Annotated in this window: 56 protein-coding genes (1 of these 56 running past the window's edge); 26 read left to right on the top strand and 30 right to left on the bottom strand. The window is 64.1% G+C overall.

The annotated features are described in order from the left end of the window. Positions 1 to 18 precede the first annotated feature (18 nt). From EN874_RS02435 to EN874_RS02425, 3 genes are read right to left on the bottom strand one after another with little or no spacing between them, the layout of a single operon-like run. Positions 19 to 1,392 carry an MlaD family protein gene (locus tag EN874_RS02435; RefSeq protein ID WP_126089058.1) on the bottom strand — a complete coding sequence of 458 codons (1,374 nt, stop codon included), beginning with the start codon at positions 1,390 to 1,392 and terminating at the stop codon, positions 19 to 21. Positions 1,393 to 1,406: 14 nt separating this feature from the next. Next, complete coding sequence (locus EN874_RS02430) at positions 1,407 to 2,225, bottom strand: ABC transporter ATP-binding protein (RefSeq protein ID WP_127423913.1); 819 nt, start codon at positions 2,223 to 2,225, stop codon at positions 1,407 to 1,409. Position 2,226: 1 nt separating this feature from the next. Beyond that, positions 2,227 to 3,414 (bottom strand): ABC transporter permease, encoded by a 1,188-nt coding sequence (locus EN874_RS02425; protein WP_127423912.1) that lies wholly within the window; start codon positions 3,412 to 3,414, stop codon positions 2,227 to 2,229. Positions 3,415 to 3,491: 77 nt separating this feature from the next. Between EN874_RS02425 and dgcA the strand changes: the two genes are divergently transcribed. Beyond that, positions 3,492 to 4,475 (top strand): N-acetyl-D-Glu racemase DgcA, encoded by a 984-nt coding sequence (gene dgcA / locus EN874_RS02420; RefSeq protein WP_127423911.1) that lies wholly within the window; start codon positions 3,492 to 3,494, stop codon positions 4,473 to 4,475. On the opposite strand, the gene EN874_RS02415 is transcribed toward dgcA, so the two are convergent. Beyond that, positions 4,446 to 5,660, bottom strand: coding sequence for an MFS transporter (locus tag EN874_RS02415; protein WP_127423910.1), 1,215 nt, complete (start codon positions 5,658 to 5,660; stop codon positions 4,446 to 4,448). The genes dgcA and EN874_RS02415 overlap by 30 nt on opposite strands. A 148-nt stretch (positions 5,661 to 5,808) precedes the next feature. After that, positions 5,809 to 6,642 carry a UDP-2,3-diacylglucosamine diphosphatase gene (locus EN874_RS02410; protein ID WP_127423909.1) on the bottom strand — a complete coding sequence of 278 codons (834 nt, stop codon included), beginning with the start codon at positions 6,640 to 6,642 and terminating at the stop codon, positions 5,809 to 5,811. Between the two features lie 118 nt (positions 6,643 to 6,760). Between EN874_RS02410 and EN874_RS02405 the strand changes: the two genes are divergently transcribed. The 4 genes from EN874_RS02405 (at position 6,761) to EN874_RS02390 (ending at position 11,810) form a co-directional block, all read left to right on the top strand. Beyond that, positions 6,761 to 7,540, top strand: coding sequence for an SDR family oxidoreductase (locus tag EN874_RS02405; RefSeq protein ID WP_127423908.1), 780 nt, complete (start codon positions 6,761 to 6,763; stop codon positions 7,538 to 7,540). 175 nt (positions 7,541 to 7,715) lie between these two features. After that, entirely contained in the window at positions 7,716 to 10,040 is a 2,325-nt protein-coding gene (locus EN874_RS02400; protein ID WP_127423907.1) for an NADP-dependent malic enzyme, read from the top strand. A gap of 119 nt (positions 10,041 to 10,159) precedes the next feature. Further along, positions 10,160 to 10,570 (top strand): MAPEG family protein, encoded by a 411-nt coding sequence (locus tag EN874_RS02395; protein ID WP_126089050.1) that lies wholly within the window; start codon positions 10,160 to 10,162, stop codon positions 10,568 to 10,570. 49 nt (positions 10,571 to 10,619) lie between these two features. Beyond that, positions 10,620 to 11,810, top strand: coding sequence for a DUF2865 domain-containing protein (locus EN874_RS02390; protein WP_127423906.1), 1,191 nt, complete (start codon positions 10,620 to 10,622; stop codon positions 11,808 to 11,810). On the opposite strand, the gene EN874_RS02385 is transcribed toward EN874_RS02390, so the two are convergent. Next, positions 11,728 to 13,101: a glutamate--tRNA ligase gene (locus EN874_RS02385; protein ID WP_127423905.1), complete on the bottom strand. Its 1,374-nt coding sequence runs from the start codon at positions 13,099 to 13,101 to the stop codon at positions 11,728 to 11,730. The two genes, EN874_RS02390 and EN874_RS02385, sit on opposite strands and share 83 nt — an antisense overlap. A gap of 724 nt (positions 13,102 to 13,825) precedes the next feature. Here EN874_RS02385 and EN874_RS02380 point away from each other — a divergent pair. From EN874_RS02380 to EN874_RS02365, 4 genes are all read left to right on the top strand, one after another. After that, the gene (locus tag EN874_RS02380; protein ID WP_127423904.1) at positions 13,826 to 17,617 is read left to right on the top strand and encodes a vitamin B12-dependent ribonucleotide reductase; all 3,792 of its coding nucleotides are present in this window, start codon (positions 13,826 to 13,828) and stop codon (positions 17,615 to 17,617) included. 82 nt (positions 17,618 to 17,699) lie between these two features. Next, a complete protein-coding gene (locus EN874_RS02375) occupies positions 17,700 to 18,071 on the top strand; it encodes a VOC family protein (RefSeq protein ID WP_127423903.1) in 372 nt (123 codons plus the stop codon). A gap of 153 nt (positions 18,072 to 18,224) precedes the next feature. After that, positions 18,225 to 18,455, top strand: a complete 231-nt coding sequence (locus tag EN874_RS02370) for a hypothetical protein (RefSeq protein ID WP_126089822.1) — start codon at positions 18,225 to 18,227, stop codon at positions 18,453 to 18,455. A 319-nt stretch (positions 18,456 to 18,774) separates the two neighbouring features. Further along, positions 18,775 to 19,677 carry a complex I NDUFA9 subunit family protein gene (locus EN874_RS02365; protein WP_245513414.1) on the top strand — a complete coding sequence of 301 codons (903 nt, stop codon included), beginning with the start codon at positions 18,775 to 18,777 and terminating at the stop codon, positions 19,675 to 19,677. Positions 19,678 to 20,016: 339 nt separating this feature from the next. Here the strand turns inward: EN874_RS02365 and EN874_RS02360 are convergent, their stop codons facing one another. Next, positions 20,017 to 20,487: a YbhB/YbcL family Raf kinase inhibitor-like protein gene (locus tag EN874_RS02360; protein ID WP_127423901.1), complete on the bottom strand. Its 471-nt coding sequence runs from the start codon at positions 20,485 to 20,487 to the stop codon at positions 20,017 to 20,019. Positions 20,488 to 20,831: 344 nt separating this feature from the next. On the opposite strand from EN874_RS02360, the gene EN874_RS02355 reads away from it, so the two are divergent. Further along, positions 20,832 to 21,284 carry a pyridoxamine 5'-phosphate oxidase family protein gene (locus EN874_RS02355; protein ID WP_127423900.1) on the top strand — a complete coding sequence of 151 codons (453 nt, stop codon included), beginning with the start codon at positions 20,832 to 20,834 and terminating at the stop codon, positions 21,282 to 21,284. A 21-nt stretch (positions 21,285 to 21,305) separates the two neighbouring features. On the opposite strand, the gene EN874_RS02350 is transcribed toward EN874_RS02355, so the two are convergent. Continuing rightward, positions 21,306 to 21,848 (bottom strand): DUF2314 domain-containing protein, encoded by a 543-nt coding sequence (locus EN874_RS02350; protein ID WP_127423899.1) that lies wholly within the window; start codon positions 21,846 to 21,848, stop codon positions 21,306 to 21,308. A gap of 333 nt (positions 21,849 to 22,181) precedes the next feature. Next, positions 22,182 to 23,321 (bottom strand): GH25 family lysozyme, encoded by a 1,140-nt coding sequence (locus EN874_RS02345; protein ID WP_127423898.1) that lies wholly within the window; start codon positions 23,319 to 23,321, stop codon positions 22,182 to 22,184. A 290-nt stretch (positions 23,322 to 23,611) separates the two neighbouring features. Here EN874_RS02345 and EN874_RS02340 point away from each other — a divergent pair, with 290 nt between their 5' ends. Continuing rightward, the gene (locus tag EN874_RS02340; protein WP_127423897.1) at positions 23,612 to 24,583 is read left to right on the top strand and encodes a TIM44-like domain-containing protein; all 972 of its coding nucleotides are present in this window, start codon (positions 23,612 to 23,614) and stop codon (positions 24,581 to 24,583) included. Between the two features lie 78 nt (positions 24,584 to 24,661). Here EN874_RS02340 and EN874_RS02335 read toward each other — a convergent pair whose 3' ends face one another. Further along, positions 24,662 to 25,453, bottom strand: coding sequence for a phosphodiester glycosidase family protein (locus EN874_RS02335; protein ID WP_127423896.1), 792 nt, complete (start codon positions 25,451 to 25,453; stop codon positions 24,662 to 24,664). A gap of 102 nt (positions 25,454 to 25,555) precedes the next feature. After that, a complete protein-coding gene (locus tag EN874_RS02330; RefSeq protein ID WP_126089037.1) occupies positions 25,556 to 26,428 on the bottom strand; it encodes an undecaprenyl-diphosphate phosphatase in 873 nt (290 codons plus the stop codon). A gap of 205 nt (positions 26,429 to 26,633) precedes the next feature. Between EN874_RS02330 and EN874_RS02325 the strand changes: the two genes are divergently transcribed. Then, positions 26,634 to 27,545, top strand: coding sequence for a hypothetical protein (locus EN874_RS02325; RefSeq protein ID WP_127423895.1), 912 nt, complete (start codon positions 26,634 to 26,636; stop codon positions 27,543 to 27,545). A gap of 110 nt (positions 27,546 to 27,655) precedes the next feature. Here EN874_RS02325 and EN874_RS02320 read toward each other — a convergent pair whose 3' ends face one another. The 3 genes from EN874_RS02320 to EN874_RS02310 all read right to left on the bottom strand — a co-directional run bounded on the left by EN874_RS02320 (position 27,656) and on the right by EN874_RS02310 (position 28,787). Further along, positions 27,656 to 27,868 (bottom strand): hypothetical protein, encoded by a 213-nt coding sequence (locus tag EN874_RS02320; RefSeq protein ID WP_126089035.1) that lies wholly within the window; start codon positions 27,866 to 27,868, stop codon positions 27,656 to 27,658. A 143-nt stretch (positions 27,869 to 28,011) separates the two neighbouring features. Further along, positions 28,012 to 28,407 (bottom strand): GFA family protein, encoded by a 396-nt coding sequence (locus tag EN874_RS02315; RefSeq protein ID WP_127423894.1) that lies wholly within the window; start codon positions 28,405 to 28,407, stop codon positions 28,012 to 28,014. Positions 28,408 to 28,538: 131 nt separating this feature from the next. Then, the gene (locus EN874_RS02310; RefSeq protein ID WP_059189249.1) at positions 28,539 to 28,787 is read right to left on the bottom strand and encodes a ParB N-terminal domain-containing protein; all 249 of its coding nucleotides are present in this window, start codon (positions 28,785 to 28,787) and stop codon (positions 28,539 to 28,541) included. A 149-nt stretch (positions 28,788 to 28,936) separates the two neighbouring features. On the opposite strand from EN874_RS02310, the gene EN874_RS02305 reads away from it, so the two are divergent. From EN874_RS02305 to EN874_RS02285, 5 genes are read left to right on the top strand one after another with little or no spacing between them, the layout of a single operon-like run. Beyond that, the gene (locus EN874_RS02305) at positions 28,937 to 30,577 is read left to right on the top strand and encodes a N,N-dimethylformamidase beta subunit family domain-containing protein (protein WP_127423893.1); all 1,641 of its coding nucleotides are present in this window, start codon (positions 28,937 to 28,939) and stop codon (positions 30,575 to 30,577) included. Position 30,578: 1 nt separating this feature from the next. After that, a complete protein-coding gene (locus tag EN874_RS02300) occupies positions 30,579 to 31,961 on the top strand; it encodes an aspartate aminotransferase family protein (RefSeq protein ID WP_127423892.1) in 1,383 nt (460 codons plus the stop codon). A gap of 18 nt (positions 31,962 to 31,979) precedes the next feature. Then, a complete protein-coding gene (locus EN874_RS02295) occupies positions 31,980 to 32,525 on the top strand; it encodes a DUF523 domain-containing protein (RefSeq protein ID WP_348631706.1) in 546 nt (181 codons plus the stop codon). A gap of 3 nt (positions 32,526 to 32,528) precedes the next feature. Then, a complete protein-coding gene (locus EN874_RS02290) occupies positions 32,529 to 33,044 on the top strand; it encodes a GNAT family N-acetyltransferase (RefSeq protein WP_127423891.1) in 516 nt (171 codons plus the stop codon). Then, positions 33,041 to 34,069 carry a histone deacetylase family protein gene (locus EN874_RS02285; RefSeq protein ID WP_127423890.1) on the top strand — a complete coding sequence of 343 codons (1,029 nt, stop codon included), beginning with the start codon at positions 33,041 to 33,043 and terminating at the stop codon, positions 34,067 to 34,069. Before EN874_RS02290 ends, EN874_RS02285 begins: the two co-directional genes overlap by 4 nt. A gap of 63 nt (positions 34,070 to 34,132) precedes the next feature. Here EN874_RS02285 and EN874_RS02280 read toward each other — a convergent pair whose 3' ends face one another. The 4 genes from EN874_RS02280 to EN874_RS02265 all read right to left on the bottom strand — a co-directional run bounded on the left by EN874_RS02280 (position 34,133) and on the right by EN874_RS02265 (position 37,734). Beyond that, complete coding sequence (locus EN874_RS02280) at positions 34,133 to 35,401, bottom strand: cysteine desulfurase-like protein (protein WP_127423889.1); 1,269 nt, start codon at positions 35,399 to 35,401, stop codon at positions 34,133 to 34,135. 38 nt (positions 35,402 to 35,439) lie between these two features. Next, positions 35,440 to 36,507 (bottom strand): aldo/keto reductase, encoded by a 1,068-nt coding sequence (locus EN874_RS02275; RefSeq protein ID WP_127423888.1) that lies wholly within the window; start codon positions 36,505 to 36,507, stop codon positions 35,440 to 35,442. A 210-nt stretch (positions 36,508 to 36,717) separates the two neighbouring features. Next, positions 36,718 to 37,158 (bottom strand): SgcJ/EcaC family oxidoreductase, encoded by a 441-nt coding sequence (locus tag EN874_RS02270; protein WP_245513412.1) that lies wholly within the window; start codon positions 37,156 to 37,158, stop codon positions 36,718 to 36,720. A gap of 117 nt (positions 37,159 to 37,275) precedes the next feature. Further along, positions 37,276 to 37,734 (bottom strand): hypothetical protein, encoded by a 459-nt coding sequence (locus EN874_RS02265; protein ID WP_127424500.1) that lies wholly within the window; start codon positions 37,732 to 37,734, stop codon positions 37,276 to 37,278. A 394-nt stretch (positions 37,735 to 38,128) separates the two neighbouring features. On the opposite strand from EN874_RS02265, the gene EN874_RS02260 reads away from it, so the two are divergent. Further along, positions 38,129 to 38,293 carry a DUF1127 domain-containing protein gene (locus EN874_RS02260; RefSeq protein ID WP_082954041.1) on the top strand — a complete coding sequence of 55 codons (165 nt, stop codon included), beginning with the start codon at positions 38,129 to 38,131 and terminating at the stop codon, positions 38,291 to 38,293. 42 nt (positions 38,294 to 38,335) lie between these two features. Here EN874_RS02260 and EN874_RS02255 read toward each other — a convergent pair whose 3' ends face one another. After that, complete coding sequence (locus EN874_RS02255) at positions 38,336 to 38,839, bottom strand: DUF1993 family protein (RefSeq protein ID WP_127423886.1); 504 nt, start codon at positions 38,837 to 38,839, stop codon at positions 38,336 to 38,338. Between the two features lie 145 nt (positions 38,840 to 38,984). On the opposite strand from EN874_RS02255, the gene EN874_RS02250 reads away from it, so the two are divergent. Next, positions 38,985 to 40,034, top strand: a complete 1,050-nt coding sequence (locus EN874_RS02250) for a DUF1176 domain-containing protein (RefSeq protein ID WP_127423885.1) — start codon at positions 38,985 to 38,987, stop codon at positions 40,032 to 40,034. On the opposite strand, the gene EN874_RS02245 is transcribed toward EN874_RS02250, so the two are convergent. The 7 genes from EN874_RS02245 to EN874_RS02215 all read right to left on the bottom strand — a co-directional run bounded on the left by EN874_RS02245 (position 40,035) and on the right by EN874_RS02215 (position 46,412). Then, on the bottom strand, positions 40,035 to 40,925 hold the full coding sequence (locus EN874_RS02245; protein ID WP_245513410.1) for an alpha/beta hydrolase: 891 nt from the start codon (positions 40,923 to 40,925) through the stop codon (positions 40,035 to 40,037). A 32-nt stretch (positions 40,926 to 40,957) separates the two neighbouring features. Beyond that, a complete protein-coding gene (locus EN874_RS02240; RefSeq protein ID WP_127423884.1) occupies positions 40,958 to 42,580 on the bottom strand; it encodes a molybdopterin-binding/glycosyltransferase family 2 protein in 1,623 nt (540 codons plus the stop codon). Next, positions 42,577 to 43,281 carry an XdhC family protein gene (locus EN874_RS02235; RefSeq protein ID WP_127423883.1) on the bottom strand — a complete coding sequence of 235 codons (705 nt, stop codon included), beginning with the start codon at positions 43,279 to 43,281 and terminating at the stop codon, positions 42,577 to 42,579. Before EN874_RS02235 ends, EN874_RS02240 begins: the two co-directional genes overlap by 4 nt. 6 nt (positions 43,282 to 43,287) lie before the next feature. After that, on the bottom strand, positions 43,288 to 43,626 hold the full coding sequence (locus tag EN874_RS02230) for an XdhC family protein (RefSeq protein ID WP_127423882.1): 339 nt from the start codon (positions 43,624 to 43,626) through the stop codon (positions 43,288 to 43,290). Between the two features lie 82 nt (positions 43,627 to 43,708). Further along, complete coding sequence (locus EN874_RS02225; protein WP_127423881.1) at positions 43,709 to 44,959, bottom strand: VWA domain-containing protein; 1,251 nt, start codon at positions 44,957 to 44,959, stop codon at positions 43,709 to 43,711. A gap of 5 nt (positions 44,960 to 44,964) precedes the next feature. Beyond that, a complete protein-coding gene (locus tag EN874_RS02220) occupies positions 44,965 to 45,888 on the bottom strand; it encodes a MoxR family ATPase (protein WP_127423880.1) in 924 nt (307 codons plus the stop codon). 29 nt (positions 45,889 to 45,917) lie between these two features. After that, positions 45,918 to 46,412, bottom strand: coding sequence for a flavin reductase (locus EN874_RS02215; RefSeq protein ID WP_127423879.1), 495 nt, complete (start codon positions 46,410 to 46,412; stop codon positions 45,918 to 45,920). A gap of 193 nt (positions 46,413 to 46,605) precedes the next feature. Here EN874_RS02215 and EN874_RS02210 point away from each other — a divergent pair, with 193 nt between their 5' ends. Continuing rightward, complete coding sequence (locus EN874_RS02210) at positions 46,606 to 47,667, top strand: branched-chain amino acid ABC transporter substrate-binding protein (RefSeq protein ID WP_127423878.1); 1,062 nt, start codon at positions 46,606 to 46,608, stop codon at positions 47,665 to 47,667. 2 nt (positions 47,668 to 47,669) lie between these two features. After that, a complete protein-coding gene (locus EN874_RS02205) occupies positions 47,670 to 48,680 on the top strand; it encodes a P1 family peptidase (RefSeq protein WP_127423877.1) in 1,011 nt (336 codons plus the stop codon). 3 nt (positions 48,681 to 48,683) lie between these two features. Here the strand turns inward: EN874_RS02205 and EN874_RS02200 are convergent, their stop codons facing one another. Then, positions 48,684 to 48,941 carry a DUF2171 domain-containing protein gene (locus EN874_RS02200; protein ID WP_126089013.1) on the bottom strand — a complete coding sequence of 86 codons (258 nt, stop codon included), beginning with the start codon at positions 48,939 to 48,941 and terminating at the stop codon, positions 48,684 to 48,686. A 191-nt stretch (positions 48,942 to 49,132) separates the two neighbouring features. Here EN874_RS02200 and EN874_RS02195 point away from each other — a divergent pair, with 191 nt between their 5' ends. Next, entirely contained in the window at positions 49,133 to 49,642 is a 510-nt protein-coding gene (locus EN874_RS02195; protein WP_168247381.1) for a hypothetical protein, read from the top strand. A 61-nt stretch (positions 49,643 to 49,703) separates the two neighbouring features. After that, positions 49,704 to 51,011, top strand: a complete 1,308-nt coding sequence (gene purB, locus EN874_RS02190; protein WP_127423876.1) for an adenylosuccinate lyase — start codon at positions 49,704 to 49,706, stop codon at positions 51,009 to 51,011. Positions 51,012 to 51,057: 46 nt separating this feature from the next. Here purB and EN874_RS02185 read toward each other — a convergent pair whose 3' ends face one another. Next, positions 51,058 to 51,870 carry a VOC family protein gene (locus EN874_RS02185; RefSeq protein ID WP_127423875.1) on the bottom strand — a complete coding sequence of 271 codons (813 nt, stop codon included), beginning with the start codon at positions 51,868 to 51,870 and terminating at the stop codon, positions 51,058 to 51,060. 195 nt (positions 51,871 to 52,065) lie between these two features. Between EN874_RS02185 and EN874_RS02180 the strand changes: the two genes are divergently transcribed. After that, positions 52,066 to 52,623: an alpha/beta hydrolase gene (locus EN874_RS02180; protein ID WP_127423874.1), complete on the top strand. Its 558-nt coding sequence runs from the start codon at positions 52,066 to 52,068 to the stop codon at positions 52,621 to 52,623. A gap of 15 nt (positions 52,624 to 52,638) precedes the next feature. Here the strand turns inward: EN874_RS02180 and EN874_RS02175 are convergent, their stop codons facing one another. Further along, positions 52,639 to 53,412 (bottom strand): HpcH/HpaI aldolase/citrate lyase family protein, encoded by a 774-nt coding sequence (locus EN874_RS02175; protein ID WP_126089009.1) that lies wholly within the window; start codon positions 53,410 to 53,412, stop codon positions 52,639 to 52,641. A gap of 219 nt (positions 53,413 to 53,631) precedes the next feature. Next, entirely contained in the window at positions 53,632 to 53,952 is a 321-nt protein-coding gene (locus tag EN874_RS02170) for a DUF1476 domain-containing protein (RefSeq protein WP_127423873.1), read from the bottom strand. 276 nt (positions 53,953 to 54,228) lie between these two features. Between EN874_RS02170 and purC the strand changes: the two genes are divergently transcribed. Beyond that, positions 54,229 to 55,023, top strand: a complete 795-nt coding sequence (purC, locus tag EN874_RS02165) for a phosphoribosylaminoimidazolesuccinocarboxamide synthase (RefSeq protein ID WP_059185109.1) — start codon at positions 54,229 to 54,231, stop codon at positions 55,021 to 55,023. A 66-nt stretch (positions 55,024 to 55,089) separates the two neighbouring features. Then, on the top strand, positions 55,090 to 55,176 hold the 5' end (the start) of the coding sequence (purS, locus tag EN874_RS02160) for a phosphoribosylformylglycinamidine synthase subunit PurS (RefSeq protein ID WP_126089007.1). It continues 153 nt past the right edge of the window; 87 of the gene's 240 nt are visible here — the first part of the coding sequence; its start codon is at positions 55,090 to 55,092; its stop codon lies beyond the right edge, outside the window.

Genomic DNA, 55,176 nt, shown 5'->3' with positions numbered 1-55,176 from the left:
CGTTCGTCGCAGCCGAAGTCAACGCCGCGCCCTGCCGTCGAACTGACGAACCTCTCCTTCGCCGCCCGTCAGTATGCGCTGCGGGTTGCGGCTGAGATCGGTCACCGCTTCCTCGATGCGGTTGATCGAGCGCCGGCTGTCCTGCACCAGCGCTTTCACTTCCTGCAACCCCGAACCCGAGAAGCGCGCCAGATTGTCGGTGATGGTGCCGAGGCGCGCGTTCAACGTATCGGCGACCTGCTTGAAGGATTTCAGCGTCGCCCTGGCATCCGCCATCACGCCGTTGGCCTCGCCGGATCCGAGAAGCTGGTCGACCTTGGCGAGGATGCCGTCGACGCGCACCGAGGCGTCGTTGAGGCGCTGCGCGAGCTGGCGGGCATTCTTGATGGTGTCATTGATGTCGTCGGAGCGATTGGCGATCTTGTCGGTGACCTTGGCGATATCCGAGGCCGCCTTGTTCGCGCTGTCGCTCGCCTTCTGGATGTTGGCGAGCGCCGTGCGGACATCCGCGGGATCGATCCCATCGAGCACCTTGTCGACCTTGGCGAACGTCCCTTGCGTCTGCTTGGCGAAGTCGTTGACCGACCCCACGGCGGTATCGACGTTCTTCAGCACGGCGTCCAACTGCCCGCTGGTCTCCTTCAGATTGGCGGTGACCGTGTTGACGTTGGCGACGATGCTCTTGATCTGGTCCTTGTCTACCGAGTTGAGCAGGCCCTCGGCCGCCTTCAGCGTGCTGTCCAATCGGCCTGAGACGTTCTGCAATTGCTCTGAAAGCGAGCTTACGGCGGACAGGAACTTGTCGATACCGTCCGAATTCTTGGCCAGCGCATCGGAGAAGGTCTCGACGTTCTTGACGGTCTGCGTCAGCGGTCCGCGAACATCCCGGGTGAAGCCTTCCAGCTCGGAGAGCACCTTGTCGGCACGGGTGAAGATGTTCTGCGCCGTCTGCAGCAGGTTGGTCACGGCCGACGGATTGGCGACGATCTCCGGAACTCTGCCTTCCTTCTCCGCCTCGTCGAGGAGCTTCGCTTCCTTGGGATCCGCGCCCCTGAGCTCGATATTGGCCTGGCCGGTAAGTCCGGCAAGCCCGATATCGGCCTGCGTCGACTTGGTGATCGGCGTCATGCGGTCGATCTCGGTATCGGCGATGGCGACGGTCGGATTGTCGACGTCGATATAGACCCGTTTGACGTCGCCCACCTTGACGCCGTTGAAGAGCACGAAGCTGCCGCGGCCGAGGCCGGAAGCCGAGCCCGGGATGCGCACGCGCAGGAGCGTCGTCTCGCCCCGTTCGCCGATCGCGGCCGTCCAATAGACGAAGGCGAAGGCCGCGAGGATCGCGGCCAGCGTGAAGATGCCGACAATTACATAGTTGGCTCTGGTTTCCATTGCCCCACTTATGGCTATGCGCGTGCCGCAAGATCAAGTTGGCGGGCGCGTTTTCCGCGGAAATAGGATTTGACCCACGGCTCTTCGCTCTTCAGCATGTCGTCGATCGTCCCTTCGACCAGCACCTTCTTCTTGCCGAGCACCGCCACGTGATCGCAGGCGGTGAACAGCGTGTCGAGGTCGTGCGTGACCATGTAAACCGTCAAATCCATCGTATCGCGCAGCTTGACGACCAGCTCGTCGAACTCGGCGGCGCTGATCGGATCGAGGCCGGAGGTCGGCTCGTCGAGAAAGACGATGTCCGGATCGAGCGCCAGCGCGCGCGCAAGCGCCGCGCGCTTGATCATGCCGCCCGACAGCTCGGAGGGGAATTTCTGCGCCGCGTCCGGTGGCAGCCCCACCAGCTCGACCTTGAGCAAGGCGAGCTCGTCCATCAGTTTCTTCGGCAGGTCGAGATATTCGCGCATCGGCACCTGCACGTTTTCCTGCACCGTCAGCGCCGAAAACAGCGCGCCGTGCTGGAACAGGACGCCCAGCCGCATGTCGATGCGCAGGCGCTCGACCTCGCTTGCCTTGTCGACGTCGACGCCGAACAGCCTGATCGTTCCGGACTGCTTGGGCATCAGCCCGAGGATGGTGCGCAGCAGAACCGACTTGCCGGCGCCCGAGGCGCCGACGAAGCCCAGGATCTCGCCACGCGTGATGTCGAGCGAAAGCTTGTCGAGGATCAGCTTGTCCTCGATGGCGACGGTTACGTCGCGGACCGAAAGCACGATTTCGCTTTCATCCGCGTCCTGCGCCGTCTGGACCCCGTTGCCGCTTGCGCCTGCCATCTCAGAACTCGATCGCTGCGTAGAACATGGCGAAGAGCCCGTCGAGGATGATGACGACGAAGATCGACTTCACCACCGAGGCGGTCACGTGCCGGCCGAGCGACTCGGCGCTGCCGCCGACCTTCATGCCCTCGACCGACGCGATGGTGCCGATGATCATGGCCATGAACGGCGCCTTGATCAGGCCGGCAAAGATGGTGCTGAGGTCGATGGCGACACGCAGCCTGTCGATGAAGGCGGCCGGCGGAATGTCGGAATAGAGCCACGCGGCGATGATGCCGCCGCCAAGCGCGGCGAAATTGGCGATGATCGTCAGGCATGGCAGCGCGATCACCAGCGCGACGAGGCGCGGAAACACCAGCACGCCGATCGGGTTCAGCCCGATCACCTTCAGCGCGTCGACCTCCTCGCGCATCTTCATCGAGCCGATCTCGGCGGTGATGGCGCTGCCTGAACGGCCGGCGAGCATGATCGCCGTCATCAGCACGCCGAGCTCGCGCAGGATCAGCACGCCGACGAGGTCGACGACGAAGATGTCGGCGCCGAAATAGCTGAGCTGGTAGGCCCCCTGCTGTGCGACGATGGCGCCGACGATGGCCGACATCAGCACCACCACCGGAATGGCGCCGACGCCCATGCGGTCGATCTGATTGAAGATCGCGGCCGGATTGACGGCATGGCCGCGGCCGAGCTTCATCTGCGCGCCGCGGATGGTGGCGCCGAGGATGTTCATCGAGGCGAGGAAGTCGTCGCGCATCTCGTAGACGCGGCGGCCGACAAGCTCCAGCGCGCGCAGGATGATGTTGGGCGGGCCGGCCGGTCCCGATTCGGGCTCGCGCCGCACCGCGTCGCCGACGGCGCCGAGCAGGATCGAGGCGATCTCGCTCTGCCCCTGCACATGCACCTCGACGCCTTTCTTCTCGAAGGCGCTGGCCAGCCGATCGATCAGCCAGGCGCCGGCCGTGTCCATCTTCTCGATCTTGGAAAGATCGAGCATCAGCGTCTTGGCGCTGTCGCGCTTTTCGATCTTGCGCATCTCGGCGTCGACCGATGCCACGGTCCGCGTCGTCCAGACGCCGGAAAAAGCGCAGCCGAGCACGCCGCCTTCCTCGCCGACGGCGATGCGCGGCTGGTGATTGGGCTCACCGGCGGGCGTGCGGCTTGCGTCGCGTTTGCGGATGGTCAACATGGCGTCCTGTTTAGCGTGACGGGACTGGCGTGTCGATTTGCCGGCAGACCGGTGTCGCACAGCCGGAGAAGAAAAATATGGCGCGTGGCATTTCGGTCGAGGCCGAGCGATTCCCGATCGCAGGCACCTTCACCATCTCGCGCGGATCGAAGACCGAAGCCGAAGTCATCACCGTCACGATCGACGAGAATGGGCATGCCGGGCGCGGCGAATGCGTTCCCTACAAGCGCTACGGCGAGACCATGGAGGGCGTGCGCGCCGCAATCGAGGCGATGCGCGGACAGATCATCGGCGGCATCGGCCGCACCGCCCTGCTGGCCGCCATGCCGGCCGGCGCGGCCCGCAATGCCGTCGACTGCGCCTTGTGGGACCTCGAGGCCAAGCTGAGCGGCAGGCCGGTGGCGGACGCGATCGGCGCGGTTTCGCCGAAGGCGCTGGAAACCGCTTATACGCTGTCGCTCGCCGAGCCTGAGGCGATGGCCGCCCAGGCACGCGCCAATGCATCGCGGCCGCTGCTCAAGGTCAAGATCGGCGGCGACAACGACATGGCAAGGATCCGTGCCGTGACGGAAGCCGCGCCGCAAAGCCGCATCATCCTCGACGCCAACGAGGGATGGACGGACGAGAACATCGAGGCGAATCTCGCTTTCGCGGCGGAGCATGGCATCGGGCTCATCGAGCAGCCGCTGCCGGCCGGCCGCGACGGCATCTTGCGCGAAATCGACCATCCCGTGCCGATCTGCGCCGACGAAAGCGTGCACGAGGCGAAGAACCTCGAAGCGCTGATCGGCCTCTACGACGCCGTCAACATCAAGCTCGACAAGTCGGGCGGCCTGACCGAAGCGCTGATCCTTCGCGACCGTGCCCGCGAGCTGGGTTTCGGCATCATGGTGGGCTGCATGGTCGGCACGTCGCTCGCCATGGCGCCGGCCGTGCTCTTGGCTCAAGGCGCCGATTTCGTCGACCTCGACGGGCCGCTTCTGCTTGCGCGCGACCGCGAGCCCGGTCTCGCCTACCAGGGATCGCTGGTGTCACCCCCTGGCCGCGCGCTGTGGGGCTGAGCGCGCGGCAAGGCCGATCAGCAGGAGGCCGATGATCGCGATCGGGATCATCGCCAGGAAGCCGTCGACGCCGAGACGGTCATAGAGCGGCCCCGAGGCCAGCGTCACCGCGGCCATGAAGAAGCCGTTGAAGAAATAGGCGATGCCTTGCGCCGCGCCGGTGCGCTCTTCGGAAACCGTTTCGCCGATCATCTTCTGCAGGCCGATCAGCACCATCGCCACCGACACCGAATGCAGCGTCTGGACGCCGAAGAAGCCGGCGACCCCCAGGCCGAGCGGCCAGACCAGCGGAAAGGCGATCCAGCGTACGATCGAGCCAATGCCGGCGATCACCATCACCCTGACGACCGAGACGGAGGCGAAAATGCGGTTGAAGAACACAAACATGCAGACCTCGCAGACCACGCCCCAGGCCCACAGCAGCCCGACGACGGAATCGCCGATGCCGATCGACTTCCAGTAGATCGACACGAAGCCGTAGAGAAAGGCATGGCTAGCGGTGATGATGCCGACGCCGAGCGTGAAATAGAGGAAATAGGCGTTGAAGAGGCTCGGGGCCGATTGCTGGATGTCGGTCGCCGACAGCGGCGAAGCCTTGCGCGGCCGCCCCATGCGCGGCGCCCACAGTCCCGCGACAAGAGCTGCGGCAAGGGCCACGAAGATGATCACCGGAACAGCTTGAGGACCCGTGGCTGCCAGGATGAAGCCGCCCACCACATTGGCGCAAAGATAGGTGATCGAGCCCCATTTGCGCATCGCGGTGTAGTTGGAGCCGAACCGGCGCACGCCCGACAGCGCCAGCGAATCGGCCATCGGCGAATGCGGCGCCCAGGGGATCGAGACCAGCAGCGAGACGGCGAGCACGCCCGCATAGCTGGCCGGCAGGAAATAGCCGGCCGAAATGATCATCGTAGCCGCGACAAGCGCGATATAGACGTTGGCGCGGTCCTTCGCCCGATCGGCCAGCGCGGTGAGCATCGGCGTCGTCACGACGCGCAGGAACATCGGCGCTGCCAGGATGACGGCGATCTGCTCGGCATGAAAACCTTTCGCCTCCAGCCAAAGCGGAAAATACGGCAGATGCGTGCCCTGCGACACGAACAGCGTCGCAAAGATCAGGCTCATGCGCAGTTCGAAATGGGCGGGCTTGACGAGTTGCTCGGGCGAAAGCGGCGGCAGCGACATGAATCGATCCAATTACGCTGCATTCTATGGCCTGCAACGTGCTTTGATCCGTATCATGCGGCAAAGCGCGGCGGAACTGCCTGGACCAATCGATCAAGCTAAAGCTGTTGAAAGAAAAAGAGTCTCGGGGCCGAGAGGCGGAAGGCTTTCATGCGGCCTTGACCGTCGCCCTGCCCTTGAGACTGACGATATCGACAGGCACCAGCGCGTCCTTGCCGGCCGGAACCTCGGGCAGCACATGCGCCCAGGTAAGTATCTCCATGCGGCCGTCGAAATGCTCGACCACGGCCGTGCAGCTTTCCACCCAGTCGCCCGTGTTGATGTACTGCACGTCGCCATAATTCTCGATCGCGGCGTGATGGATGTGGCCGCAGATGACGCCGTCGACATGCGAACGCCGCGCTTCTTCGGAGAGCACCGTCTGGAACGAGCCGATGAAGTTCACCGCCTTCTTGACCTTGACCTTGGCCCAGGACGAGAACGACCAGTAAGGCAGGCCCAGCAGATGGCGCAGCTTGGTCACGACCCGATTGACCAGCATTGCCGTGTCATAGGCATAGTCGCCGAGATAGGCGAGCCAGCGCTGGTTGTGCACGACAGTATCGAACTGGTCGCCATGGATGACGAGCAGCCGCCTGCCGTCGGCTGTCTCGTGGATGGCGCGGTCGGCAACGACGATGCCGCCGAAATGCACGCCCTGGAACTGGCGGGCGAATTCGTCGTGGTTGCCGGCGATGTAGGTGATCGAGGCGCCCTTGCGCGCCTTGCGCAGCAATTTCTGCACCACGTCGTTGTGGCTCTGCGGCCAATGCCAGGTACGCCGCAGGCGCCAGCCGTCGACGATATCGCCGACCAGATAGATGGTGTCGGCATCATGGTGGCGCAGGAAATCGATCAGGAAATCGGCCTTGGCCGCTTTCGAGCCGAGATGCACGTCGGAAATGAACATGGTGCGAAAAGTGCGGGGCTCTGGACCGGACATCGCGATTTCCACCTTTCTTTCGCGTGCCTATGCCTCGATTCATGCAACAACCGTATGACGGTTGCGGTTGGTCCAGCCCAGGCGCTAGCTTGCCGCCCTTGAAAAAGGAGAAACCACCATGGATCTCGGTATTCGCGGCAAGAAGGCCATCGTCTGCGCTTCGAGCAAGGGATTGGGGCGAGGCTGCGCGATTGCCCTGGCCGAAGCCGGCGTCGATCTTGTCGTCAACGGCCGCAACGCCGAGCTGCTGGCAAAGACCGCGCAGGAAATCCGCGAAAAATTCGGCGTCGAGGTGATCGAGATCGCCGGCGACGTGTCGAAGCCGGAGGTGCAGAAGGCGCTGCTCGCCGCCTGCCCGGACCCGGACATCCTGATCAACAACAATGGCGGCCCGCCGCTTCGCGATTTCCGCGAGCTCGACCGCGCAAAGATCCTCGAAGGCGTGACGCAGAACATGGTGACGCCGATCGAGCTGATCCAGGCGGTGATCGACGGCATGGCCAAGCGCGGCTTCGGCCGCATCGTCAACATCACGTCGCTGTCGGTCTATGTGCCGATCCCCGGGCTCGACCTGTCGTCAGGCGCCCGCGCCGGCCTGACCTCGTTCCTTGCCGGCGTGGCGCGCACGGTGATCGACCGCAACGTCACCATCAACAGCCTTCTGCCAGGCAAGCTCGACACCGACCGGCTGCGCGGCCCGCATGAGGCCGGCACGCTGGAAGACCCGGCGGCCGCGGCCGCGCGCAAGGCCCGCATCAGCGCCGATGTGCCGGCAAAGCGCCTCGGCACGGCGGAGGAATTCGGCCAGATCTGCGCCTTCCTGTGCTCGGTCCATGCCGGCTATCTCACCGGACAGAACATCCCGGTCGACGGCGGCCTCTATGTCAGCGCGTTCTGACCGAGTCGGTCCCGCGGCAGCCGCCCAAACCAGAGAGTCTTGCCTCAAACGGATGAAATAACTCGCAAATTTCGGCTTCGGCGATGTGAACGCGGAAGCTGAGATTTGGCGTCGCGAAGAATCGCCGCCGCGTGCTAAAAGGCTCGAAAGCAGGAAGCGCAGGGAGGGGCCGCGAATGGACGGCGAGAGCAAGAAAACGGCCCGATCGGACCTCGACGAGGCCGCGCTCTTCTTCCACAAGCATCCTACCCCGGGAAAGCTCGAAATCCAGGCGACCAAGCCGCTCGGCAACCAGCGGGATCTCGCGCTTGCCTATTCGCCGGGCGTGGCCGCCCCTTGCCTCGAAATACGCGACGACCCGTCGACTGCCGCCGACTACACGGCGCGCGCCAACCTGGTCGGCGTCGTCTCCAACGGCTCGGCGGTGCTCGGCCTCGGCAATATCGGACCCCTCGCCTCCAAGCCGGTCATGGAAGGCAAGGCGGTGCTGTTCAAGAAGTTCGCCGGCATCGACGTCTTCGACATCGAGATCGACGCGCCCGAGATCGAGCGCATGGTCGAGACCGTCGCCGCGCTCGAGCCGACCTTCGGCGGCATCAACCTCGAGGACATCAAGGCGCCCGAATGCTTCGAAGTCGAGGAGCGGCTGAAGGCCCGCATGGGCATACCGGTGTTCCATGACGACCAGCACGGCACGGCGATCATCGTTGCCGCGGCGGTGCTCAACGGGCTGGAATTCGCCGGCAAGACGATTGCCGACATCAAGATCGTCACTTCCGGCGCCGGTGCTGCCGCGCTCGCCTGCCTCAATCTGCTGGTCTCGCTCGGCGCCAGGGTGGAAAACATCTGGGTCACCGACCGTTTTGGCGTCGCCCACAAAGGCCGCGTCGAGGAGATGGATCGCTGGAAAGACCCTTATGTGAAGGATACGCAGGCGCGCACGCTGGCCGATGTCATCCCCGGCGCCGATGTCTTCCTCGGTCTCTCCGCCGCCGGCGTTCTCAAGCCCGAGCTCCTGCGGCATATGGCGCCGAAGCCGCTGATCCTGGCGCTCGCCAACCCGACGCCGGAGATCATGCCGGAGGTGGCAAGGGCGGCCCGGCCTGACGCCATGATCTGCACCGGGCGTTCCGATTTTCCCAATCAAGTCAACAACGTGCTCTGCTTTCCTTACATCTTCCGCGGCGCGCTGGACTGCGGCGCCAGCGCCATCAACGAGGAAATGAAGATGGCCTCGGTCAGGGCGATCGCCGCCCTTGCCCGCGAAGAGCCTTCCGATGTCGCGGCGCGCGCCTATTCCGGCGAGACGCCGGTGTTCGGCCCGGATTTCCTGATCCCCTCGCCCTTCGACCCGCGCCTCATCTTGCGCATCGCGCCGGCAGTGGCGAAAGCCGCCTGCGACACCGGCGTGGCGACGCGGCCGATCGCCGACTTCTCGGCCTATGTCGACAAGCTCAACCGCTTCGTCTTCCGTTCCGGCCTGGTGATGAAGCCGGTGTTCTCCTCCGCCAAGGCCTCGAGCGCCAAGCGGGTCATCTATGCCGATGGCGAGGACGAACGCGTGCTGCGCGCGGCGCAGGTGGTGCTGGAGGAAGGCATCGCCGAGCCGATCCTGATCGGCCGCCCGCATGTGGTGGAAGTGCGGCTGAAACGCTACGGCCTGCGCATCAAGCCTGGCGTCGATTTCGGCCTGATCAACCCGGAAGACGATCCGCGCTACCGCCACTATGTCGATCTGCTGATCGAGCTCGCCGGCCGCCGCGGCATAACGACGGAGGCCGCGCGCACCATGGTGCGCACCAACAATACGGTGATCGCGGCGCTCGCGCTGAAGCGCGGCGATGCGGATGCGATGATTTGCGGGCTCGAAGGCCGCTTCGAGCGGCATCTGCGCAATGTCACGCTGATCATCGGGCCGCGTCCCGGCATCAAGGACCGCGATCTCTCGACCTTGTCGATGCTGATCTCGCAGCGTGGCATCATCTTCCTCACCGACACCCATGTCTCGGTCGATCCGACGGCGGAGGAGATCGCCGAGATGACCGTGCTGGCGGCGGAAGAGATCCAGCGCTTTGGCATCGAGCCGAAGGCGGCGCTTCTTTCGCATTCGGATTTCGGCTCGCGCGATTCGCCCGGCGCGCTGAAGATGCGCCAGGCGGCGTCGATCCTCGCCCGCATCGCGCCGGACTTGCAATGCGACGGCGAGATGCATGCCGACTCCGCTCTTTCGGAACATCTGCGCCAGCGCGTCTACCCGCATTCGCGGCTAAAGGGTGAAGCCAATCTCCTGGTGTTCCCGAACCTCGATTCGGCCAACATCACGCTGACAGCGCTGCGCGCCATGATGGACGCTCTGCATGTCGGACCGATCCTGCTCGGCACCGACAAGCCCGCGCATATCCTGACGCCTTCGGTGACCTCGCGCGGCGTCGTCAATATGACGGCGCTGGCCGTGGTCGAGGCGGCGCACAAGGCGCAGGCGCTCGTCGATTTGGGTTGAGGACGATTACGATTCCGGCTGTGAATACCGGTGGTGCCTGATTGCAATTTGGCGTCCGTCAAAGCCGCACACCGCATTTCGACGTGCGAAACGACCATTGGCGCAGGTGCGAGGGTAGAATGAGCTTCGAACTAGCCATGCTCGCCGCAAGTTGCGTGCTCTGTTTCATTCACATAGTCCTCGCCTCGCATTCGGCGAGCTTCCAGCGAGGTTACCGCTGGACGGCCAGCGCCCGAGACGCCGAACTCCCTCCGCTCACTGGGCTGGCAGGGCGCCTGGAAAGGGCACTGCGAAACTTCGTCGAGACATTCCCGGTGTTCGTGGCGGCGGTTTTTCTTGTCCACGCGACTGGCCACGAGACCGTGCTCAGCAAGTGGGGAGCCGGACTCTATTTTTCGGCCAGGCTGGTCTATCTTCCGCTCTATGCATTCGGCGTTCCACTGCTCCGCTCGCTCGTTTGGAACGTAGCGTTTGTTGGAATCGCTATGCTTTTGCTAGCATCGGTTTGGCCTCTGCTAGGGAACAGTTAACCACGAACGCGGTAGCCTTCCGACCACGGGCAATCGGGATTCCAGGCGGATGAAGGGGTTGAAGCTGACGCACCTCGCGGCGCTGCTTGCAGCGTTGGCGGCGTCGACTGTCGCCGTGACCGAACCGCAGGCCGCCTCCCGCATGTGCCGCCAGCTCGAAGCGGAGCTTGCCGCCGCAAGCGGCGGTGGCGGCGGCCCGGGCCTGATCCGCAAATATGACGACGCGATCGCCCGCCAGCGCGAGCAGCTGGCGAAGGCGCGCGGCCGCGCCAGCGATGCCAATTGCGGCTTCACGCTGTTTTCGCGCAATGTCGGCCAATGCGCGGCGATCAATGCCTCGATAGAGCGCATGAACGCCAATCTCGACACCTTGCAGGCGAAGCGCGAACGGCTGGCCGGCGCCGGCACCCGGCGCGACCGCAGCCGCATCCTTGCGGCGCTCGACGCCAATGGCTGCCGCGACGAGGAGATCGCTCCGCGCCGCGCTCCCATCCAGGAGGCCGCCCGCGACGGTGGCAACGGCAATCTCTTCGAACAGCTTTTCGGCCGCGGTCAGGAAACCGAGCCCCTCGACGCGCCCGACGGATCGGAGGTGCCGTCCGACGACTTCCGCCGGATCATCAACCAGCCGGACGGCATGGACCTGCCGAACGGCGAGTTCCACACGATTTGCGTGCGCACTTGCGACGGCTATTTCTTCCCGATGTCGAACGCCGCCTCCTACGGCGATTTCGAACGCGACCAGAAGAATTGCGAATCGAGCTGCCCCGGCACCGAGATGCAGGTGTTCTACAAGCAGGGCATGGATGACGATGCCGACAATATGACGTCTTCGGTGACCGGCCAACCCTACAGCGAGTTGCCGACTGCCTATCTCTACAAGCAGGCCAACTACTCGCGGCCGCCGCAATGCGGCTGCAACGCCCAGGCCGGCAATTTCTCGATCATCGCCGGCACACCGCCCAATCCGGAACAGTCGCAACCGGACGGCGGGGCCACGCCCTTCGTCCCGGTACCGGCCGCCAAACCCGATCCTGGCGCCGACCCCGAAACGCTCGCCAATGCCGAAGGCGGGCTCGACCGCGCGGCGATCAAGCGCCTGACCGCCAAGGTGCCGGTGTCGCCGGTATCGGCGTTGCCGCCGGAACAGCGCAAGGTCAGGGTCGTCGGGCCAGCGTTCCTTCCCGACCCATCAGCGGCAATAGATCTGAAAGCTCAGGCCCCGAAGTCCGCCCGGTAAGTGCCAGCCGCAGCGGCATGAACAGCGGCTTGCCCTTGCGGCCGGTCGCTTCCTTGATCTTGCCGGTCCAGTCCTTCCAGACGGTGCCGTTCCACGGCTCCTCGGGCAGGAGATCGAACGCCTGGTGGAGGAAGTCGCGATCCTCGCCGGAAAACTTCGCCGGCTCCTGCGGCCCGTCGCTCAGGATTCGCCACCAGGCGACAGCGTCCGACAAACGGTCGATGTTGCCGCGTACCGCCTGCCAGAAGGGCTCGGCGCTGTCGCCGGAAATGCCGAGCACGATCAGCCGGTCGCGCGCCTCCTCGAACGGCATTTGATGCATGAGCGTCCGGTTGAGCACGAACAGCTCGTCGGGGTCGAACTTGGCGGCGGACTTGGATGTCGCCGCCGGGTCGAAATGCCCGGCGAGCTCATTGAGGTCATGCGCGGCCGTAACGTTCTCCGACGTGCCGACGAGCACGGCGAGCGAGGCGACCGCCATCGGCTCGATGCCGTCCCCGCGCAGGCTTTCGATGGACAGCGCGCCGGTGCGCTTCGACAGTCCCTCGCCCGAGACAGTGGTCAAGAGATTGTGGTGGCCGAACACCGGCGGCTCGGCGCCCAGCGCCTGGAACAAGGCGATCTGCACGCCGGTGTTGGTGACGTGGTCATCGCCGCGGATGACATGGGTGACGCCCATCTCGATGTCGTCGACCACCGAAGGCAGCGTGTAGAGATAGCTGCCGTCCTCGCGCACCAGCACCGGATCCGACAGCGAGGCGAGATCGACGGTCTCCTCGCCGCGCACCAGGTCGTTCCAGTGTACCTCGGTCCGCTCCGGCTGCAGCGGATCGCCGGTGAAGTTCGGCAACAGGAAGCGCCAATGCGGCCGGCGCCCGTCGGATTCGTATTCGGCCACCTGCTCCGGTGTCAGCGTCAGCGCCTCACGGCCATAGACCGGCGGCAGGCCGCGGGTGCGCCGCACCTTGCGGCGCAGATCGAGCTCCTCCGGCGTTTCATAGCAGGCATAGAGCACGCGTGCCGCCTTCAGCCGCTCGACCGCCGCATCGTAGATGTCGACGCGGCGCGATTGGTATTCGGTAACATCCGGGAAGACGCCCAGCCAATGCAGGTCATACAGGATGGAATCGGCGAATTCCTGGGTCGAGCGGGCAACGTCGGTGTCGTCGAAGCGCTGGATATAGCGGCCCTTGTTGTTCATGGCGAACAGCCAGTTGAACAGCGCGGTGCGCGCGTTGCCGATATGGATGCGGCCGGTTGGGGATGGGGCGAAACGAACGGTAACTGTCATGAGCGGGGCGTAACGAATGCTTTTAGGCTTGACAAGACACGCCCCCGCGCAAGCGCAAGAGATAGTGCAAGCCAGCTAAAATGGAAAGCCGCTCGTCGGTCCCGGCTCCGAGCCGCCCGCCGAACCGGTCAGCAACGACCGTCGAATCCAGGCGTTTCGAGGCGCCTTTCTGTCCCCGTTATCCACATATGTGACACACAACATATTGGGGTCACAAAACCTACAAAAACGAATCCTTGACGGGTCAGAACGAGTCGCTTTTTATAGGCCATGCGCTCCTGTTGCGGGGCGTGACCGGAGAGTTCAGAGGCCGGTCTTTTTTCCCGGATTTTGTGCGTTTTGCCCCGCATTTCCGCCTATTCACGAGGCCGGCGGGAGCGTTGGGATGTTGGGGCTTGGGTGGGCGAAAGGGAGAATTGTCGGCCTGGAAAAAATGATCTGTTAACGCTATATTTAGTGTTTGCAGGCAGACTCGACCCTAGATAGTGTGAACCTCCCTCGAACGAGGGAATCGACCAAAGTTTCAGTTAGGGACCCGCGGGGGTCGGCCTGCAGCCCGGGCAGATGCTCGGGCAAAGCGTTTTGCTGTCTGCACGGCGGAACCCGCGACGAGGAGAATGCCGGCATTGCTCGCGATGCCGGCAAACGGCGGACTGCGCTTTTAGCCATCGGGGCAGAAATCCCTGGGGAAAAGCGCTATATGTAGACAAAAGGGACCGGACCAATGCGCATCGAGCGTCGCTTCACCAAGCCAGACCAAGCAGGCCAAGAAAGGGCAGCTTACGCGGAAATCGAATTCCGCAAGGCCCTGTCGGAGATCAAGAATCCCGATGGCTCGGTGGTGTTCCGCCTGGACAACATCGACGTGCCGGCCCAGTTCAGCCAGGTCGCGGCCGACATCCTGGCCCAGAAATATTTCCGCAAGGCCGGCGTGCCGGCGCGCCTGAAGAAGGTCGAGGAGAACGACGTTCCCTCGTTCCTGTGGCGCTCGGTCGCCGACGAGGCCGAGCTCGCCAAGCTCCCCGAGGCCGATCGCTATGGTTCGGAAACCGATGCCCGCCAGGTCTTCGACCGGCTGTCCGGCACCTGGACCTATTGGGGCTGGAAGGGCGGCTACTTCAAATCGGAAGAAGACGCGCGCGCCTTCCGCGACGAGCTCGCCTATATGCTCGCCACCCAGCGCGTCGCGCCGAACTCGCCTCAGTGGTTCAACACCGGCCTGCATTGGGCCTACGGCATCGACGGTCCGAGCCAGGGCCATTTCTATGTCGATCCCTTCACCGGCAAGCTGACCAAGTCGAAGTCCGCCTACGAGCATCCGCAGCCGCATGCCTGCTTCATCCAGAGCGTGCAGGACGACCTAGTCAACGAGGGCGGCATCATGGACCTGTGGGTGCGTGAGGCGCGCCTGTTCAAATACGGTTCCGGCACCGGCTCGAACTTCTCGATGCTGCGCGGCGAAGGCGAGAAGCTTTCCGGCGGCGGCCGCTCGTCCGGCCTGATGAGCTTCCTCAAGATCGGCGACCGCGCCGCCGGCGCCATCAAGTCGGGCGGCACGACGCGCCGCGCCGCCAAAATGGTCATCGTCGACGCCGACCACCCCGATATCGAGGACTTCATCGACTGGAAGGTCAATGAAGAGCAGAAGGTCGCCTCGCTGGTGACCGGCTCGAAGATCGTCAAGAAGCATCTCGAAGCGATCATGAAGGCCTGCGTCAATTGCGAGGGCCATGATGACGACTGCTTCGACCCGGCTTTAAACACCGCGCTGAAGCGCGAGATCAAGGCGGCCAAGAAGAACTCGGTGCCGGAGAACTACATCTACCGCGTCATCCAGTTCGCCCGCCAGGGCTACACCTCGATGTCGTTCAAGACCTACGACACCGACTGGGATTCGGACGCCTACCTCACCGTCTCCGGCCAGAACTCCAACAACTCGGTGTCGCTGAAGGACAACTTCCTGCGCGCCGTCGAGGCCGATGGCGACTGGCAGCTCACCGCCCGCAAGGACGGCAAGGTGCTGAAGACGCTGAAGGCGCGCGATCTCTGGGAAAAGATCGGCTACGCCGCCTGGGCGTCGGCCGACCCCGGCCTGCACTTCAACACGACGATGAACGACTGGCACACCTGTGCTTCCGCCGGTGCGATCCGGGCCTCCAATCCGTGCTCGGAATACATGTTCCTCGACGACACGGCCTGCAACCTCGCCTCGATCAACTTGCTGCCCTACCGCAAGGCGGACGGCACGATCGACATCGCTGCCTATGAGCACACGGTGCGGCTGTGGACCGTCGTGCTCGAAATCTCGGTGATGATGGCGCAGTTCCCTTCGAAGGAGATCGCCAAGCTCTCCTACGACTACCGCACGCTCGGCCTCGGCTACGCCAATATCGGCGGCCTCTTGATGACCTCGGGCATTCCTTACGACTCCGACGAGGGCCGCGCCATCTGCGCCGCGCTGACCGCGATCATGACCGGCGTCGCCTATTCGACCTCGGCCGAGATGGCTTCCGAGCTCGGCGCCTTCCCGGACTATGACCGCAACGCACAGAATATGCTGCGCGTCATGCGCAACCATCGCCGCGCCGCCTATGGCGACAAGGACGGCTACGAGAAGCTCGCCGTCAATCCGGTGCCGCTGGTCGCTGCCGACCTCAAGCAGCAGGCGCTGGCCGAGCATGCCCGCGCCGCCTGGGACCGCGCCATCGAGCTCGGCGAGGAGCACGGCTACCGGAACGCGCAGGCGACCGTGATCGCGCCGACCGGCACGATCGGTCTCGTCATGGACTGCGACACCACCGGCATCGAGCCCGACTTCGCGCTGGTGAAATTCAAGAAGCTCGCCGGCGGCGGCTACTTCAAGATCATCAACCGCGCGGTGCCGGAAGCGCTCAGGACGCTGGGCTATTCCGAAAGCCAGATCGCCGAGATCGAGGCCTATGCGGTCGGCCACGGCAACCTCAACCAGGCGCCGGGCATCAACCCGTCCTCGCTGAAGGCCAAAGGCTTCACCGACGAGAAGATCACGGCGCTGAACGCGGCGCTGAAGTCGGCCTTCGACATCAAGTTCGTGTTCAACCAGTGGACGCTGGGCGCCGACTGGGTGAAGGAGACGCTCGGCTTCACCGACGAGCAGCTCTCCGACTTCTCCTTCGAGATGCTGCCGGCGCTCGGCTTCTCGAAGAAGGACATCGACGCCGCCAACATCCATGTCTGCGGTGCCATGACGCTGGAAGGCGCGCCGTTCCTGAAGGCCGAGCACCTGCCGGTGTTCGACTGCGCCAGCCCCTGCGGCAAGATCGGCAAGCGCTCGCTCTCGATCCAGAGCCACATCCTGATGATGGCGGCGGCCCAGCCCTTCATCTCGGGCGCCATCTCCAAGACCATCAACATGCCGAACGAGGCGACGGTCGAGGACGCCAAGAACGCCTACATGCTGTCCTGGAAGCTGGCGCTGAAGGCCAACGCGCTCTATCGCGACGGCTCAAAACTGTCGCAGCCGCTCAATGCCTCGCTGCTCGCCGATGAGGACGAGGATGAGGACGAGGCGGTCGAGCAGCTGATCGCGGCGCCCGCCGCGCAGCGCGCCGTGCAGGTGACGGAAAAGATCGTCGAGCGCGTGGTGGAGCGGCTCTACCGCGACCGCGAGAAGCTGCCGAACCGCCGCAAGGGCTACACCCAGAAGGCCGTGGTCGGCGGCCACAAGGTGTATCTCAGGACCGGCGAGTTCGACGACGGGCGGCTCGGCGAGATCTTCATCGACATGCACAAGGAAGGCGCCGCCTTCCGCGCCATGATGAACAACTTCGCCATCGCGATCTCGCTCGGCCTGCAATACGGCGTGCCGCTCGACGAATATGTCGAGGCCTTCACCTTCACCAAGTTCGAGCCGGCCGGCATGGTGCAGGGCAACGACGCGATCAAGAACGCGACGTCGATCCTCGACTACGTGTTCCGCGAGTTGGCCGTCTCCTATCTTGGCCGCCACGACCTCGCCCATGTCGACCAGTCCGACTTCGACAAGACGGCGCTCGGCCGCGGCATCACCGAAGGCAAGGCGACGCCCTTCTCCAAGGGTCTTTATCGCGGCGCCTCGCCGGTGAAGCTGGTGTCGGGCATCGGCGGCGAGCCCAAGGGCCTTGGCGGCTCCGCCCCGACGACGACCCCTGCCCGCGCCGCGCCGACCGCTTTCGCCGGTTCCAACGTGCTGGCGCTGAAGCCGGCAAGCGACGAGGCGATCGCCTACAAGCGCGATTATGAGGAGCGCGCCCGGGAATTGGCCGAGGAGATGGTGGAAGCGGAAGCCGAAGCCGCCGGCGGCGCCGAGGCTTTATTCACCGACGCCGCCGCCAACGAAGCCGCCGAGGCGAAGAAGCTCGCCGCGACAAGGCGCCAGCAATCGCTGCTGCAAGGCTACACCGGCAACGAATGCTCGGAGTGCCACAACTTCACCATGGTGCGAAACGGCACCTGCGAGAAGTGCGATACTTGCGGTGCGACGAGCGGGTGCAGCTGAGTAGCTGAATCGCTAAAACGCAACATGATCGGCCCGGTCGCAAGATCGGGCCGATTTGTTTGGATCACTAGCGAGTCCGAAAATGATCGACCACATCACCATCGAAGTCAGCAACCTCGAGAAGAGCAAGCTCTTCTACGAAGAGGCGTTTGCGCCCTTGGAGTATCGCCTCGCCTTCGGCAAGGATGGCGCGTTCTGGGCCTTCGATGTCGGCAATGGCTGCCTGTTCGAGATCCAGCGCACGGGCGAGAAGCCGCCGCTCACCCGTCTGCATGTCGCCTTCCGGCTGAAGAGCAAGGCAGAGGTCGATGCATTCTCTCGGGCGGCGCTCGAGGCGGGCGCCACGGACAATGGGGCGCCCGGCCCGCGTCCGAACTATGCGGAAAACTACTACGCCTGCTTCGTGCTCGATCCCGACGGGTACAATATCGAGGCGATGATCAACGAAGCGTAGCGCGCCCTCTCCTTCTCCCCAAGGGGAGAAGGGAAGAAGCGGTTTCCGGTCGGCTCATGGAACTCCAGACCGAGAACGCAGTTCACTAGTGCGTAAAATCGCAGGAACCTCAAATTCACCGCATCAGCGAGGAGCGGGAAGCGAATGAACGCGGTGCCGCCGAAGGAAATGGACGTCGTCCTGCAACAACTGCCGCTGAGGATCGGCGCCTATGTGCCCGACGATCTGCTGGAGGACTGGTTCGCGCCGGGAACGGGCATGCGGCCCGTCAGCAAGGCAGCGCTTGCTGCCGCTGCCAGCTACGGACGACGGTTCGAATGCGAATTCAAATACTATCCCGAGAGGATGGAAGGCGTGTTCTGGAAATGGGTTCCAGCGATCTAATTTGAACATGTCTGCGGAGCAAGAGGAGGTTCGCGAGGCAATCGCCTTGGAGCTTGAGCGTCAATCGGAATCCGATCCTTCGAGACTGCGGATCGAATTGGACGGAGATCGCCTTACTGCAAACGGCAACATCGACCTGCTGGCACTCGCCAGGCGATCGTCGGCGCCGCGGCGGGCGCGCCTTAAAACATGTCTCCCGAAAGTGGGAACCGGTTTCGGGACAAATGCGTCAAACCAGAAACCTAAAGCGCATGGAGCGATCTGAAAGATCGCGACGCGCTTTGGGAGCGACGCGCGAGGAGCATCGATGAAGGTAGCTGTGTTCGGCGGGACCGGTTTCCTCGGCCGCAGGATCGTCGAGCGGCTGCTGGACAAGGGCTTTGAAGTGCGGGCAGTGTCCCGCCAAGCGCGGCGGGTAACAGCGCTCGGCTCGGAAGCGAAAGCGCCCGAACAGGTCAAAGCGGATATTCTGGACAGATCATCGATCGGCCCGGCAATTGCCGGATCAGATGCGGTGGTGAACGCGGTCAGCCTCTATGTCGAGCATGGCGGCTTGACGTTCGAAAGGATGCACGTGACGGCGGCAGCCGACTTGGCGAGCGCCGCGCGGCAAGCCGGGGTCGAACGGCTTGTCCATATCTCGGGGATAGGCGCGGATCCGCGATCCGCATCAAGGTATATCAAGGCACGTGGGCGCGGGGAGGACGCGGTCAGGAACTCGTTTCCCGACACGATTGTCCTGCGCTCGGCCGTCATGATCGGACCGGACGACGCTTTTCTCACGACGCTTGTTCGACTGGTCCGGCTGCTGCCCGTCTATCCGCTGTTCGGCCAGGGAGCTACGCGGCTTCAGCCCGTCTATGTCGGCGACGTCGCCGAAGCGGTGAGCCGCTTGCTCGCCGATCCTATCCAGGATGTGCCTACGTTCGAGGTCGGCGGTCCTCGCATTTTGCGTTACAGGGAGCTGGTTCGCGAAATCGCCCGAAGGTGCGGCGCTCATCCGATCCTGGTGCCTATGCCGTTCGCCGCCTGGAGCGCCCTGGCGGTAGCGGCGGAATTTCTCCCGACGCCGCCTTTCACGCGCAACCAGGTCGATCTCATGCGCCAGGACAACGTGACGACAGGCGGCATGCCGGGGCTGCCGGAACTCGGCATCGAGCTACGGGACATCGAGCAGGTCATCCGCATGATCGAAGGAAGCGGCATCAAAACACGGACGTAAAGCGCGTCGCCTGAATCCGTTCGTCGCGACGCGCTTCAACGCCACCGCTACGCGCGGCACTCTTCTGCCGTCGGCCTGGGAAATGTCGGCTCCTGCGGCGGAATCTCAGGTGGCACGTCCGGCGGGATATCTGGAGGTCCCCTTCCCGGTCCCGGGATGGGATCGGGTGAAGGCGGAGGAACGCCCGGTGGTTCTCCGGGCGGGTTTTCCGGCGGAGCTGGAGGCCGGGAAGGCTCAGGATTGGGATCGCCCGGCATCGGTTCGGGATTGTTCGGATTGTTCATTGCGGGCTCCCGAGTGATGCGGCCGGCGCTGCCTGGCGGGGAAAGCCTTCGTCGCTCAGGCGGCATGTTCGTACGTGCCCACGAGTTCCGTCGCCTCGATGGCGTGGCGCCGGGCCTCCTTCCAGATTTCCTTGACTCTGGTCTGGCCTGGAATGCCGAGGCTCGGCACATCGAGAGCCGCCAGCCGGAAATGATAGTGGTGAACTCCGTGCCCGACCGGCGGGGCCGGGCCATCGTAGGAGGCGTTGCCGAAGTCGTTCTTCCCCTGCTGGAGCGCTTCGGTTCCCGGCTTCCCGTCTTCCCCTTCGGCAAGTTGCTCGACGTCGGGCGAAATATTGAACACCGCCCAGTGGCCGAACGTCCCGCGTGGTGCATCGGGGTCGTCCACGACGAGAACCAGGCTCCTGGTCCCGTCAGGGATCCCAGACCATTTCAGAGGCGGGGAGACATTTTCACCATCGCGGGCAAAACGCTCGGGGATGGGATCGCCGTCGGCGAACGCCGGACTTGTCAGTGTCAGTGGCATGTTGGTCCCCTTCCGCTTTTGATGCCGCAAGGCCCATGCCCTGCGACGACCCACGGACCGGCTTCGATCGCAGCCAAGGTCCTCTTCCGGCTGGACAACACGTGCGGTTCGGTCATTCGCCTGATTTTCGGAGAGCGTCTGCCTAGCCGCACGACGTCCCTGGTCGACCATCCAACGAATGCCGCGCCGGATCGTTCCGCAGCGCCGGCGAGTCGCGTCATGTGTTCGTCCTGTCGAACATCGCGGCCAGGGGCGCGTTGCCGCTCATGCGTTGATGCAAGTCAAAGCCAAGCTATCCATGATGCGTACTATGGCCGCCTTCAGAATTAATTTTGGAGGCGATGATGGACCAGGAGATCAAAACCAAGATCCAGACCCTCTTGGATCAGCATCGGGTCATGACGGTTGCAACCCTGAGGCCGGATGGCTGGCCGCAGGCCACGACGGTCGGCTACGTCAACGAAGGCTTCACCCTCTACTTCCTCTGCGGTCTGGACAGCCAGAAGGCGGCGAACATCGCGCGGGACGATCGCGTGTCCCTGACCATCGACCACGATGCGCCGCAGGTGATGGAGATAACCGGACTTTCCATGGCGGCGCGCGCGCAGCCGGTCACCGACAGGGCCGAGGCCGAGAAGGTTCTGCGGATGCTGCCGATGAAATATCCGCCGCAAGACTTACTGCCCGGCCCGATGCCGACGCCGGACGAGGTCCGCATCTTCCGCGTGGTGCCCTCAGTGATTTCCGTGCTCGATTACTCGAAGGGTTTTGGTCACACGGATCTGGTCAACTGCTGAGGGGCATCTCACGTTCCGGCCTCAATCCCTGAACGTGATGCCGTATTTCGCGGCCTTTTCCTTGGGCATGTCGGCGAACGCCTGCCGCACCGTGTAGCCGCCATAGACGTCGCCGCCGTTGCGGATCATCCAGTCCTCGACGTCGGCTTCCGCCACCGTCATGCGATCGCCCATCTTGTACTGGTTGCCGTTGACCGGTTTGTCGGCGAGCAGGCCCACGAAGTGGCCGTCGCTGTAGCCGGTAAGCTGCAGCCAGATATGTTCGGTGGCGCCGTTCTGGGTCAGTGGGAATTTCACCGTGTAGGTGCCCGGCGTGCCGGCGGCCATCAGTTCATGGAAGCGCGGCAGCGTCGAATGGCCCTTCGCCTTGGCGTCCTGCATCGCCTTGTCGCCGGTGTAATAGGCGACGACATTTTCCTTCATCGGGCGCGGCGCCGTCGGCGATGCGCTTGGCGCGGCTTCCGGAATGGCCGCCGGCTTGTTGCTTGGCACATGCCAGAGCGCGTTGAAGAATCCGTAGCCGACAGCGGCTGCAAAGACGATTGCCACGACTGGATTGCGCATCGATCCCTCCGAGCCCGATCACGAACACGTTACCGGAAGGACGTTGCCGCACCGCTAAGGGACAAAGTGAGCAGATGATTAGCGGAATGTTGAAATTGCCGCGATTTCGACCCGCCGAAACGGCAAATCCCCTGATCCAGATCAAGGCGATGCGGGTCGTCCTGTTGTCTACTTGGGCATTCTTTCGAGGAGATGGACATGCCCACCGAAACCCTGATCGTTCTCGCCGTCGTTCTGGCCTACTTCGCTGTCTTCATGGGCGTGCTCGCCTATGCGACCCTCGCCGAATCGCGCCCCAAGCCCCTTAGACAGCCGCGCAAATCCGAAAGCGGATCAATCCGCGTCGGCCACCATCTGCCCGCCGCCCAGCCAATTGCGCCACTGCCGCTCGTCGCCGTGAAAGACATTAAGGTCGACGCGGCCGCTCACCCCGTGTGACAGGCCGGACCCGGAATACTGCCAGAACAGCCACCTGCGGCCCGGATAGACCTTTGACGGGTGCGCGGCGACCGCGCGCAGCCAGAACGGATAGTCGAGAAAAGCGCCGCGCAGATTGTCGCGATAGAAGTCGGGGCTGGTGTAGATGATGGGCCGCTGGCCGTAGTAGCGCTCCAGCTTGTCCATGAACACCTGCATCTTCTCCAGCACTTTTTCGCGCGAGGGCCGGCGCTTGCAGGAGGAGTCGCCGTTCCATTCGACATCGATCACCGGCGGCAGCGCGCCTTGGACCCGCGGCACGTTGCGGATGAACCAGTCGGCCTGCTCGCCGGCGGTGCGGCACCAGTAGAAAAAATGGTAGGCGCCGCGCTTCAGCCCGGCGGCATCGGCATTGCGCCAGTTCCTCATGAACATCGGATCGAGATGGTCGCCGCCGTCGGTCGCCTTGATGTAGGCGAAATTGGCGCCCTGGGCGCGCAGCTTGCCCCAGTCGATGTTGCCCTGCCAGCGCGAGACGTCGACCCCGTGGACAGCAAGATGCCGGGGCGAGGAGCGGCCGAAATTGATCGGCTTGGCATCGCGGAAGGCGTAGCGGGTGACAGGCCCCGCCAGCATCGCGGGCGCCGCGCGCGACAGCCGCTTCGGCGGCGAGACGAGCGCCGCCTCCTGAACCGGCGGCTCGACGCTGTCCGGCAGGTCCGGAGCGGGAAATGCCACGGTCTCTTCCTCGGCCAGGCCGAAAGGACGTGAATTTTCATCGTCCGCACGCGAATTTTCGTCGCCGGGGCGCGCATTCTGGTCGTCAAGCAGCGGCGCCGGCGGCCTGAAGCGTGAGGAGCCCGTCATCGAGGTGGTCTCGAGGGTTGTCTCGGTGTCGGCGGTCTTCACGGCCTTCGTCACCGGCGCGCTTGGCCTGACCACGGAGCTGGTCGTCTCGTTGGACGGCATTTGCAAGGCATCGACGCCCGACGTGGACGAGCAGCCGGCAAGGCAAAGCGTTGCGAGCACGAAACTGACGACGCCAAAAATCCGCATCTTGACCTGTACGCAAAACAAAACAGACCGAGGGCAGGAACGGCGCCGCCGGAAGCCCCATTCCTAATGAGAAATTACCAACAAAGTTTGAATCAAAATTTACTTTTGGTCCGGCCGGGCGATTCGCGGCCGGCCTCAGTCGCCGTGAATCCGGAAACCGCAAGGCCCTGATGAATGGCTGCGGGCCTCGCCATAACCGAGGTCCGGAAGACAGGGTCTAACCCTACCCAAATTCGTACCCATATAGGGGCCAGATGCGTTGAAATGCTCCGATCCAAGGATTGTCACCAATGTCAAAATCGCGGACGATCAAAGCTGCGTCGATCTTCCTGGTCGTGCTGATTGCGCTCGCAAGCGTGTCCATCGGCACCGCGGAGGCGCGCATGGGCGGCAGTTTCGGCAGCCGCGGCAGCCGGACTTTCCAGGCCCCGGCTCCGACGAGAACCGCACCCTATACCGCGCCCGTGACGCGTTCGATGACGCCGAACACCACCCAGTCGATCCCACCGTCGCAGTCGTTTCCGGGCCAGGCGCGCCCGGGATTCTGGAACGGGTTTGGCGGCGGCCTTGTCGGCGGGCTGGTCGGCGGACTGCTCTTCAATGGACTGTTCGGCATGATGCTCGGCCATGGCTTTGGCGGCATCGGCGGCGGCTTCAGCTTCATCTTCCAGCTGCTGCTCATCGGCGGCCTCATCATGCTGGCAATGCGGTTTTTCGGCCGCGACAATGCCGCGCCGGCCAATATGAGGAGCTCCGGCTTTCCCTTCGGCCAGCAAGGCTGGGGAGGCCCGCAGACCAGCTACCCGTCCCGCACCACGGGCTTGGGCGCGGCCGGCGCATCCGGCGCCGACGAAATCGGTATCACCGACGTGGATCGGGATGCGTTCGAACGCATCCTCGGCGACGTGCAGGCCGCGTTCAGCCATGAGGATCACCAGGGATTGCGAAGGCTGACGACACCCGAGATGGTTTCCTACCTTTCGGAGGAGCTCGCGGATAACGCGACCCACGGCCTCAAGAACGACGTTACCGATCTTGAGCTGCTGGAAGCCGATATTGCGGAGGCGTGGCGGGAAGGCTCGCGCGATTACGCCACGGCGGCAATGCGCTGGTCGGCCATCGATGTCATGCGCAATCGCCAGACCGGCGCTGTCGAAAAGGGCGATCCGAAAAATCCGGTCGAAGCCACCGAATTATGGACCTTTACCCGCGAGGCCGGCGGACAGTGGCTGCTGTCCGCAATCCAGGACGCGTCCAACTGAACCCGAGGCATCGCGGCGCAATCTGCGCCACGGTGCGCCTACCGACGCAGCTTTTCGCCGGTCGTCGACGGGCAGCCTCTACCTGCCTCGCCTGAACACGCCGATCATCGGTCCGAGATTCCAGAAATCGTCGTTGCGGCCGATGGCCGGCGCATAGAGGCTGGAGATCGAGCCGTCGAGGAAGAGCGCGTTGGGACAGCCGAGCTCGTCGCGGAACAGGCGGGCGAATTCGTGGAAGGTCACGACGTCGTTCGAGATGGCAAAGACCGCGACGCCGTCGGCACGCACGCCGACGCCGTCGCGGATTTTTCGCGACGTGCTGCCGGCCTGGAATTTCGGGTGCAGCTTGCCGTCGATGACCAGCATCGGCCCGGATTGGGTCGCGTAATCCACCTGCGGCGGCCGCTTCAGATAGTCCTTCGTCGCGCGCACGCCGGCCTTGCCGCCGCCAAGATAGAAGATGCCGTTGGGCTGCATGGAAAAATTGCCGGTGCCGGTCCCAGTCTTCGCCGATGCAATCTGCTGCCCTCGCTCGACATAGAGTCCGACCGGCGCGAGATTGGGATGGTACATGCCGGCATTGATGCCGAAGAGCATGGTGCGCCCGGCGGCCTGTTGCGCATTTCGAAGATTGTGCAGCGACTGGTAGAACTTGCCGTCGGGATCCTTCCAGAACAGCTCGATCGAATAGTGTTTCGGATCGGCCTCGCAGACGAGATAGGTCGCGCTCTCGAAGCTGTGGTCGCGGCAGGGCGGCAGTGCTGCCAGCCATTGGCCGGCGCCAAAGCCCGCGCCGACAGCGGCCGGTAGCGCCGATTTCACCAGCGTCGCCAGCAAGGGCACCGATTGCAGCAGTGTCACGAAATCCATGCGGGCACCCGAAGCCAAGGTCGGATGTTGTAATAGCGGATTCGGTTCTTAACGCGGTGTTGAGTTTGAGGTCAGGCCGGCGTCATTGGATGTCGGCACAGCCTAACTGAGCCAGCCAACGGCGACGCCGATGAGAAGCACGACGCCGAGCAGGCCGCGATAGATGACGAAGGGCCAGGCCGAAAAGCGCTCGAGCACCCGCATCAGCCCCCATATGGCGAAAAAGGCCGAGATCGAGGCGACGACGAGGCCGACGGCGAGAACCGACCAGCCATGGGCGCCGAGGTGGATCTTGTGCAGTTCCCAAAGCTCCTTCAGGCCGGCAAGCGCGATTGCCGGCAGGCCGAGCAGGAAGGAGAGCCGCGCCGCCTCCGGCCGGGCATAACCAAGTCCAAGCGCCGCCGTCAGCGTCGATCCCGAGCGCGATACGCCGGGGATGAGCGCGCCGACCTGGGCGACGCCGACCAGCAAGGCATCGAGCACCGACACCTTTTCTAGGGTCAGCCTGTGGCGGGCATAGATTTCGGAGAGCGCCAGCAGCACCGCCATGACGATGCAGGCCCAGCCGATCACGGCCAGCCCTCGCAGCGGCGAATTGCAAGCATTGAGAACACTGGAAAGCGCCAGGCCGACGATGACGATCGGAACGGTCGCCAGCACGATGCCGATCGCCAGGCGAAAATAGCGGTTGGCATAATCGCGCCGCGCCAGCGCCGCCAGCGAACCCACCGCTACTTCCCTGATATCGCTCCAGAAATAGCTGACGACCGCCGCCAATGCGGCAAGCTGCATGGCGGCCGAGAAGGCGGAACCGGGATCCTGCCAGCCGAGCACGGCGGGCACGACGCGCATGTGCGCCGTCGAAGAGATCGGCAGCAGTTCGGTGATACCTTGGATGATGCCGAGAAACGCCACCTTGGCGTAACCCAGGCCGACAAAGCCGGTATCCAACCCTTGAGTGCAGACGTCGGTCATCCCAGTCCTTTCCAAAGAGCCCCGGTCCTTTCAGGGCGAAAGTGAATTGTCGTTCCGGAAAGCCCCTCAGGCACAGGCTTAGCCTCACGATACCGTGAATCCAACTCAAGGATTTGTAAGGTGCCGCTAATCCTGCTTGACAACCGGCGCGTCCATATTATCATCCGCTAATCTTACACTGTAAGGTAATTGGAGGAGGATCAGCATGTCGACCGCCGCCCTCTCGGAACTGCAGCCCGTCGTGCCGCCGCAACCGCACGCTCCCGAAATCGGGATCGAGGAGGTCTCTCGCGATCTGAGCCGCGCCATCGAGCGCGCCGAGGTCAATGCCTGGCTCGATCTCTATCATGCCGCGCCCGCGGATTTCGCCGCGCGGCATGGCCTGTCGATCGCCCGCGACGGCGACCTCGTCTGGACCACCTGCACGACGATCCCATTCATCCATTTCAACTGCGTGAAGAACATCGGCGTCGATGGACCGGCCTCGGAGGAGCAAGTCGACGCGCTGCTTTCGCATTACCGCGCCGCCGGCATCTTGCGGCCGTGGTTCTACACCAGTCCGCATACGGAACCGTCGCGGCTGCGATGCTGGCTGGAAGCGCGCGGTTTGCAGCATCAAAGCGGCTGGGAGCGCATCTTTCGCGACGCGACGCCGCTGGCGGCCGAACCACTCTTCCCGACCGACGATGCTTCGGTCGAGGAGGTCACACCCGAAACGGCCGCGGAATGGGCTGCCTTCATCGACGCCAGATACAGGCTGCCTACCTCGCCCTGGCTCGAGGCGCTGGTCGGCCGCAAAGGCTGGCATCATTATATGCTGAAACGCGACGGCGCGGTGGCCGCGGTGCGCTCACTGTTCATCTCGGGCGGCGCGGCCTGGAGCGGCATCGACGCGCCGGTGCCGGGCATCATGGCGCCGAGCTTCGATCTCGACGCCATGCTTGGCGAAAGACTGGTCCGCGACGGCATCGCCGCCGGCCCAAAGCTGTTCGTCGCCGATATCGAGGCGCCAAGCCCCGAACGCGACGGTCCGGCCTACCGCAACTACGCGCGGCTCGGTTTCAAGATTGCCTATTTCCGCAGCCATTACAGTTATTTGCCGGCGTATTCGAGCTAGAGCCATCAACGGCTCCATCGCATGTCGCTCAAAAGTGCGCAGCGGTTTTGGGAAATGCGCAAGAAAAGACTAAAGCGCGTTGCCTGAAGCGGTTTCAGCGCGACGCGCGTTTAGCGGTGCAGCCATTGCTTCAGGCAGCTTCTGGCCACCACATGCGCCGGCGGCACCACCGGCTGGTCGAGGCGCGAATCGTCGGCGGCCCTGTCGCGAGCTCTTTCCAGGAGCATGCGAAGCTCGGCCGGGCGCACGCGGTCGCGCTCCATCACGAGCTGGATCATCGGGTCGTTCAAAAGCTCGTCCAGGGTGTTGATGCTCTCGCTCATCCGTCGCCTCCTCGATGCCTTCCCGCATGGCGGTTAGATAAGCAGCCAATGATGGCCCGCCAATGACGCTTTGCCGGCTATCTCGTGAATCGAAGATGAAATTTTTGTGCAAGCTTGGCCCGAAATGAGTCAGGCCAAAAGTGTCAAGGGGGCGGCGCGCCCTCATATTGCGGCAGACCGTCATCGAGCCGCACCCAAGGCTGCATGGACGCCGTCCAGAAATGCATGTCGGGCTTGAACAGGGACGGATCGTCGAGCGAGCCGGAGGTGACGCCGAGAATTCCTCTGGAATCGCGCTGCGAGAACATCGTCGTGCCGCAGACTGCACAAAAGCCGCGCTTGAGGTCCGGCGAGGAATTGACCGTCGCCAGCGGCCCCTCGACGGTGACGTCGTCGATGCGGAACAGAAGCCGCGCGTTGAAGGCCGCGCCGATCGCCTTCTGGCAGATCCGGCAGTGGCAGACGCGCTCGTTGATCGGCTCGGCCTCCGCGCGATAGCGCACCGCCCCGCACAGGCATCCGCCCTGGTATTTCGTCATCACAATCACTCGGTTTGTGGAAATGCCGGCACGGTAGCGACCGCCATCTCATCGTCAATCAAAAAGCTTTGATGGGATGCGATCGCTTGCCGTGATGCAGGCGCGCCGATATTGCAGCAAACCGGGCGGAATTAGTGCCGTCGCGCCTGCACCAGATAGGCGTCGATCTCGGTCTCGCCGAGCCATTTGGCGGCCTCCAGCCGATGCAGCCCTTCGACCAGGACATGGCGCTTGCCGTCGTGCCGCACCTGGATCGGCGTCTTCATCCCGTTCTCGAGGATGTCCTCGGCGAGATGGCGCACGGTCTCGGGATGCAGCGTCTTGCGCCGCGCCGTCGGTACGTAGATGTCGTCGACCTTGACCTTTTGCACGCGCAGCATGTCCGCTCCCGGCGTTGAAGCGTCGCCTCGCAATGAAATAATCCGTTTGCCGGATATCGCCAAGGCCAGGCGCCGCTGGCCCGATGCTTTCCATTTGACGCTTGGCCGGTCAATGGTCTCAATGGCGGCATCTTGGTTTCAGGTGTTCATTGACGCAGTTGACCACCGAATTTCCCGATTTCGGACTGACGCCGGAGCAGCGCCGCGAGGCGGTGCGCGGCCATTATTACGAATGGCCGGGAATGGATGGCTCGAGCGGCGAGATCTGGTGCTACTCGGACCGTCTTTCCTATCGGCCGGGCGAGATGGTGACGCTGCATGTGAACTCGACGGCGCGCCAATTCAGCATTGCCATTGTCCGGGACGGAGCGGTCGAAACCAAAGTCTTCGAGAAGACCGGCCTGCCGGCGCGCTGGCAGGACACGCCCGACCAATGCTCGGTCGAGGGCTGCGGCTGGCAGGCCTCGTGCGAATTCCGCGTCGGCGACAACTGGCCGTCAGGCGCCTATCGCGTGACGCTTACCGCCGATGGCCGAGGCGGTGGAACGATCGAGAGCCAGCACCTCTTCATCGTCGCGCCCCTGCCCGGCCGCAAGCCCGGCCGGCTGCTTCAGGTCGCGGCGACAGGCACCTGGCTCGCCTACAACACCTGGGGCGGCTCCAACCACTACCAGGGCATCACCGGCCCGAACCGCGACCAATATGCGACGATGGTTTCGACTGAGCGCCCCTGGTGCCGTGGTTTCGTCGTGCTGCCAACGGACGCGCCGCGCGTGCCGCTGGAGGTCGCGGTACCGCCGAAGACCGTGCCGCGCTATCCGCACATGGAATGGGCCTTCGCCACCGGCCACTCGAAGAAATACGCCTCTTCGGGCTGGGCGAGCTATGACAGCCATTTCTTCCACTTCGCCGAGCGCGCCGGCTACGCGGTCGATCTCGCCAGCCAGCACGAATTGCATTTCTCGCCCGAGATCCTCGACGGCTACGACTGCGTCGTCTTCGTCGGCCACGACGAATACTGGACCTGGGAGATGCGCGACGCGGTCGACGCCTATGTCGAGCGCGGCGGCCATGCGGCGCGCTTCGCCGGCAATTTCATGTGGCAGACAAGGCTGGAAGACGAAGGCCGCCGCCAGGTCTGCTACAAATACCGGGCGCGCGCGGAAGACCCCGCCTATCGCGGCGGCGATGTCACTCGCGCCACCAATTCCTGGGAAGCGCCGGAGATCGGCCGCCCGGGGAGCGCCACCTTCGGCCTGAACGCGACGCGAGGCGTCTATGCCGGCTGGGGCGGCTGCGCCCCGCGCGGCGTGCGCGGCTTCCCGGTCTACCGGCCGGAGCACTGGGCCTTCGCCGGCACCGGCATCTATTATGGCGACCTGCTCGGCGCCGACAGCCATGTCTATGGCTATGAGGTCGACGGGCTGGATTTCGAGATCCGTGGCGGTCTGCCCTACCCGACCGCGGAGAGCGGCGCGCCGGATGGCTTGCAGGTTCTTGCCGTCGGCATGGCGAGCCAGGTCGAGGAAAGCGCCGACATCCCGATCGAGGACCAGTTCCTCACCGACGAGGACGGTCGCTTCACCGCCGAGACGCTGTTCGGCGAGGCGAGCGACGCCAATCTCGACAAGGTCAAGCGCGGCAACGGCATGATCGTCAATTTTTCGCGCGGCAAGGGCGAGGTGTTCCATGCCGGAAGCTGCGAATGGGTCGCCGGCCTGCTAAGGCAGGACGCGATGGTCGAACGCGTGACGAAAAATGTTCTCGACCGCTATCTCGGAAAGACCTGACATGTCGAAGCCGTCCGTTCAACTCTCGCCCGACGCCGATGCGCGGCCGCCATCGCATCTGTTCTATCTCTCCAGCCTGCGCCGGCCGCTCGTCGACCGGGCCGAGGGCATCTATTTCTGGACCAAGGACGGCCGCCGCTTCATCGACGGCTCGAGCGGGCCGATGGTCGCCAATATCGGCCATTCCAACCGCAATGTGCTCGACGCCATGAAGCGGCAGATGGACAAGGCCACCTTTGCCTATCGGCTGCACTTCGAAAACGAGCCGGCGGAAGAACTGGCGCGGGAGCTCGCCGAAAAGCTGCCGTCCGGCATGGATCGCATCTTCTTCGTCTCGGGCGGCTCGGAAGCGACGGAGTCCTGCATCAAGCTCGCCCGGCAATGGGCGGTCGCCACCGGCCAGCCCAAGCGTTGGAAGGTGATTGCCCGCTTCCCCTCTTATCATGGCGGCACGCTCGGCTCGCTTGCCGTCACCGGCGACGATGCGCTCGCCGAAACCTTCACGCCGATGATGCGGGTGATGCCGGCGGTGCCGGCGCCAACCGCCTGGCGCGACCGCGACAACCTCTCGATGGAGCAGCGCGGCATCCGTTATGCCGACATGCTGGAGGAAAAGATCCAGGCCGAAGGGCCGGAGAGCGTTCTCGCCTTCATCGTCGAGCCGGTGGGCGGCGCCGCGACGGCAGCCCTTGTCGCGCCCGACAGCTACTATCCGCGCATCCGCGAAATCTGCGACCGCTACGGCATCCTGCTCATCCATGACGAGGTGATGAGCGGCGCCGGCCGCACCGGCAGGTTCCTCGGCGGCGACCATTGGAACTGCAGGCCCGACATCGTCGCGCTCTCGAAAGGGCTGGGCTCGGGCTACGCGCCGCTCGGCGCGCTGGCGGCACCCATGCGGCTGGTCGAGCCGCTGCTCGTCTCCGGCGGCTTCCAGCACGGCCACACCTATGCCGGCAACCCGCTCGCCTGCGCCGCCGGCCTTGCCGTGCTTAGCGAGATGGACCGGCTTGACCTTATCGCCAACGCCGCCGCCATGGGCGATGTGCTGATCGAAGAACTGAGAGGATTGGCGAAACGCTTTCCGTTCATGGCCGACGTGCGCGGTAAGGGATTGCTCCTTGGCGTAGAAATGGTCGCTGATCCAGAAACACTGAAACCGATCGACCCGGCCCGCAAGGCGACCCAGCGCCTGCTCGACCTCGCCTATGCGCGCGGCCTGATCATCTACGGCCGCAAGGTCAAGGGCGGCGTCGACGGCGACAATTTCATGGTGGCGCCGCCGATGATTGTCACGCACGACCAGATCGGTGAGATCATGGCAATCCTCGGCGAGTCTTTGGAAGCGCTCGCCGCGGAGCTCGACCTGCCGGTGGAAGGCTGACGGACCGGGAGCGTTCTGTTGTTCGGAGCAGCAATGCGCGGCAAAGGAGCCGATATGGAAAGGGTGCTTGTCTCGGCCTGCCTGCTGGGCAGCAAGGTACGTTACAACGGTTCGTTTCGACTTGACGATCATCCCATCCTTGCTCGGTGGCAATTGGAAGGCCGGATCGTGCAGATCTGCCCCGAGGTTGCCGCCGGTTTCTCCACGCCGCGCCCTCCGGCCGAAATTCAAGGTGCAGGCGACGGTCATGGCGTTCTGCAAGGTCAGGGGCGAGTTGTCGAGCAAACAGGCAACGATGTAACCGACCTTTACCGTGAAGCCGCGCAGCTCGCCCTCGACCTCGCGCGCGAAACAGGATGCCGCTACGCCGTACTGACGGACAGCAGCCCATCCTGCGGCAGCAGCTTTATCTATGACGGGAGTTTCTTAGGAAAGCGCCTTGCGGGCTATGGCACAACCACCGCGTTGCTCGAAGAAAACGGCATTCGTGTCTTCTCGGAAGACAGGATCGGCGAGCTTGATGATCTTTTGACCGGCTCGGATCCTGCCGGCCCTGGGGCCTGATCGATGCAGCAGGACACCCGACCCGCCGACACTATCATCCGTTCCGGCACCGTCAACGACGTCGAGACCATCCATGCCGCCTTGCTGCACCTCGGCGCCCATATCGGCGCGCACCAGGAAGTCACCTCGACGCCCGATGACCTGCGCCGCTACGGCTTCGGCGCAAACCCTGCCTTTTCGACGCTCATCGCCGAGGTCGGCGGCGAGTTCGCCGGGCTCTGCCTGCATTTCCCGATCTTCTCGACCTGGATGGGCCGTCCGGGCGTCTTCGTGCAGGACCTCTATGTAGAGGATCGCTTTCGCGGTCGCCGCATCGGTGAAAAGCTGCTGCGGCGCGTGGCGAAGGAATGCCGTGCGGCCGGCGGGGTCTACTTGAGGCTCTCCGTCGATACCGACAACGAGAACGCCAAGGCCTTCTATGAAAAGCTCGGCATTGCCTGGTCGAGCTACGAGCAGGTGCAGAAGATCGTCGGCGAGGCCTTCTTCGCCTTTGCCGACGCGCCGGAGGAAGAACGATGAAAGTTTTCTACGCCGATGAACAGAGGCGCCACGACCCGAAGGCCTTCCTCTCCAGCGGCGCGCCCCAGCCCAATCCGGAAAAGCCGGAGCGGGTCGAAAGGCTGTTGGCCGGCGCGAGATCGGCCGGTTTGGCAATTGAACGGCCGAAGGACCATGGCCTCGGACCGATCGCGGCGGTTCACACGCCGGAATATCTCGACTTCCTCGAGCACATCTTCACGCGCTGGCAGCGCATCGAAGGCGCCTCGGCGGAAGTCATTCCCAACATCCACCCGATTGCGCGCAGTGGCTCCTATCCGGCGTCGGCGGTCGGCCAGGCCGGCTATCACATGGCCGATACCGCCTGCCCGATCTCGGCCGAAACCTGGAACAGCGCGCTGTGGAGCGCCTGGAGCGCGGTGGCGGCCGCCGAAGCGGTGATGGCCGGCGCGCCTTCGGCCTATGCGCTCTGCCGCCCGCCGGGTCACCATGCCTTCGCCGACGTCGCCGGCGGCTTCTGCTTCATCAACAATTCGGCGGTTGCCGCGCAAGTGCTGCGCAGGAACGCCGCCCGCGTCGCCATCCTCGATGTCGACCTTCATCACGGCAACGGTACGCAGGGCATTTTCTACGCCCGTCCCGACGTGCTTACCGTCTCGCTGCATGCCGATCCGGTACGCTTCTACCCCTTCTTCTGGGGCTATACGGACGAGCGCGGCAAAGGCGCCGGCCTCGGCTGCAATTTCAACCTGCCGCTGCCGCGCAAATCCGGCGACGCGGCGTTCCTCGAAGCGCTGGCGTCCGCCTTCCAGCGCATCCGCGCCTTCGCGCCGGAGGCGCTGGTGGTGGCGCTCGGGCTCGATGCCTTCGAAGGCGACCCGTTCGGAGGCCTGTCGGTCACGACACCGGGTTTTTCGCGCATCGGCGAGGCGATTGCCAGGCTCGGCCTGCCGACAGTGATCGTCCAGGAAGGCGGCTATCTCTGCGATGCGCTCGGCGACAACCTCACCGCTTTCCTGACCGGCTTCGGCGGTAAGCAGCGCTAGAAGCAATTCCAGGAAAAGTGTGAAGCGGTTTTCCGTCCGGAATTGCGTAAAAACGAACAACCCTCAAGCGCGCTGCTGCCTCAGCATCGCGATCACACGGTGCACGCTGTCCAGCGTCTCATCGATCTCTGCCGCCGTGTTGTAATGCGCGATGCCGATGCGCACGACGCCCTGCTCCGGCGGGATGCCGAGCTGGTGAACGATCTCCCATGCGTAGTTGTGTCCCGACCACAGGAAGATGTTTTCGGCATTCATCTGCCGCACGATCGTTTCCGGCGCGATACCCTCGACCGTGAAAGAGACTGTCGGCACGCGTTCGCTGAAGCGTTCGGGATCGGTAATGCCGCGGATGGTCAGGCCCTCGATGTCGGACAGGCCTTCGATCAACTGCCGGGCGAGCCCGTTCTCATAAGCGATCGACACTTCGAAGGCTCTTGCGACCCGCTGCCGGCGCGAGCCGCCCTCACCGGCCGCAGCACCGAGATCGGCGAAATAGTCGACGGCCGCGGTCAACCCGGCCATCAGCTCGATCTGCGGCGTGCCGAGCTCGAACCGCTCCGGCAGGCCGTTGGACGAGCAGCGGCATTTGTATGGTTTGAGCGTATCGATGACGTCGCGGCGGCCCCACAATATGCCCATATGCGGCCCGAAGAACTTGTAGGCGGAGCAGACCAGGAAATCGCAGCCGAGCGCCTGCACGTCGATCAACCCGTGCGGCGCGAACTGCACGGCATCGACATAGACCAATGCGCCGGCCTGCTTGGCGATCGCGGTCAGCGCCTTCACCCGGTTGATCGAGCCGGTAAGGTTCGAGGCATAGTTCAGCGCCACCAGCCGCGTCTTTTCCGAAAGCAGTTCCTGCAGGGCCGCTTCCTCGACCTGCCAGCTCTGCTCGTCGAACGGCAGGAAGTGCACGACGAGACCGAGGTCCTCGGCAAGCTGCAGCCAGGGCGAGACATTGCCCTCATGATCCATGCGGGTGAGGATGATCTCGTCGCCGGACTTCATCGTGCGGCCGAGCGTGCGCGACATATGGTAGGTCAGCGTCGTCATGTTGGCGCCGATGACTATTTCCTCGACGCTTGCCGCGCCGAGAAAATCGGCCATCGCGGCATGCGCATCGTCGACCACCTGCTGCGCCGCGACCGTCGTTTCGAAGAAGCCGCCGAGATTGGCATTGGTCGCGAGCAGGCAGCGCGACACCGCATCGGCCACCGCTTGCGGCACCTGCGTGCCGGCCGGATTGTCGAGGTAGATTCGGCGGCGGCCTTTGTCCGTCAGCGAGAGCGCCGGGAATTTGCCGCGCACAGCCTCGATCGGAAAGTTCGCCATCGTCTCCATCCCATTGTCGCTGCTTTATGATTTGCCGGTCAGGGGCATGGGTTGCCGACGCGCTGGTGGATGGCGTCGACCGCCTTCTGCATCTCCTCCGTCCACCTGACCTCTGCGGAGGACAGCGCCGTGTCGAGCTGCGCGACGCTGGTGGCGCCGACGATGTTTGCGGTCACGAACGGCCGGCTCGACACATAGGCGTTGGCGAAAAGCGCCGGCTCCATGCCGAAGGAGCGCGCCAGCTTATTGTATTCGAGTAGCACTTCCGCCGCATTCGGCGTCTCATAGCGCTGGCCGCGGTTGAAGAGCTGCGAGCGTGAGCCTTGCGGCCGCGCGCCATGGTCGTATTTGCCGGTCAGATAGCCTTGCGCCAACGGCGAATAGGGAAGGAAGGCAACCTGCTCGCGCTCACAGACCTCGGCCAGGTTCACCTCGAAGGTGCGGTTGACCAGATTGTAGGCGTTCTGCAGCGAGGCGACGCGCGGGCCGATGCCGTTGTCGGACTCGGCGAGGAACCGCATCACGCCCCAGGAACTCTCGTTCGACAGGCCGAGATGGCGGATCTTGCCGGCCTTCACCAGTTCCTCGAAGACGGCGAGCGTTTCGGCGATCGGCGTCTCGCCCGCCGGGGCGCCGTCGGCGTCGGCGCGCCGGGCTGCCGTGCCGATGCGCGTCGGGTTCGATCCCCATGGGATGTCCCGATCCGGCCAATGGATCTGATAGAGATCGATGTAGTCCGTGCCGAGCTTGGCCAGCGACTTCTCGATCGCATCGAAGATGTCGGCACGCACCAGCTTGGATGGCCGGTCGCCGCGGAACCAGGTGTTGGCGGTGCGGCCCACCACTTTCGAGGCGATCACGACCTTGTCGCGGTTTCCCTTCGCCTTCATCCAGCTGCCGATGATCCTCTCGGTCCGCCCTTGCGTCTCCGCCTTGGGCGGGATCGAGTAAAGCTCGGCAGTGTCGATGAAATTGACCCCGCGTGAAAAGGCCAGGTCCATCTGCGCATGGCCTTCTGCCTCGGTGTTCTGCTGGCCCCAGGTCATCGAGCCAAGGCAGATTCGCGAAACAAGGAGGTCGGTCCGACCGAGGCGGCGTTTTTGCATGGAATGTCTCCGGCGGGAGGTTTCGCGCGGGCTGCGCGGGGAGGAAATTCAAGCATAAAGCACAGGCCGGAGCTTCTCCAAGCCCTATCGCCGCCGGTCTCAGTTTGAATCTACGGCTTCCTCGCCGGTAGCGATGCGCCTGACGCGGACGGCTTTTTGCCGAACGCGTCGGCGAGGCGCACCTTTGGCCTTCAGGTCCGGTTGGCGTGACTATCTCTTTGCGCTGGAAGGCGGAGCAATCATGCCCGGAACAATATCCGTGTTCTGAGCCACCTTTATTTGCCAGCCCGATTGTTCTTTCTTCACGATCAGAAGCAGGATCCCCTGCCGGGTTCCGGCGGGTGAGCCGTCCGGGGCAGATGCGCCGGTCAGGGTCCAGGTATAGTGGACGGATCTTAGATCCGGAGCAAGCTCAACAACGGACGAGACATCACCGTCCAATCGGCTTTCACGAAACATGGTTTCATGGGTCGCGCGGTGCGCCCCTTCGATCTCGCTACGGCTCTTCCACCACACGCCTACGACATTGACGAAATTGGCATCTTCGGAGAACAGCGCCGCGAGGTCGCCCATATCGTGCCGGTTCCAGGCATCGGCAAAGGCAGTCGCGGCATCCTCGGGTTTGCTGACCGTCGATCTCAAGACAAACATCCTCCGTGCTTTCCGGTATGCATATAGGAGTTCGACAGCCGGCGCGACAGCCGCGTCAAGCCCCCCGGGAATTCTAACTGAGACACTGCCCGGCCGCCGACTTTTGCGTAGGTTGCTCTAGCGACGGGCGCCGGTCAGTGCCCGCCGCTTTGCCTCGTCGATCAGCATGTTGGCCACCTGCATTCGGATCATCGCCCGTTGGCGCAGATGCGGCGCGACACGGTCCGGGTGGTTGGCGAAGGCGAAGTTGCGCCGCATGCGGCCGAAATCGGCATTCTTGCCGGGGCGGTCGAGGCCGAGTTCGCCGGCAATCGATTCGGGATCGATCGGCGGCAGCTTTTCCTCCGGCCGATGCTCCTCGCCTGCGAGCGTCAGCTTGGCCTGGTCGAGAAGCGCGGCGAACTCGGCGGCAAGGTCGGCGCCGACCTCACGGTATTCGGCGGCAACGCTTTCACCGGCAACCTTGATGCGCCCGGAGTGAAGCTCGTCCGCCACCGAAAGATAGTCGAACGGAATAGAGGGCCGGGCGCTGCCGTCCTCGCCCCTCTCCGAGGCGATGATCAGCTCGTCGAGCAACGAAGCGAAATCGAGCTTGCTCCCGGTGCCGATCTCGGCCTCCCCTTTCGCGACGGCATTTATTGTCGCCGCCGACCATAGATCGCTGTCGTTAAAAATGAATGCCGGGAACGTTAACAATTGCGGGCATTCACCTCCAAATGCCGGCCCGGAAAACAAAAAGCCGGGCCGCATTTTGGAGCAGCCAGGCAAGGTCGCCAAGAGTGGCGAGGAAAAGCCGGCCATGTGCCAGCATGGGGGCGTACGATCGAGCTTCCGCAAAAGTTTCAAAAAAAATCGATTGTGGCGGAAAAAAACTCGCCGGGCATGGCTGCCATGCAATTGCTGCACTGCACAATCGTAACAAATCACCTATATTCTTGACCTGTGGAGGACAAATCAGGGGCCTGGGATTATGGGGTTCTTCACCGAAATGTTTGCGCGGCCAAGGCCGCAGGAACAGCAGCGTTACCGCTCGGCGCTCGCGCTTCTGAATGCGATGAGCAATGCCGACCGCGCCGATATCGGCATCAAGCCGGCCGATTTTCCGCGTATCGCCCGCGAGATGTCGATACGCTGACGATGAAAGAGGTTTCCCCGGCTCGGGGGAACCTCTTGGCCTTCAGCGTCCCAGGAACGTCGCCTTGCCCAGCGGCACACCATTGTGCCGCAGGATGTCGTAGGCCGTGGTGACGTGGAAGTAGAAATTCGGCATGGCGGCGTTGAGCAGATATTGCAGTCCGCTCAGCGAAACCTCACGCCCGGCGAGCCTGAGCTCGACCGTCCGCGTCTCCGACCCGTCCAGATCGGCGGCCGAGAACGTCGCCAGATGATCGAGCGTCTTGGCGATTCGCGCGTGCAGCTCTTCGAAGCTCGACTCATTGTCCTCGTATTTCGGCACTTCGCGGCCGGCGAGCCGCGACGGCGCGCCCTTGGCGTGATCGGTGGCGATCTGCACCTGCCGGGTCAAGGCGAACATGTCGGGCGCGAGCCTGGCGGTCAGGAACACCTGCGGGTCGATCTTGCGGTCGGCCGCGTTCTGTTCGGCCAGCGACAGCACGCTGGCCAGCGCCTTCAGCCTGGCTGAAAAGACAGCCACGGAAATGTCGTACATGGATATGGTCACGTGAGTAATCTCCCCAGGCGGCCTGAGCGCCGCGAGCCGTGAGCTAGCGCCTCCGCCTTCGATTCTTCAAGCTGTCCTGCCCCCCGCGTCACTGCGACGCCGCAATCGCCGTGGTAGTATTTTCGTTATCGAGCGGAGATTCCCGATGAGACGTGTCCTTCTCGCAGCGACTGCCTTGCTCTCCCTTGCCGGCATCGGCCAGTCCGTACTCGCCGCCGAAGCACCCTATATCGACGACCGGTCCAGCGCAGAAGCGGTCGTCCGCTCGCTCTACAGCGCCGTCAACCGCCATGAATTCGCTCGCGCCTGGGGTTACTACGGAGATATAAAGCCGGCAAAGGATTTTGCAGCATTCGTCAAAGGCTATGACGGCACCGACTCGGTGGATGTGAAAACCGGCGCCGTATCCGACGAGGGTGCCGCCGGCAGCATCTACTACAGCGTTCCTGTCGCCATCCAGGCGACCGACAAGAAGGGCGAAGCAAAAGTCTTTGCCGGGTGCTACACGCTTCGTCAGGTCAATGCGCAGGTCCAGGAACCGCCGTTCCAGCCGATCTTCATCGACAAGGGCGCGCTGAAGCCGTCGACCTCGGATTTTGAAGATGCCGTGCCGGCCAGCTGCGGCGACGGCCCGCCGCCGCCGAAGAAGGACGAAGCGCTGGAACAGGCCAGGAAGGCCTTCCTCGCCACCTACGGCGATCACTGCGACAAGGAGAATCCGGAAGGCAAACCGGTCGGCGAGCCGGACGCCTACTCCATTCGCTACAAGGACAAGGACGCCGCAGCCGACCAGCCGGAGCGCGAGACGCGGCTCTTCCGATTCTTCTGCTCGATGGCCGCCTACAATGAAAGCGCGGTCTATTATATCTATGACGATGTTTCCGGTGTCCGCCAATTGCAGTTTGCCTCGCCGGAGCTCGACATCCGCTACGAGAACAACAATAGCGAAGGCAAGGTCGAGGGCATCCACATCGTCGGCTTCCAGACCGACGACCAGCTGGTCAATTCCGAATATGACGACAAGACCAAGACGATCACCTCGATGAACAAATGGCGCGGCGTCGGCGACGCGTCGTCGGCCGGCACCTATCTGTTCCGCAACGGCAATTTCTCGCTGGTGCAATACGACGTCGATGCGTCCTATGACGGCGAGATCAATCCAGAGACTGTCCTGGACTACAACACCCCGCCTTGATCAAGGCGCCTTGCTCAGCATCCAGTTCAGCGTGCCGCGCCAGTCGACCATGCGGATCGGCGTGCCATGCGTGCCGGTCTCGAAACGCACGAAGCGGGTCGGATAGGCTTTCGATTTGGCGAGGATCGACCGGAAGAAGGCTTCCTGCTTCTCCACGGCAAACACCACGTCATGGCTGCCCTGGCCGAAAAACACCGGCACGCGGCGCTTGAAGGCGGGGCTGGTCAAAAAGCTTTCGTCCCACAGCGAGCCGAGCAGCAGCAGCCCGTCGATGCGGCCGCCGGTATCCTTGCGGTCGGCCAGCTTCCAGCAAAGGATGCCGCCCATCGAGCCGCAGGCGACGAAGATCTTGGCGCCGGGGGAAGTCTCGGCATAGTGATCGATCAGCGCCGCCACTTGCGCGGCGCCCTTGTCGCCGAAGTCGGGAAAGTCCGGTGAAAGATAGAGGCCGCCATTGTCGGCCATCAGATTCTTGAGGCGGTTGAAATTGCCGCCGAAGGTGAAGTCGTCGACGCCCTGCCTGCGGCTGCCTCCCTGCCCGTGCAGGTAAAGCACGATGACGGCGGCCCCTTCCGCCTTGCCGACGGCGACATGCCTGACATCGCCGGCATCGGTTTTCAACATCAGATCCTGCTGCACCTTGCGCACGCCGGGATCGGTAAACTGCGCATGCACACGCCTTTCCGGCACCTCGTCTCGCTGGTTGATGTCGCGCATCTCGCGATAGTCGAGGACCGTGTAGGCGCCGTTGTCGCCGCTCGACAGCGTCGCGGGATAGGCGAAGAGATCATCCTTGAAGGGTTTGAGCTCCAGCGTCTGTCCCTCTGTCTCCGAGAGGAAAAAAGCCGACGCGGCCAGCAGTGCGGGGAAAAATCGGAAGCGCAAAGACATTCCGAAGCCATGCGGAATTCGACTTCGGTTTGTCAATCCTGCAGCACGCCGCCCGCCCCTTCCAGCGCCTCGCGCGTGTCGACGTCGATCGAGGCGCCCTGTCCGATCTCGACATCGATGACGTCGAGTCCCCCGGCCTCGACCAGATGCCGCGCGCCGGTGTCGCCCTCGAGATGCGCGACGGCGGCAAACAGCGCCCGCGGCAGCACCACCGGGTTGCCGCGTTTGCCGAGATGCGCGGCGCGCACCACGGCGCGGCCGCCCGACCTTCGGAACGCACCGATCAGGCTGTCGAGATCCTTCGAGGAAACGCCTGGCATGTCGCCGAGCACGATCATGGCGCCGGCGGCGTCGGGCGCGACCCGCGCGATGCCCGCCTTCAGCGACGAGGCCAACCCGTCGGCGAAGTCCGGATTGTCGGCGAGCCTCACATCGAGGCCGGAGAGCGCGGAGCCGACGCGCTCGCGCTGATGTCCGGTGACCACGATGGTGCTGGCGGCTTTCGACCCCAGCGCCCGCTCGGCGGTTCGGCGCACCAGCGGCTTGCCCTCGAACAACGCCAGGAGCTTGTTCGGCCCACCCATCCGGCTGGAGCGGCCGGCGGCGAGAAGCACGATGTCGACCCGAGGCTGCGATCTTGCCGACTGCGGCGCCGGCAGCGGCTCGCGTGGCTGCGGCCTGGACGGGATTTCCATCAGCAGGCCCCCGACGCCCATGCCGGCAATGTCGCGTGCCGTCACATCGAGCCCAGCGATCAGCCGGTCCAGCACCCAGTCGAAACCATTCTCCTTCGGGCTGCGGGCACAGCCGGGCGCGCCGATCACGCGCTTGCCGTCGAGCGTGCCAAGCACCAGGAGATTGCCGGGATCGACCGGCATGCCGGCTCGGATGACTTTGCCGCCAGCCTTCTCGATCGCGGCGGGGATGACATCGGCGAAGTCGGCCAACGCCGAGGCGCCGAAGATCACCACCATATCGTTGTCGCGGGCCAGCGCGCTTGCTGCTTCCGCGACGGGCGTCACGTCATGCGGCGAGCGCCGCTCCGCCGTCAGCCGGGCGCCGGACCGCGCCAGCCGCGCCTCGGTGACGCGCAGCGTCTTGTCGAGCACGCTCTGCTTCACGCCGGGCAGCGTCGTCTGGATGACGCCGACATTGACCGGACGATAGGCATTGACGGCAAATATCTCGCCGCCGGCGCAGATTTTGGCCACTGCATCGACCAGGCTCGCGGCGACGCCAAACGGGATGATCTTGACCGTCGCCACCATCTGGCCCTTCTCGACAGGCGCGTGCTGCGCCAGCGTGGCGATGGTGATGGCCGGATCGACGGCATTGATGGCGTCGATCATTTTTGCGTCGACGGTGAAGACGCCCGCGGTTTCGGCATGCAGGTTCACGCGCCCGGTTGCCGCGGGCTTCGTCTCGACGTTGCGATGTGCCATGCTCAACGCGATCTTTTCGGCCGCTGCATCCTCGCCGAGGTCGTCGGGGGCCAGGACGGCCACCACGACTTCGCTGATACCGGCCGCCTTCAGCGCCGCAACATCCTCGCCGCTCAGCCGATGCGCCTTGCGCAACCGCCGCTCGCCGGCCGCCGTCGCATGCGCCAGCACCGCACCTTCTGCCTCATCGACCGGAACCGGACCGAATTTCACGCCACGGCGCCTTTGCTTTCGAGGCCACGAGAGCGAAACGCGTGGATCGTCTGCGCCAGCACGGCGACGGCGATTTCAGCCGGGCTGGCGGCGCCGATGTCGAGACCGATCGGCGCATGGATGCGGGCGATCTGGTCGGCGCTCGCGCCCAGCGCCAGCAGGCGCTCGACCCGCTTGGCGTGGGTTTTGCGGCTGCCGAGCGCCCCGACATAGAAGCACCCGGCATCGAGCGCTGCCTTCAGCGCGAAATCGTCGACCTTCGGATCGTGGGTTACGGCGGCAAGTGCCGTATAATTGTCGAGCGGTTCGCGCTCCAGCACGTCCTCCGGCCATTCCGCATGCAGCGCCACATCCGGGAAGCGTTCCGGCGTCGCGAAGGCCGTGCGCGGGTCGATGATCTCGACCGGATAGCCGGCGATCCTGGCCATAGGCGCCAGCGCCTGGCTGATGTGAACCGCGCCGATCACCACCAGACGTGGGCGGGGCAGATGCGCGTTGAGGAAGAAGGTCCGTCCCTCCGCCTCCACCGATCCGGAGTTGCCGGTGCGGAACGCACTGGCGATCGCTGCACCGAGATCGCCCGCAACCTGGTCGCCCTCGCGCACAATGCGGTCTCGGCCGTCGCCGAGATCGGTGACCAGCACCGCCGCGCGCCGGGCGCGGCGGTGCTCATTCAATGTTTTGAGAACATACGGATCCATCCGTAATCAACCTAACCGCTCGACATAGACCTTGATGCGGCCGCCGCAGGACAGCCCCACCTGCCAGGCGGTTTCGTCGGCGACGCCGAACTCCAGCATCCTGGCCTTGCCGCTGTCTATGACATCGATCGCCTCTGTCACCACGGCGCCCTCGACACAGCCGCCGGAAACCGAACCGTGGAAATTCCCTTCGGCGTCGATGACCAGATGGCTGCCGACCGGCGGCGGCGCCGAACCCCAGGTCTCGACCACGGTTGCGATGGCGACATCCTTGCCATCCTTCATCCAGCCTTCCGCGATGATCAGAGGATCGCGGGCCTCATCGAGATAGATGCTGTCGTCCATCGTCGCTTCTCACAGAGTCTGCTTTTCAAGGGAGTCCCAGTTTTCCCTGAAGAAACTTTGGCTTTCCCCAACGAACATATGGCTACGCCGCGCGTCTCCCGCCAGCTTGCAGCCAGCGGCCCGGATCGACCGCGGCCGTCGGCTGCCGGTCGAGCGAAGCGCAAAGATCGGCCAGCGCATCGAGATTATGCACGGCGCGAAACTCGTCGACATGCGGAAGCATCGCCTTTACGCCGCGGGCGCGCGCCTCGAACCCGTCGAAGCGCAGAAGCGGATTGAGCCAGATCAGCCGCCGGCAGGATTTATGCAGCCGCTCCATCTCCTCCGCCAGGCCGTTGACGTCGTCGCGCTCCAGCCCATCGGTGATCAAAAGCACCACGGCGCCCTGCCCGAGCACGCGGCGCAACCACAGCCGGTTGAATTCGCCGAGCGCGTCGCCGATGCGGGTGCCGCCGGACCAGTCCTTCACGGCTGTCGAGCATTCGGCCAGCGCCTCGTCGGGATCGCGGTGGCGCATCTGGCGGCTCAGGTTCGTCAGCCGCGTGCCGAAGACGAAGGCATGCACGCGCCGGCGCTTGTCCGTCAGCGCGTGCAGGAAGTGGAGGAAGATGCGCGTGTACTGGCTCATCGAGCCGGAAATGTCGGCAAGCACGACCAGCGGCGGATGCATTTCGCGGGCAGAGCGGAATTTCGGCAGGATCAGCGCGCCGCCGGTGCGCGCGGCGGACCGCATCATGGCGCGGGGATCGATGCGCCGCCCTTGCGAATCCGGCTTGAAGCGGCGCGTGCGCACCAGATCGAACGGCAGCCGCAAGGCCGCGATCGCCTTCCTGGCGTCGGCCAGTTCGACCGCATCCATTTGGGCGAAATCCTTGCCGCGCAGCACCTCGTTGCCCGAGAAGCTGAAGCGCGCATCGACCTCGATCTCCGGTACTTCCCGCACCGGCTGGTTCTTCCGATGGCCCTCGAACATCGCCTGGCTGACGCGGTTCTCGGCCGCCCGCGGCTTCTGCTTTTCGCGATCGTCGGGGGCGACAGGCGAAAACATCGCCAGCAGTTTCTCGATCAGCTCGCGCGACTTCCAGAACAGACGGAAGGCTTCGTCGAAGACAGGATGATCTTCATGCCGCGAGACCAGCACCGCATGCAGCGTCCAGTAGAAATCGTCGCGCGAGCCGATGCCGGCCGCGAGCACCGCCTCGATGGCGTCCTTGACCGAGGCCGGTCCGACACGCATGCCGGCCTTGCGCAGCGCCCGCGCGAAATAGACGATGTTGTCGGCGATGCGCCCCTCCGCCGTTGCCTCTCTGGGTTCCGCGCGTGGCGATGGCATGGCGCCTACTCCGCGGGCGAAAGCTCGGCCTTCACCTCATTGAGGATACGCCGGCCTTCGCCCTCGCCGATGCGGGCAATGTCGTCCTGGTATTTCAGAAGCACGCCGATCGTGTCGGACACGGCTTCCGGGTCGAGCGCCACCTTGTCGAGTTCCGTGAGCGCGCCGGCCCAGTCGATGGTTTCGGCAACGCCGGGCGCCTTGAACAGCTCGATCTGGCGCAGCTTCTGGATGAAGGAGACCACCTCGGCCGAAAGCCGGCTGTTCGCCTGCGGCACCTTGCGGCGCACGATCTCCAGCTCTCGCTCGGCGCTCGGATAGTCGACCCAGTGATAGAGGCAGCGCCGCTTCAGCGCGTCATGGATCTCGCGCGTGCGATTGGATGTGATGATGACGATCGGCGGCTCTTCGGCCTTGATCGTGCCGAGTTCCGGAACCGTCACCTGGAAGTCCGACAGGATCTCGAGCAGGAAGGCCTCGAAGGCCTCGTCGGTGCGGTCGAGCTCGTCGATAAGGAAGACCGGCGCCGCCCCCGCCTTGCCGGTCAGCGCGTCGAGCACCGGGCGGCGGATCAGGTATTTTTCGGAAAAAACGTTGCGCTCCATGTCGGAGCGCACGACCTTGCCGGCCGCCTCCTCCATGCGGATCTCGATCATCTGAGCCGCGTAGTTCCACTCGTAGACGGCGGAGGAGACGTCGAGCCCTTCATAGCATTGCAGGCGGATCAGCCGGCGGCCGAGCGCATCGGCCAGCACCTTGGCGATCTCGGTCTTGCCGACGCCCGCCTCGCCTTCGAGGAACAGCGGCCGTTTCATGCGCAGCGACAAAAAAAGCACCGTCGCCAGCGAGCGATCCGCGACATAGTCCGCGTCGGTCAGGAGATCGAGCGTCTCGTCGATCGACTTCGGCGCGGGCCGCGGCGCGGTCATCTTGTCTCCGTGGATACCGCGCGCCCGCTTCACAGAACGTGGTAGCCGCGGTTGTGGTAGATCAGCGGCCGCAAATTATCGCCGATGCGCAGGCCTGTCACCTTGCCAAAAAGCACACGATGGGTGGCAAGATCCTTGGCGTCGATGATCTGGCAATCGAACACGGCGAGCGCGCCTTTCAGCGTCGGCGCTCCGGTCGAGATCACATCCCATTCACCAAGCGCAAAGCGCTCTTCCGACGGCAGGCCGGTCATGCCGGAAAAGCCCGCCGAAAGCGCCTCCTGATCCGAGGCGAGCGTGTTCAGCGCAAAGTTGCCGTTGTTGATGAAGGCTTCGTTCTTCTGATTTTCGCGGTTGAGGCAGACCAGAACGGTGGGCGGCGTGTCAGAAACCGAGCAGGCGGCAATCACCGTCGCCCCCCGTCTCCCGGCGGGGCCGTCCGTCGTCACCACATGCACATGGCCGGCGAAATGCGCCATCGCATCGCGATAGTGTTGCGGCCCGATATCGTTGATCTTCAGCACCCGCTCATCCACCTGTCAAAACCAAGTCCGTTATATATGGCTACATATTGCATGCCACAAGTTGCCTGGCATGGGCGAAGTGCTTGACCGCTATCCTGAAATTCGCGTGTTGCACCGGGATTAGCCAGCCTTTAGGTCTTTGCTGGAATAGTGCCGGAACCATACTCCCGGCACGGAGGACCTCTTCGCCCGAATGCGCCTTCTCACGACGACTTTTGCCGCGCTGCTTTGGCTGGCCGCGAACGTCCATGCCGAGACGCTGGTTGGCGTCGCCGCGCCGCTGTCCGGGCCGTCGGCGATCCTAGGCAAGCAGATCGAGGCCGGGACCGGGCTGGCGGCCGAGGCCCAGGGCGTCGCGGTCAAAACCGTTGATGATGCCTGCACGGCCGACGGCGGCGCGGCGGCCGCCAGGCAATTCGTGGACGCCAAGGTCAATATCGTCGTCGGCTTTCTCTGCACCGAAGCGATCGAGGCGGCACTCCCGGTCCTGAAGGACGCCAATATTCCGGTCGTCACGATCGGCGTGCGCACCGAGAGCCTGACCGACCGCCGCGCCAAGACCGGCTGGCCGATCTACCGGCTTGGGCCGCGCGGCGACGACGAGCGCAATGCGGTGGCCGCGATCCTCACCCGGCTTTGGCAGAACGAATTGTTCGCCATTATCGATGACGGCACCATCTATGGCCGCGAGATCGCCGAAACTTTTCGCGCGGCCGCCGAGCAGGCGGCGCTGAAACCGGTCTTTGTCGATACCTTCCGGCCGCAGCTCGACAACCAGATCGGATTGATCGGACGGCTGAAGAAAGCCGGCGCGACAAAAGTGTTTGCCGGCGGCGACGGCGACGATATCGCCGTCATGGGGCGCGATGCCGCGCAGCTCAACGCCGGCATCACCTTCGCCGGCGGCGAGACGTTGCGCACGCCGCCCGGCGATGTGCCCTATGCGGTCGGCACGCTGATGGTCGCGCTGCCGGAGTGGGCGGAAGTCGCCGATCCCAAGGTCATCCAGGCGTTCAGCGAAAGGAACATCGTGACCGACGGCTACACCTTGCCGGCGTACGCGGCGGTCGAGATCGCCAAGGCGGCAACGGCGGACGCCGAAAGCTCCGGCAAGCCGCTCGCAGAGGCTCTGATCGGACACGACTTCGCGACCGCGATCGGTCCGATCCATTTCGACGAAAAAGGCGATCTCAGCCGGAACCCCTTCCGCGCCTTCCGCTTCGACGGCACGCATTTCGTGCCGCTGGAGGAATAGCGATGTTCCGCACCGGGCCACGCAACCTGATCACCGACGTCGCCGGCCTCAGCGTCGGCAATGCGGACGACGCCAGGCTGAAATCCGGCGTCACAGTGGTGCTCTGCGAAGAGCCGGCGGTGGCCGGGGTCCAGGTGCTGGGCGGCGCGCCGGGCACGCGCGAGACCGACCTGCTCGAGCCGCACAACTCGATCGAGGCCATCCACGCCGTCGTGCTGTCCGGCGGCTCGGCCTTCGGCCTCGATGCCGCGTCCGGCGTCCAGGCGGCGCTGCGGGAGAAAAACATCGGCGTCGAGGTCGGCGGCTTCCGCGTGCCGATCGTGCCGGCGGCGATCCTCTTCGACCTGCGCAATGGCGGCGACAAGGATTGGGGCCGCTATCCACCCTATCGCGAGCTTGGCTATGAGGCGGTTCAGGCAGCAACGGCCGACTTCCCGATCGGCACGGTCGGCGCCGGCACCGGGGCACTGACGTCCGGTCTGAAGGGCGGGCTGGGCTCGGCCTCGACGGTGCTCGACAGCGGCGTCACCATCGGCGCGCTCGCCGCCGTCAACCCGACCGGTTCGGTGACGGTCGGCCGCAGCCGCCATTTCTGGGCCGCTCCCTTCGAGATCGGCGACGAATTCGGTGGCCTCGGCTATCCCGATCCGATGCCGGAAGACGCCAGGAAAATCTTGCTGAAATACCGCGACAGGCGCATCGGAGCGCAGGACGGAAACACGACGATTGCGATTGTCGCCACGGACGCGGTTCTGACCAAAGCCGCCGCCAAGCGGCTGGCGATTTCGGCCCATGACGGTTTCGCCCGCGCCATCTGGCCGACGCACACACCAGCCGACGGCGATCTGGTCTTTGCGCTCGCGACCGGCAGCAGCGGCATCGAGCTCAGCGCCGACGCGGCGATCGACCTCTATGCAGCCGCAGGCGCCACCATGGCCCGCGCCATCAGCCGCGGCGTCCATGCGGCAACGCCCGCCGGTGGCGACCTCTTTCCGGTCTGGTCGTCTCGCTGACGATCACGTCGGGTCGGACTTTTCTTCCTCGAAAGTCACCGCGACATCCGAATTCGCCGACAGCCAGACCTTCTGTCCGTCGATTTCCGCGACAAGGCTGAGCGGAATGTAATGGTGATGGCCCCTGTGCGAGCCCATGCCGCTGTCGGCCTTGGTCAGCTTGATGCGCTCACCGTCGACCCTGTCGACGGTGCCGATATGGACGCCATCGGCACCGATCACTTCCATATGCTCGCGTATCTTGCTGAGGTCAGTGGTCATGCTGGTCCTCCGTTGGGTGGCCGCATCCTTGTCGGACGGGTCCACAATAACAAACGAGCGCCGGATTGGATGCATCGAGCAGCACGTCTCGTTCACCATGCTGTGATAGGCGTGACGCCAATGAGACGGAGCGCATTGCCAATGACGCGCAAGCTGAACCGCCAGTCGCCGCGGAACGTGGCCTTGTGACCGTGACGCCGCTGCAGTCAACCTCCTCGCGTCGGCACCTGCTGCGCGATGCGCTGCGCCCGGCCGGCAAGGCTGTTGTCGGCGCCGTGCTGTGGGGCCTGGCGATGGCGGCCAGCGCCTTCCTCAATCTCTATCATTGGGAGACGCCGGGCAGGATCCGCTTCGTCATGCTGCTCTATGCGCTCGGCGGAGCGCTTGCCTTCCCGGTCGGGCTGACGCTCGCCAGGCTGGCATCGCGCGGCCGACACTGGGAAACCGCGCTCGCTGCCGCTTTCATTTGCCTGCTCGGCGCGACGCTCGCTTTCACCGGTGGCCTGTTCGCTCTGCAATACCGCTCCTACTATGCCGAGTGGCATGCGCCGGCCTTCACGCTGACCTGGGCGTTTGAATTCGTGTTCACGATACTCACTGCGCTCTACCAGTTCGTCGTCCTGGGTGTGCGGCTCTATTTTCCGTTCGGCCTTGCGGCCCTTGTCGCCGCCAGCATCTGGTTTGCGCGCCGGCGGCGTTGAGCATTGGCCCGGCCTCTGTTAGGACGCGGCCGAAGCTCATTCCTGCAGGACTTGGAAACAGATGATCCCTCGCTATTCCCGGCCGGAAATGGTCGCCATCTGGTCGCCCGAAACCCGGTTCCGCATCTGGTTCGAGATCGAGGCGCACGCCTGCGATGCGCTGGCCGAACTTGGCGTCATCCCGAAAGAGGCCGCGAAAACCATCTGGGAAAGGGGCGGCGCCGCCAAATTCGACGTCGACAAAATCGACGAGATCGAGCGCGTCACTAGGCACGATGTGATTGCTTTCCTGACCCATCTTGCCGAATTCGTCGGACCGGACGCCCGCTTTATTCACCAGGGCATGACCTCGTCGGACGTTCTCGACACCTGCCTTGCCGTGCAATTGACGCGCGCCAGCGACATCCTGCTTGCCGACATCGACGCGCTGCTCGCCGCCCTGAAGCGCCGCGCCTTCGAGCACAAGGACACCGTCACCATCGGCCGCAGCCACGGCATCCATGCCGAGCCGACCACCTTCGGTGTCAAGCTGGCGCTGGCCTATGCCGAATTCTCGCGCTGCCGCGAACGGCTGCTGCACGCGCGCGAAGACATTGCCACCTGTGCCATCTCGGGCGCGGTCGGCACCTTCGCCAACCTCGACCCCTATGTCGAGGAACATGTTGCCAAGGCGCTCGGACTGAAGCCGGAGCCGGTGTCGACGCAGGTCATCCCGCGCGACCGCCACGCGATGTTCTTCGCCACGCTCGGCGTGATCGCCTCGTCGGTCGAGCGCCTGGCTGTCGAGATCCGCCACCTGCAGCGCACCGAGGTGCTGGAAGCGGAAGAATATTTCTCGCCGGGGCAGAAGGGCTCGTCGGCGATGCCGCACAAGCGCAACCCGGTGCTGACGGAAAACCTTACCGGCCTTGCCCGCATGGTGCGCTCCTACGCCATGCCGGCCATGGAGGACGTGGCGCTGTGGCACGAGCGCGACATCTCGCACTCCTCCGTCGAGCGCATGATCGGCCCGGATGCGACAGTGACGCTGGATTTCGCGCTGGCGCGCCTTACCGGCGTCGTCGACAAGCTGCTCGTCTACCCCGAGAACATGCTGAAGAATTTGAACAAGTTCCACGGCTTGGTGCATTCGCAGCGCGTGCTCCTGGCGCTGACGCAGGCGGGTGTGTCACGCGAGGACGCCTACCGCCTGGTGCAGCGCAACGCCATGAAGGTGTGGGAGCAAGGCGCTGATTTCCTTGAGGAACTGCTTGCCGACAAGGAAGTGACCGCAGCACTTCCCGAGGCCGAAATCCGTGAAAAATTCGACCTCGGCTACCATACCAAGCATGTCGACACGATCTTCAAGCGGGTGTTTGGAGAGGTTTGACGCCGCGTGAAGGCGCTCGCTAGCTCCAGCCTGGCACAGCCCTCGATCAAGCCTTCCCAGGCACAGTCTTGATCACGGTGCCCCAAGGGTCCTCCCGGCTGGTCTCGGCCTTCACATTGTCCGAGCGCATCTCAACCCAGGCGAGGCCCGAGCGGGAAGGATCGCGGCGGCCGGCGCCGGCGCTGTGCCAGGCGTTGGCGCCGATATGGTGGTGGTAGCGGCCGGACGACAGGAACACCGCCTGGCTGCCATATTTGGCGACCGTGTCGAAACCGAACTCGTCATGCCACCAGGCCTCGGCGTCTTCCGGGCGGCCGACACGCAGATGGACGTGGCCGACAATGGTGTTTTCAGGCGCGCTCTGCCAGCCGGCGTCGCCGGCCGGGACACTGGCGACGACCGCGGGCAGGTTCAGCCGCTCGGTCGCCATGGCGATCCGGTCGCCATTCCATTTCCACTCCTGCGGACGTCGGTCGGCATAGATCTCGATGCCGTTGCCCTCGGGGTCGGTCAAATAGAGCGCCTCGCTGACCAGGTGGTCGGACGCGCCTTCGATGCCGATGCGGTCGGCGGCTGCATGGTTGATCCAGCGGCCGAGATCGGCGCGCGACGGCAGCAGGAAGGCCGTATGGAACAGGCCGGCGCTGCGCGGATCGTCAGGCTTTGCCGAGGCATCCTGCTCCAGCACGAGCAGCGGACGGTTGGCGGCGCCAAGCGTTATCGCGCCATCGGCGCGGCTCAACTCCTGCAGGCCCACGACGGCGCGGTAATAGGCGGCCAGGTTTTCAGCGTCGCGCGCCTTCAGGCCGACGCGCGAGACGCTGACCGGTGTGGTCGCGGCAAAAGGCAGTTCGCTCATCCAACTCTCCGTTCGGGCGCGGATCTCGCCAAGCGGCAGTCGCGGCCTTTATCAGTCGTTCCTTTTCCTTGCTCAGATCGTCGATTGCGATCGTTCACACAAGACGGAAAGAATCGAACAGGTTGTTCACAATTGTGTTGTGAAGCGTCCGTCGGCATGGTTGCATGAGACAAGCCCGCTCGCTACATCCGCGCCATGAAAGTCAAGGACGCAGATATCCTCATCATACCGGGCTATACCAATTCCGGCCCCGAGCACTGGCAGACCCGCTGGCAGTCGAAGCTGTCGACGGCGCGCCGTGTCGAGCAGGCCGAATGGTCTAAGCCAGTGCGGGATGACTGGACGGCAAGCGTGGCGAAAGCCGTCAACGAGGCCGAACGGCCGGTGGTGATCGTCGCCCATTCGCTGGGCGTGGCGGCAGCGGTGCAGGCCATTCCGCAATTCCAGAAGCCGATCGCGGGAGCCTTTTTCGTGGCGCCCCCGGATGTCGCCAATCCGGAGATCAGGCCGAGGCATTTGATGACCTTCGGCCCCTATTCGCGCGAGCCCCTGCCCTTCCCGTCGATCGTGATCGCCAGCCGCAACGATCCTTTCTGCGCCTTCAACGTCGCCGAGGACATTGCCGCCGCTTGGGGATCGTTGTTCATCGATGCCGGTGAGGCCGGCCATCTCAATGCCGATGCCGGGTTCGGCCCGTGGCCGGAAGGCTCGATGACCTTCGCCAAGTTCCTGACGGAGCTGAAGGGATCCTGAAGCCGGTCGGCGCGCTCAGGAGCCGATGGAATCCCGCATGCTCTTCAGCAGCGTCTTGGCGCCCAGCGAGATCAGCGTGTGGTCCGAACCCATGGCGAGCAGCCGGTAGCCCATCGACACCACGCGCCCGGCAACGGCCGGCTCGATGACGTAGATCGCGGCATGCTTGCCCGCCTTGCGCGTCCGCTCGGCGATCGAGGCCACCGTCTCCATCATGCTTTCCAGCGTCGAATTGACGGTAGTACCGTTCGACCATGCGATCGAGAAATCCGACGGGCCGACGAAGATGCCGTCGATGCCGGGCGTCTCGAGGATGCCGTCGAGCGCCTCGAACGCCGCCCGCGTCTCGACCATGGCAAAGGCCATGGTGCGCTGGTTCGAGTCGCGCAGCCACTCGGCGTGGTCGCCCTTGCCGTGGCGCGGAAAGGCATAGGTCGGGCCCCAGGAACGCTCGCCCGTCGGCGGATATTTCATCGCGGCGGCGAACTGCCTGGCATCGGCCACCGAATTCACCATCGGCGCAATCACCGCCTCGGCGCCGAAATCGAGCGCCCGGCTCGCCATGTCGAAGCGGCCGACCGGGATGCGCACCAGCGCCGGCTTGTTGGCGGCAAGCACGGGCACCAGGCCGCGCAGCACGCTGTCCTCGTGGTGGCCGCCATGCTGCATGTCGAGGGTGACGGCATCAAAACCCTGCTTGGCGATGATTTCGACCGTCAGCGCGTCCGGCACCCCGGACCAGGCGGTAAACAGCGTTTCATCGGCGGCCAGGCGGGACTTGAGCGACATCGGAACTTTCCTCGTTAACGATCCGCAGTTTCGGCCGGAAACGGCGGCAAGGCAAAGAAAAACCGCCCGGCTGAGCCGGGCGGTCGATTGGTCCAGTCAGAGCAATTCCAGGAAAAGTGTGTAACGGTTTTCCGTCCGGAATTGCGTAAAAACAAAGAGATAGAGCATGATGCCGAGAAGTGTAATGCGGTTTTCGGACGACATCATGCTCATAAAGGCTCAGGTGTTCTTGATCTCCTCGATCGCCTGCGCCATCAGTTCGTCCATGGTGCGGCGGATCTGGTGGTCGGACTGGTTGACGCCGGCCGCGTCGAAATCCTTACGGATCTTGCGGAAGACGTCATGATCGCCGGCCTCCTCGATGTCGGCGACGACCACTTGCTTGGCATATGCCTCGGCATCCGCGCCCGTCTTGCCGAGCTTTTCGGCGGCCCAGAGGCCGAGCGCCCTGTTGCGGCGCGCCGAGGCCTTGAAGCGCAGCTCCTCGTCGAAAACGAATTTGCGCTCGAAGCCTTCTTCGCGGTCTTTCATGCTGCTCATGACGTCCCTCCGGTCAAATCGATTCGCTTGGCGGTGAATATGTGTGCTTACCCAGCACAAACCAAAAGGCCGCGAGCCGGTCAATATGCTACGTCGCATGCTGCGCTGCGGCATTTCGGTCTCGAAACCGGTTGATCGGCAGGATTTGCCGATTGAGCAAACATGACGATTGCTATAGACACCGGCATTGAACGCCACCGTCGCCGCAACTAATTTAGGCAGACGGACAGGAACTGGTCGCTTGCCGCCTGCCCGCCAATCCAGAGAAAAAATCAGATGAAAAATCGCCGCCGCATTTACGAAGGCAAGGCCAAGATCCTCTATGAAGGACCCGAGCCGGGAACGCTGATCCAGTTCTTCAAGGATGACGCCACCGCCTTCAACAAGAAGAAGCACGAGGTGGTCGACGGCAAAGGCGTGCTCAACAACCGCATTTCCGAGCACATCTTCAACCACCTCAATCGCATGGGCATCCCGACCCATTTCATCCGCCGGCTCAACATGCGCGAGCAGCTGATCAAGGAAGTCGAGATCATCCCGCTCGAAGTGGTGGTGCGCAACGTCGCCGCCGGCTCGCTGGCAAAGCGCCTCGGCATCGAGGAGGGAACTGTGCTGCCGCGCTCGATCATCGAGTTCTACTACAAGGCCGACGCGCTCGACGACCCGATGGTGTCGGAAGAGCACATCACCGCCTTCGGCTGGGCAAGCCCGCAGGAGATCGACGACATCATGGCTTTGGCCATCCGCGTCAACGACTTCCTGTCCGGCCTGTTCCTCGGCGTCGGCATCCAGCTCGTCGACTTCAAGATCGAATGCGGCCGCCTGTTCGAGGGCGACATGATGCGCATCGTCGTCGCCGACGAGATCTCGCCTGACTCCTGCCGCCTGTGGGATGTCGCAACCCAGGACAAGCTCGACAAGGACCGCTTCCGCCGCGACATGGGCGGACTGGTCGAAGCCTATCAGGAAGTCGCCCGCCGCCTCGGCATCATGAACGAGAACGAACCGCCGCGCCCGACCGGCCCGGTGCTGGTCGCCTCCTCCGAGCCGTCGAAGGGCACGAAGCACTGACTATCCAGGCGGCCTGCCGGCAAAGGCAGGCCCGCCGCACATACGACCGATCACCCAGGAGTATCGATGAAAGCCCGCATCACCGTCACCCTCAAGAACGGCGTTCTCGACCCGCAAGGCAAGGCGATCGAGCACGCGCTCTCGGGTCTGGGC

The sequence above is a fragment of the Mesorhizobium sp. M1D.F.Ca.ET.231.01.1.1 genome (assembly GCF_003999155.2).
In the GTDB taxonomy this organism is placed as follows: domain Bacteria; phylum Pseudomonadota; class Alphaproteobacteria; order Rhizobiales; family Rhizobiaceae; genus Mesorhizobium.
This window is presented reverse-complemented; position numbering and strand designations above follow the sequence as displayed.

What these genes read in the sequence shown, in the direction of transcription:
- EN874_RS02205 (WP_127423877.1), top strand. Translation starts at nt 47,670, where the DNA reads ATGTTCCGCACCGGGCCACGCAACCTGATCACCGACGTCGCCGGCCTC.
- EN874_RS02230 (WP_127423882.1), bottom strand. Translation starts at nt 43,626, where the DNA reads ATGGACGACAGCATCTATCTCGATGAGGCCCGCGATCCTCTGATCATC.
- EN874_RS02410 (WP_127423909.1), bottom strand. Translation starts at nt 6,642, where the DNA reads ATGTCCGGTCCAGAGCCCCGCACTTTTCGCACCATGTTCATTTCCGAC.
- EN874_RS02170 (WP_127423873.1), bottom strand. Translation starts at nt 53,952, where the DNA reads ATGAGCAGCATGAAAGACCGCGAAGAAGGCTTCGAGCGCAAATTCGTT.
- EN874_RS02175 (WP_126089009.1), bottom strand. Translation starts at nt 53,412, where the DNA reads ATGTCGCTCAAGTCCCGCCTGGCCGCCGATGAAACGCTGTTTACCGCC.
- EN874_RS02250 (WP_127423885.1), top strand. Translation starts at nt 38,985, where the DNA reads ATGAGACGTGTCCTTCTCGCAGCGACTGCCTTGCTCTCCCTTGCCGGC.
- EN874_RS02425 (WP_127423912.1), bottom strand. Translation starts at nt 3,414, where the DNA reads ATGTTGACCATCCGCAAACGCGACGCAAGCCGCACGCCCGCCGGTGAG.
- EN874_RS02325 (WP_127423895.1), top strand. Translation starts at nt 26,634, where the DNA reads ATGTCGACCGCCGCCCTCTCGGAACTGCAGCCCGTCGTGCCGCCGCAA.
- EN874_RS02355 (WP_127423900.1), top strand. Translation starts at nt 20,832, where the DNA reads ATGGACCAGGAGATCAAAACCAAGATCCAGACCCTCTTGGATCAGCAT.
- EN874_RS02225 (WP_127423881.1), bottom strand. Translation starts at nt 44,959, where the DNA reads ATGCCATCGCCACGCGCGGAACCCAGAGAGGCAACGGCGGAGGGGCGC.
- purC (WP_059185109.1), top strand. Translation starts at nt 54,229, where the DNA reads ATGAAAAATCGCCGCCGCATTTACGAAGGCAAGGCCAAGATCCTCTAT.
- EN874_RS02395 (WP_126089050.1), top strand. Translation starts at nt 10,160, where the DNA reads ATGAGCTTCGAACTAGCCATGCTCGCCGCAAGTTGCGTGCTCTGTTTC.
- EN874_RS02385 (WP_127423905.1), bottom strand. Translation starts at nt 13,101, where the DNA reads ATGACAGTTACCGTTCGTTTCGCCCCATCCCCAACCGGCCGCATCCAT.
- EN874_RS02270 (WP_245513412.1), bottom strand. Translation starts at nt 37,158, where the DNA reads ATGTTTGTCTTGAGATCGACGGTCAGCAAACCCGAGGATGCCGCGACT.
- EN874_RS02290 (WP_127423891.1), top strand. Translation starts at nt 32,529, where the DNA reads ATGCAGCAGGACACCCGACCCGCCGACACTATCATCCGTTCCGGCACC.
- EN874_RS02235 (WP_127423883.1), bottom strand. Translation starts at nt 43,281, where the DNA reads ATGGATCCGTATGTTCTCAAAACATTGAATGAGCACCGCCGCGCCCGG.
- EN874_RS02405 (WP_127423908.1), top strand. Translation starts at nt 6,761, where the DNA reads ATGGATCTCGGTATTCGCGGCAAGAAGGCCATCGTCTGCGCTTCGAGC.
- EN874_RS02360 (WP_127423901.1), bottom strand. Translation starts at nt 20,487, where the DNA reads ATGCCACTGACACTGACAAGTCCGGCGTTCGCCGACGGCGATCCCATC.
- EN874_RS02335 (WP_127423896.1), bottom strand. Translation starts at nt 25,453, where the DNA reads ATGGATTTCGTGACACTGCTGCAATCGGTGCCCTTGCTGGCGACGCTG.
- EN874_RS02185 (WP_127423875.1), bottom strand. Translation starts at nt 51,870, where the DNA reads ATGAGCGAACTGCCTTTTGCCGCGACCACACCGGTCAGCGTCTCGCGC.
- EN874_RS02350 (WP_127423899.1), bottom strand. Translation starts at nt 21,848, where the DNA reads ATGCGCAATCCAGTCGTGGCAATCGTCTTTGCAGCCGCTGTCGGCTAC.
- EN874_RS02285 (WP_127423890.1), top strand. Translation starts at nt 33,041, where the DNA reads ATGAAAGTTTTCTACGCCGATGAACAGAGGCGCCACGACCCGAAGGCC.
- EN874_RS02400 (WP_127423907.1), top strand. Translation starts at nt 7,716, where the DNA reads ATGGACGGCGAGAGCAAGAAAACGGCCCGATCGGACCTCGACGAGGCC.
- EN874_RS02310 (WP_059189249.1), bottom strand. Translation starts at nt 28,787, where the DNA reads ATGCTGCGCGTGCAAAAGGTCAAGGTCGACGACATCTACGTACCGACG.
- EN874_RS02375 (WP_127423903.1), top strand. Translation starts at nt 17,700, where the DNA reads ATGATCGACCACATCACCATCGAAGTCAGCAACCTCGAGAAGAGCAAG.
- EN874_RS02315 (WP_127423894.1), bottom strand. Translation starts at nt 28,407, where the DNA reads ATGACGAAATACCAGGGCGGATGCCTGTGCGGGGCGGTGCGCTATCGC.
- EN874_RS02430 (WP_127423913.1), bottom strand. Translation starts at nt 2,225, where the DNA reads ATGGCAGGCGCAAGCGGCAACGGGGTCCAGACGGCGCAGGACGCGGAT.
- EN874_RS02220 (WP_127423880.1), bottom strand. Translation starts at nt 45,888, where the DNA reads ATGACCGCGCCGCGGCCCGCGCCGAAGTCGATCGACGAGACGCTCGAT.
- EN874_RS02345 (WP_127423898.1), bottom strand. Translation starts at nt 23,321, where the DNA reads ATGCGGATTTTTGGCGTCGTCAGTTTCGTGCTCGCAACGCTTTGCCTT.
- EN874_RS02275 (WP_127423888.1), bottom strand. Translation starts at nt 36,507, where the DNA reads ATGCAAAAACGCCGCCTCGGTCGGACCGACCTCCTTGTTTCGCGAATC.
- EN874_RS02200 (WP_126089013.1), bottom strand. Translation starts at nt 48,941, where the DNA reads ATGACCACTGACCTCAGCAAGATACGCGAGCATATGGAAGTGATCGGT.
- EN874_RS02280 (WP_127423889.1), bottom strand. Translation starts at nt 35,401, where the DNA reads ATGGCGAACTTTCCGATCGAGGCTGTGCGCGGCAAATTCCCGGCGCTC.
- EN874_RS02340 (WP_127423897.1), top strand. Translation starts at nt 23,612, where the DNA reads ATGTCAAAATCGCGGACGATCAAAGCTGCGTCGATCTTCCTGGTCGTG.
- dgcA (WP_127423911.1), top strand. Translation starts at nt 3,492, where the DNA reads ATGGCGCGTGGCATTTCGGTCGAGGCCGAGCGATTCCCGATCGCAGGC.
- EN874_RS02435 (WP_126089058.1), bottom strand. Translation starts at nt 1,392, where the DNA reads ATGGAAACCAGAGCCAACTATGTAATTGTCGGCATCTTCACGCTGGCC.
- EN874_RS02330 (WP_126089037.1), bottom strand. Translation starts at nt 26,428, where the DNA reads ATGACCGACGTCTGCACTCAAGGGTTGGATACCGGCTTTGTCGGCCTG.
- EN874_RS02210 (WP_127423878.1), top strand. Translation starts at nt 46,606, where the DNA reads ATGCGCCTTCTCACGACGACTTTTGCCGCGCTGCTTTGGCTGGCCGCG.
- EN874_RS02320 (WP_126089035.1), bottom strand. Translation starts at nt 27,868, where the DNA reads ATGAGCGAGAGCATCAACACCCTGGACGAGCTTTTGAACGACCCGATG.
- EN874_RS02260 (WP_082954041.1), top strand. Translation starts at nt 38,129, where the DNA reads ATGGGGTTCTTCACCGAAATGTTTGCGCGGCCAAGGCCGCAGGAACAG.
- EN874_RS02245 (WP_245513410.1), bottom strand. Translation starts at nt 40,925, where the DNA reads ATGTCTTTGCGCTTCCGATTTTTCCCCGCACTGCTGGCCGCGTCGGCT.
- EN874_RS02300 (WP_127423892.1), top strand. Translation starts at nt 30,579, where the DNA reads ATGTCGAAGCCGTCCGTTCAACTCTCGCCCGACGCCGATGCGCGGCCG.
- EN874_RS02390 (WP_127423906.1), top strand. Translation starts at nt 10,620, where the DNA reads ATGAAGGGGTTGAAGCTGACGCACCTCGCGGCGCTGCTTGCAGCGTTG.
- EN874_RS02180 (WP_127423874.1), top strand. Translation starts at nt 52,066, where the DNA reads ATGAAAGTCAAGGACGCAGATATCCTCATCATACCGGGCTATACCAAT.
- purB (WP_127423876.1), top strand. Translation starts at nt 49,704, where the DNA reads ATGATCCCTCGCTATTCCCGGCCGGAAATGGTCGCCATCTGGTCGCCC.
- EN874_RS02380 (WP_127423904.1), top strand. Translation starts at nt 13,826, where the DNA reads ATGCGCATCGAGCGTCGCTTCACCAAGCCAGACCAAGCAGGCCAAGAA.
- EN874_RS02415 (WP_127423910.1), bottom strand. Translation starts at nt 5,660, where the DNA reads ATGTCGCTGCCGCCGCTTTCGCCCGAGCAACTCGTCAAGCCCGCCCAT.